Source organism: Hafnia sp. CBA7124 (assembly GCF_002355555.1).
GTDB classification, from domain to species: domain Bacteria; phylum Pseudomonadota; class Gammaproteobacteria; order Enterobacterales; family Enterobacteriaceae; genus Hafnia; species Hafnia alvei.
On record NZ_AP017469.1, the window covers coordinates 1611840 to 1669510 of the forward strand.

Below are 57671 nucleotides of genomic sequence, written 5' to 3' on the forward strand. Positions count from 1 at the left end.
GATGGTCAGAACAGACTGAGTAGGAACCGCGTTGCGGTAAGTAGTCAGTTTCTGAATTTTCTTCATGAAACGTTCTACCAGGTCACAAGCGATATCATCGACGCGTGGGTCGTTGTTACCAAACTGCGGGTATTCACCTTCGATGTCGAAGTCAACAGCCAGGCCGTCTTCGTCACGAATAGTAGAAACTTTCGCATATTTGATTGCAGACAGGGAGTCAGCAGCAACAGACAGACCTGCGATACCACATGCCATAGTACGATATACGTCACGGTCATGCAGAGCCATCAGGGATGCTTCGTAGCTGTACTTGTCATGCATGTAATGGATGATGTTCAGCGCGGTGACATACTGTTTAGCCAACCAGTCCATGAAGTGGTCCATACGTTCCATGACTTTGTCATAGTCCAGTACGGTATCCATCATTGGCGCTTCTTTCGGGCCAACCTGCATTTTCAGTTTTTCATCAACGCCGCCGTTGATTGCGTACAGCATGGTTTTAGCCAAGTTTGCACGAGCACCGAAGAACTGCATTTGTTTACCAACAATCATTGGGCTTACGCAGCAAGCAATTGCGTAGTCATCATTGTTGAAGTCAGGGCGCATCAGGTCATCGTTCTCATACTGTACAGATGAGGTGTCGATGGAAACTTTAGCCGCAAATTTCTTGAACGCCAGAGGCAGTTTTTCAGACCACAGGATGGTCATGTTTGGCTCTGGAGATGGACCCATGGTGTACAGGGTGTTCAGGAAACGGAAGCTGTTTTTGGTAACCAGAGTACGACCGTCCAGACCCATACCAGCCAGGGATTCTGTTGCCCAGATTGGGTCACCAGAGAACAGTTCATCATATTCTGGAGTACGCAGGAAGCGAACCATACGCAGTTTCATAACCAGATGGTCAATCAGTTCCTGAGCTTCTTCTTCAGTCAGTTTGCCTTCTTTCAGGTCACGTTCGATGTAGATATCCAGGAAGCTGGATACACGACCGAAGGACATTGCAGCACCGTTCTGAGATTTAACCGCAGCCAGGTAGCCGAAGTAAGTCCACTGTACAGCTTCTTTTGCGTTTTTAGCTGGAGCAGAGATATCGCAGCCATATTTGGCAGCCATTTCTTTGATCTGGCCCAGAGCGCGATGCTGGTCAGCAATTTCTTCACGCAGACGAATAGTCGCTTCCAGATCTTCACCGTTTTCCAGTTTGGTCTGCAGTGATTGGAACTGAGCGTATTTGTCTTTCATCAGGAAGTCGATACCGTAAACGGCGATACGACGATAGTCACCGATGATACGGCCACGGCCATACGCATCTGGCAGACCAGTCAGAACACCAGATTTACGGCAGTTCAGGATGTCTTTGGTGTAAACGTCAAACACGCCCTGGTTGTGAGTTTTACGGTATTCGGTGAAGATTTTCTTGATCATTGGATCAAGTTCACGACCGTAAACTTTACATGAACCTTCAACCATCTTGATGCCGCCGAACGGAATCAGAGCACGTTTCAGAGGCGCATCAGTTTGCAGACCAACGATTTGTTCCAGGTCTTTGCTGATGTAGCCAGCATCATGAGAGGTGATGGTTGCAGCTACGTTGGTATCGAAATCAACCGGCGCATGGGTACGGTTTTCAATTTTGATACCGTCCATGACTTTATCCCACAGGTTGGTCGTCGCTTGAGTAGCGCCAGCCAGGAAGGATTCGTCACCTTCGTACGGGGTGTAGTTTTTCTGGATGAAATCACGAACGTTGACTTCATTCTGCCAGTCGCCTTTAGTGAAACCTTCCCATGCGGCTGCTTGTTTTTCATTAAGCTCGGACATTTAACACCTACCTTCTAGTGTGGATTTCTTTGTAAACCCGGCGCTGTGGTAAAGCACGTAATTAGTGCTTATCGCCACCGCGCAGATAAATAACCCAGTATGTCAGACCAACCAGTAAGCCACCGCCGATGATGTTCCCAATCGTGACAGGGATCAGGTTATCGGTAATGAAGTGGCTAACGGTCAAGTTTGAGAACTGTTCTGGTGCAGCACCAATGGCTTGCCAAAACTCCGGCGCTGCGAAATTCTTAATCACAATCCCTAATGGGATCATGAACATATTTGCAATGCTATGTTCAAAACCGCTCGCCACAAACATGGCCACCGGTAAAACCATTGCAAACATTTTGTCCATCAGGCTACGGCCGGAATAGCTCATCCAAACGGCGAGACAAACCATCAAGTTGGCCAAGATCCCCAGGCAAACGGCTTCAACAAACGTATGATGCAATTTGTGATCGGCTGTTTGCAGCACATTGAGACCCCATGCGCCATTCGCTGTCATATGTTCTCCGGCAAACCACATCAGTGCTACAAAGAAAAGTGCACCAATCAGGTTGCCTACATAAACATTTAACCAGTTGAGCCCTAACTGTCTCCAGGTAATACGCCCACTGGCCTTGGCAACGACAATTAATACGGTTGAAGTAAACAGGTCAGCCCCGCAAACCACAACAAGCATCAGGCCAAGAGAGAAACAGATACCACCAACCAGCTTGGCAAAGCCAAAAGGTACACCAGCAGTGCCGGTTGTCGCGGTAATGTAGAAAACGAAAGCAATAGAAATGAAGACACCAGCCGTGATCGCTAAATAAAAAGTCTTCAGCGGGTGCTTAGTGGCTTTATAAACGCCAGCATCTTCGGCCACTTTGGCCATTGCTGCTGGTAGTAGTAGATCAAAGGGGTTGTCAGCTTTCACACTAACTCTCTCTTAATATTAATCAGCGTTGAGATACTAACAAAGCAGTATACGGCAAAAATTGATCTGGATCATGATGCGCAGAACTAGCCTACCCAAAATACCCCTAAAAACAGTAAGTTAAATAATAAACTCGTTGAATTCAAAAGGAAAAATATTTTTTAAATTTTACACACTAAGTTGAATGAGCACGCTAACAGATAGTGTAAAAGGTAAATAAATAACTTAATAATTCGATCAAATTGAAGATATTATTTTTCAATGCCAGCAATAAGACTACTTATATACAACAATTAAATTACATATGAATGACGGTTGTAGATATTCATACATAGAGTAGAAAAGCCCACCTTCCAAACTTACTGCAAAAGGGCATACGACTATCATAGTCGTTGTGCCATTTTTACTGTGATGATAAATGCGTTTAGAAGAGGGATTTACCAGATTCGCGCGTTTATTGATCGAAAACGTCTGCACCGGTGTACGCGTGCAGACGTTCGCTTAGCTCAACAAGCCTATTATTTAGACCAATAACGGCGCTTTGCTGCCTGAAGTTTTTGATACGCTTGTAGCAGCGCTTGATGCGCAGGGAGGGCTTTCAAGTCGTCGTCAATCGCAGGAAGGCCATAGAAACGTTCTTCTCCGGCGATAATCGCCGAAGCGGCTTCGAGCGTTTCGGCGCCATACATGCGGCTGAATGCTTGATAGTACTGTGCGGGATCGCGTTCTTCTTCCATGCTTAGCAACAGCAAGGTTTGCAGGCAACGATAGAAATTGGCGCGTTCTGGGCTGAATACGGAGGCATTGAAGTCCTGAGTCCATTCGGTCCATGTCAGCGCTTGCTCCAAATCGCCGCCCGCTAATGCCAACATCGCCTTCAATTCACCCACACGCAGGGTATACCAGCCGTTGTCTTTGCCGGTTGCGATACCAAGCAGTTCACGTACACGGGTGAAATCGTCGAGGCCTTCGTCATCGAGTTGTTCGATGATCTGTAAATACTCTTCCTTAGTCAGATTGGAAGCCGGTAACTGAAGCAACTGAGTGCGCAAGTGCGCACCCATGCTGTTATTGGCTAACAGCAAATCTTCGGCAGGATAGATATCGGACATGCCTGGAACGATGATACGGCAGGCATAAACATCAAGATGTTCATAATCTGCAATGTAAACTTCTTTATCTTCTTGTTCGAAGATACTCATTAAAGTGCTGAACTCTTCCTCGGTGGTACCTTTAAACGACCAATCGGCAAAGGCATAATCGGCGTCTTGCTTAAACATATCCCAAGAAATCAGACCGCTTGAATCGATGAAGTGAGTTTCAAGGTTGGCATGCTCGCCGACTTCTTCATCATCGAAGGTTGGCGCGGTGAAGACGTCGAGATCTTTCAGGCTGCGGCCTTGCAGCAGTTCAGTCACCGTACGCTCTAGGGCTACGCCAAAGTCAGGATGGGCGCCGAACGAGGCAAAACAGGTGCCGTTGGCTGGGTTAAACAGCACAACGCAGATAACCGGATACTGACCACCGAGCGAAGCATCGTAGGACAGAATAGGGAAGCCTTCCTGCTCTAATTTTGCAATAGCTTCAACCACTTCAGGATAGCGGTTTAAAACCTCGGCAGGAATTTCTGGCAGGCTGATAGATTCTGCGATGATACGGTTTTTTACGTAACGCTCGAAAACTTCAGACAGGCCTTGTACGCGCGCTTCGTTGCGCGTGTTGCCCGCAGACATGCCGTTTGAAACGTATAAGTTGCCAATGATGTTCATTGGAATATAAACAGTTTGCTGATCGGACTGGCGGGTAAACGGCAGCGCGCAGATGCCGCGATCGACGTTACCGGATTGCAGATCGATAAGATCCTGAGCGCCTACATCACCTTCTGGGTTGTAAAACGCATGCAAACGCTCATCTAAGATGCCTTCTGGCAGGCTGTCGTCGGCAGGAACAGGGAACCACTTCTCATTTGGATAGTGAACGAAGTCTCCTTGCGCAATTTCACGGCCAAGGTAGAAATCAGCAAAGAAATAGTTGGTCGACAAGCGCTCAAAATATTCACCTAACGCCGATGCCAGCGCGGCTTTTTTGCTAGCGCCTTTGCCGTTGGTAAAACAAAGTGGGCAATCACGGTCGCGGATGTGTACAGACCAAACATGCGGAACAGGGTTTAGCCAAGAGGCTTCTTCAATATTGAACCCAAGATCGGTCAATTGCTGTTGGAAGCGTGCAATAGAGTCTTCCAGCGCGGCATCTTTGCCGGGAATATAGGTCTGCGTCATTTGAGTCACTTGTTAGCTGCAAAAAACGGCATGATACGTTTTTTTAGCCTATTCCTCCATGAATTCCATATCCATAGGGAATGTCACATTTTTTTTATGGATATAAAAGATAATTCATGCAGTTATCTAATAGGAGAAATCGAATGAAGTTGGTTAAAGTAAGTTTGCTAGCGCTGTTGGTTTCAGGGTTTAGTGGCGCGGCTTTTGCGTTGCCTAATGTCACCATTTTGGCAACGGGCGGGACTATCGCCGGGGGCGGTGACTCAGCAACAAAATCAAATTATACCGCTGGGAAAGTGGGCGTAGAATCGTTGGTTGATGCGGTGCCTCAACTGAAAGATATCGCTAACATCAAAGGTGAGCAGGTAGTCAGCATCGGTTCGCAGGATATGAATGACGATGTGTGGCTAAAACTTGCCAAAAAAATCAACGCTGATTGCAATAAAACCGATGGGTTCGTGATCACTCACGGCACGGATACCATGGAAGAAACGGCTTATTTCCTCGATTTAACCGTAAAATGTGACAAGCCTGTGGTGATGGTTGGTGCGATGCGTCCATCAACTGCCATGAGCGCGGATGGCCCATTCAACCTGTATAACGCCGTTGTGACTGCCGCCGATCCGGCTTCAGCCAAACGTGGTGTGCTGGTGGCGATGAATGATACCGTGCTGGATGGTCGTGACGTGACCAAAACGAACACCACCGGCGTGCAAACATTCCAAGCGGTTAACTACGGCCCATTGGGATACATTCACAATGGCAAAGTGGACTACCAGCGCTCGCCTGAGCGTAAACACACCACACAAACCCCATTTGACGTAAGCAAGTTAACCTCATTGCCAAAAGTTGGCATTGTATACAACTACGCCAACGCGTCGGATCTGCCTGCAAAAGCGCTGCTTGAGGCGGGCTATCAAGGGATTGTGAGTGCGGGGGTTGGTAACGGCAATCTGTACAAATCTATTTTTGATACTTTAGCCACTGCGGCACATAACGGCGTAGCCGTCGTGCGCTCATCACGTGTTCCTTCTGGGTCAACCACGGAAGATGCAGAAATTGATGACGTGAAATATGGCTTTGTCGCATCAGGCACGCTTAATCCGCAAAAAGCACGTGTCTTGCTTCAATTGGCTCTGACACAAACTAAAGATCCAAAACAGATCCAGCAGATGTTTAATCAGTACTAAGTTCTCTCTAAAAGGGGGAGTGTTCCCGCTCCCCTTTGTCTTTTGCCGTCTAAGCTATATTCACCACTTATGGCAAATGGACATCCATCCCGATGCAATCCTTTGATTTAAAACGTATGGCCTTTGATAAGGTGCCGCCAGATTTTCTTGCGGAAGTTGCGGTGCGCTGCCTATTCACATTCTTTCTGGTCTTTATTTTTCTCAAAATGACGGGGCGTCGCGGCGTACGGCAAATGTCGCTGTTTGAAGTGGTTGTCATCCTCACGTTAGGTTCTGCGGCGGGCGACGTGGCGTTTTATGATGATGTTCCTATGCTGCCGGTATTTACCGTCTTTATTTGCATCATGCTGCTTTATCGTTTTTCAACGTTCTTGATGTCTAAAAGTGAAAGAATTCAGACTTGGATGGAAGGTAAACCACTGGTCATTATCCGTGACGGTACGTTTATCTGGGAAACCCTAAACCGTGAAAATATTACTCACGATGAGTTCTTTATGGAGTTGAGGCAAGAGGGCGTTGAACACTTGGGCCAAGTGCGACTGGCCATTCTTGAAGTTAATGGGTCTATCAGCGTCTATTTTTTTGATGACGATAATGTGCGTTATGGACTGCCTGTTTTGCCCAACTGCTGCATTAAAAAAGTAGATAAAATTGTAGATAGAGGTACCTACGCGTGCAGCGAATGTAGCTTGGTTGAGCATCAAACAGCGGGGAGCTCACCGGTTTGTTCGCGATGTGGAAATCAATGCTGGATAGAGGCTAAAAATAACAGTCGGGTAAACTAAAAATAAACACAAAAAAGAATGAAAGTTTTTTGGTCTTACGCCGACGCAGAACTTTATTTTTAAAACGCCTATAGTGGCTTGGTGGCACATAGTTTAGCTCGTTGGGGACAGTGACCAATAACCGTTGCAGCCTGAGCGCGCGAATGATAAAACCAAATGATAAAGTAAATTAGATGTGAATAAATTCGATATCAATGTGGGCTGATCATCCTTATAGATGGGTTTGCCAGCATGTAGACAATTGACTAAATATAGCGAAGAGCGGTGAGGCAAAATGACACAGGTGTACAATTTTAGTGCTGGCCCAGCAATGATGCCGGTTGAGGTATTGCGTCGTGCTGAACAAGAACTGTGTAACTGGAATGGCCTAGGCACTTCGGTCATGGAAATCAGCCACCGCGGAAAAGAGTTTATGCAGGTCGCGGCACAGGCTGAACAAGATTTACGCTCTCTGCTGAAGGTTCCTGAGAACTATAAAATTCTATTCTGTCATGGCGGTGCGCGTGCGCAATTTGCCGCTGTTCCGTTAAATCTGCTGGGCGATAACAACACAGCCGACTACATGGATGGTGGCTACTGGGCGCATAGCGCTATCAATGAAGCGCAGAAATACTGCACGCCGAACGTTGTTGATATAAAAACAACCGACGACAACGGCCTTCAAGCGATCAAGCCAATGCGTGAGTGGACGTTGAGTGACAATGCTGCCTATGTGCATTACTGCCCAAATGAAACCATTGATGGTATCGCCATCGATGAAGAGCCTGATTTTGGCGATAAAATCGTGGTTGCCGATCTCTCTTCCACCATTCTTTCTCGCCCAATTGATGTTAGCCGCTATGGCGTGATTTATGCTGGGGCGCAAAAAAATATCGGCCCAGCAGGGATCACCGTAGTGATTGTGCGTGAGGACTTGCTGGGCAAAGCGCGCCAAGAATTGCCATCGATTCTCGACTACACCGTTTTGGCTGAAAACGATTCTATGTTCAATACACCACCGACCTTTGCATGGTATCTCTCAGGCATGGTATTTAAATGGCTGAAAGAGCAGGGTGGCTTGGTTGAGATGGAAAAACGCAATAAAGCCAAAGCCGACTTGCTCTATAGCGCGATTGATAGCAGTGATTTTTATCGTAACGGCGTTGCACTACAAAATCGCTCACGTATGAACGTACCGTTCCAGATGGCAAATCCTGCATTAGATCCGTTGTTCTTGCAGGAAGCGAAAGCAATTGGCTTAGTTGCTTTGAAAGGCCACCGCGTGGCGGGGGGGATGAGAGCGTCTATTTATAATGCGATGTCGATTGAAGGTGTTAAAGCACTGACCGACTTTATGGCGGATTTTGAACGTCGCCATGGCTAATGAGGCTGCATCGGTTTTAAACCCCGGCATGCCGGGGTTTTTTGTTTGTGTATAAGAAAGATGACAGCCGTCACGAAAAACGGTACAACAATGTAATGATTTATTTGCAGTGATGGGATTCGCTGCATTAACTGAAAATTTGGAGTGAGTTTGATGCTGGATTCCCTGACTTTACAACCTATTGCACATTTTTCCGGTGAGATAAATTTACCTGGTTCTAAGAGCGTGTCTAACCGAGCGTTGCTGCTATCGGCTCTGGCGAGTGGAACGACATGTTTACATAATTTGCTTGATAGCGATGATGTTCGCCATATGCTAACTGCGTTAAAGCAACTGGGTATTCATTTCCAATTATCCGATGGGCATACCCGCTGCGAAATTATTGGCAACGCGGGTGCTCTAAAAGCACATAGCGCGCTTGAACTCTTTTTAGGTAACGCAGGAACGGCCATGCGCCCACTTGCTGCTGCGTTATGTTTGGGTGATGGGGATGTGATCCTCACCGGCGAACCGCGTATGAAAGAGCGCCCAATTGGGCATCTGGTTGATGCGTTACGTCAAGGTGGAGCCCAGATCGATTATCTGGAGCAAGAAAACTATCCGCCTCTGCGCCTACGCGGTGGGTATATCGGTGGTGATATTGAGGTTGATGGTTCGGTTTCCAGCCAGTTTTTGACTGCGTTATTGATGATGGCGCCGTTGGCTACGCAGAACACCGTTATCTCCATTAAGGGTGATTTGGTTTCGAAACCTTATATTGATATTACCTTGGCGCTGATGCGCAGTTTTGGCGTCAGCGTTGAGAACGATAATTATCAGGTCTTCCGTATCGCGGGTGGACAACACTATGTTTCCCCTGGCGATTATCTCGTCGAAGGAGATGCGTCGTCAGCATCCTATTTCCTCGCCGCGGCTGCAATTAAAGGTGGCACGGTACGTGTAACCGGAATTGGTAAAAACAGCGTACAAGGGGATATTCGTTTCGCAGATGTGCTGGAAAAGATGGGTGCAAAAATCACCTGGGGCGATGATTTTATCGAATGCTCACGCGGCGAACTGCATGGCATTGATATGGATATGAACCATATTCCTGACGCGGCAATGACTATTGCCACCACCGCGTTGTTTGCCGATGCGCCAACCACTATCCGCAACATCTATAACTGGCGTGTAAAAGAGACCGATCGCTTATCCGCGATGGCCACTGAGTTGCGCAAGGTGGGCGCTGAAGTTGAAGAGGGCGATGATTTTATCCGCGTAGTACCTCCCGCACATCTGAAAGCCGCTGAGATTGGCACCTATAACGATCATCGTATGGCGATGTGCTTCTCGCTGGTTGCGCTGTCGGATACGCCAGTAACGATTCTCGATCCTAAATGTACGGCGAAAACTTTCCCAGACTATTTCCAGCAGTTTGCTCGGCTAAGCCAGTAGTCCAAATCCTAAAAAGGGTCTGTTCATTCAGACCCTTCCTTTTTTGTACTTTGTCACATAACCCCCTCGCAACCGATTAACTAGGATTTTTCGCGTCTCATTGCATCGCTTTCGCCTAAACTATGGAACACATGTGTGTCTGTAGGTGCGAGTTTTTCCAGCAACCAGCATCGTTGAGGGTAACAGTGAGGCGTTGATCGGCGTATAATGCGCGCCGTTCGATGTGTGTGTCCTGCTATGGTAAATCTGCCTAGATGCAAATATATCGTCGCGCCATAGCAGAGCACACCCAAGCCTTCGTAGGCAAAGTCTATGCAGGCAGTTGTTTCCCCCAGAAAGGAGAGAAAAATGACGGCAATAGCTCCGGTAATTACCGTTGACGGGCCGAGTGGTGCGGGTAAAGGGACTTTGTGTAAAGCGTTGGCTGAATCTTTGGGTTGGTGTCTTTTAGACTCCGGCGCGATCTATCGCGTTCTTGCCCTGGCTGCGTTGCATCATCAAGTCGATATCACGTCAGAAGAGGCTCTGGTGCCATTGGCTGCACATCTTGACGTACGTTTCGTGGCACAGGATGGACAGTTACAGGTCATTCTTGAAGGCGAAGATGTGAGTAATGAAATTCGCACCGAATCCGTGGGCAGTACGGCATCTCAGGCTGCTGCATTTCCGCGTGTAAGAGAAGCGTTGCTACGTCGTCAGCGTGCGTTCCGGGAGTTCCCCGGTCTTATCGCCGATGGTCGTGATATGGGCACCGTGGTTTTCCCTGATGCGCCGGTTAAGATTTTTCTTGATGCGAGCTCTGAAGAGCGTGCTCGTCGACGCATGCTTCAGTTGCAGGAGAAGGGCTTTAGTGTTAACTTTGAACGCCTTTTGGACGAAATAAAAGAACGCGACTACCGCGATCGTAATCGTTCAGTGGCACCGCTTGTTCCTGCGCAGGACGCGCTGATGCTGGATTCAACCCAGATGTCTATCGAACAAGTGATTGAAAAAGCACTGGCTTATGCCAAGCAGACATTACAACTTTCTGCCGAGTAGGGCGGGAAGCAAAGCTTACCGATAAGGATAAGCCGATAGCCATAATGTTAAACTACATTATGGCTATTGTTGTTATTGATAAATTTGTTCAGCTAATATTGCTGAACGATGTATAATATTACCCTCCCTGCCGCTATGGATTGTCGCGGGGCATGTTAAACAACCCCATCTAGCAGGATGCCTGATGGACGTTAAAATAAAGAACCCTGAAGATTATCAATATGACTGAATCTTTTGCTCAACTCTTTGAAGAATCCTTAAAAACAATCGAAACCCGCCCGGGTTCCATCGTTCGTGGCGTTGTTGTTGCTATCGACAAAGATATCGTACTGGTTGACGCTGGTCTGAAATCTGAGTCTGCAATCCCAGCAGAACAGTTCAAAAACGCACAGGGCGAACTGGAAATTCAGGTAGGCGACGAAGTTGATGTTGCTCTGGATGCAGTTGAAGACGGCTTCGGTGAAACTCAGCTGTCCCGTGAGAAAGCTAAGCGTCATGAAGCTTGGATCACGTTGGAAAAAGCTTACGAAGAAGCTGCAACTGTTACCGGCGTTATCAACGGTAAAGTTAAGGGTGGCTTCACTGTCGAGCTGAACGGTATCCGTGCATTCCTGCCAGGTTCTCTGGTAGACGTTCGTCCGGTACGTGACACTCTGCACCTCGAAGGCAAAGAGCTTGAGTTTAAAGTCATTAAGCTGGACCAGAAACGCAACAACGTTGTTGTTTCTCGTCGTGCCGTTATCGAATCTGAGAACAGTGCAGAACGTGATCAGCTGCTGGAAAACCTGCAAGAAGGTATGGAAGTTAAGGGTATCGTTAAGAACCTGACTGACTACGGCGCATTCGTTGATCTGGGCGGTGTTGACGGCCTGCTGCACATCACTGATATGGCTTGGAAACGCGTTAAGCACCCAAGCGAAATCGTGAATGTGGGCGACGAAATCACTGTTAAAGTGCTGAAGTTCGACCGCGAACGTACTCGTGTATCTCTGGGCCTGAAACAGCTGGGCGAAGATCCATGGGTAGCTATTGCTAAGCGTTATCCAGAAGGTACCAAACTGACTGGTCGCGTGACTAACCTGACTGATTACGGCTGCTTCGTAGAAATCGAAGAAGGCGTTGAAGGTCTGGTTCACGTTTCCGAAATGGATTGGACCAACAAAAACATCCACCCATCCAAAGTTGTTAACGTTGGTGATGTTGTGGAAGTTATGGTTCTGGATATCGACGAAGAACGTCGTCGTATCTCCCTGGGTCTGAAGCAGTGTAAATCTAACCCATGGCAGCTGTTCGCAGAAACCCACAATAAGGGCGACCGCGTTGAAGGTAAAATCAAGTCTATCACTGACTTCGGTATCTTCATCGGCCTGGACGGTGGCATCGATGGCCTGGTTCACCTGTCTGACATCTCCTGGAACGTTGCAGGCGAAGAAGCAGTACGTGAATACAAGAAAGGCGACGAAATCGCAGCAGTTGTTCTGCAGGTTGATGCAGAGCGCGAGCGTATCTCCCTTGGCGTTAAACAACTGGCAGAAGATCCATTCAACAACTACATCTCTATGAATAAGAAAGGTGTAATTGTTACTGGTAAAGTAACTGCAGTTGACGCTAAAGGTGCTACAGTTGAATTAGCTGATGGCGTAGAAGGCTATCTGCGTGCTTCTGAAGCTTCCCGTGACCGCGTTGAAGATGCCACTCTGGTTCTGAACGTAGGCGACGAAGTTGAAGCTAAATTCACTGGCGTAGACCGCAAGAATCGCGTTGTAAGCCTGTCTGTACGTGCTAAAGACGAAGCTGATGAGAAAGATGCAATCGCTGTTGTTAACAACAAGCAGGAAGATGCACCTAACTTCTCTAATGCAATGGCTGAAGCATTCAAGGCAGCTAAAGGCGAATAATGATGAGGGCGGTTTCGGCCGCCCTGTAACGGTAGTTAAGCTGCAAAGTGCGTTCCCCAATGAGGGGAAATAGCTTGGAGGAAATATGACCAAGTCCGAACTTATTGAAAGACTTGCTAGCCAGCAACCACATCTGCCTGCGAAGGCGGTTGAGGATGCAGTGAAAGAAATGCTTGAGCATATGGCAACAACGCTTGCTGACGGTGAACGCATTGAGATCCGTGGATTCGGCAGTTTTTCACTTCACTACCGTGCGCCTCGCGTCGGTCGTAATCCTAAAACTGGTGATAAAGTGGAACTGGAAGGTAAATACGTTCCCCATTTTAAACCTGGTAAAGAACTACGTGACCGGGCGAACATCTACGCTTAAGCAACCTGCTTAGAGTCTAAAACGGCACCTTCGGGTGCCGTTTTCATATCTAAAATTCATTCGTAAACCTCTGCACAATTAACGTTTTCTGACGAAACTTGCGATGCTATTCGCAATAAAAAGTTCAGCCAAACTCTGTTACTACGATTCCTTTCAATCTCTTATGCATTACTCAATGCAGGCCATTTTTACTTTCACTCACTTCAGCCAACATGCCGTATCTGCTTAATAAGAGGCATTACCGGTGAGAATGACATGGGATGAGAGTATTCATTGTGCTGCGCTAGGCTGCCTGCCGTTAATATTTTTTCCTAGCTTGCCCGCAAAATATTATGCCTATGGGGCCTTGCCGGTTGCGTTGCTGTTTTTTTGTATTTGTTCTGGACGCTTTCGAAAAATTGCATTTGTAATACTGGGGCTAGCATGGGGGATCGCTTGCGCGGAGAACGTACTAGCACCTTTGGACTATGATATTTCTCGGCCTGTCAATTTGACGGGAAACGTTATAAGCGTAGCGCTTGGCGTTTTATCGCCACAGGACAAGGTAACGTTTCGCGTTTCTACGGTTAATGGCCAAGATGTGAAAGAGAGATTCGATATCACCTTATATTGGAACTCAGAACGCTACTCATTTTGCGCTGCGCAGCGTTGGGCAATAACCGCGCGCTTGCGCCCCGTTTATGGACGTCTCAACCAAGGCGGGTACGACGCACAACGAACATCAGTCGGGCATCATATTGTTTTGCAAGGCATGCCGACGGCTTACCAACGGCTATCTATTGGGTGTGGTTGGCGACAACAAATTATAAGCAGATCGGTAAAAGCAATACCGGATACATCTTCTAAGGCCATTATCGTTGCATTGGCTTTTGGTGAAAGAGCGCTACTTACACGCGAGCAGAATTCACTTTTTCGCATAAATGGCTTGTCTCATTTGCTCGCTATTTCTGGATTACACATTGCTTTAGCGGCGATGCTGGGATGGTGTGTAGCTAGGGTGATACAGCTGTGTTTTCCTCTTCGCTGGATTAATCCTTATTTTCCAATGGCAATGATGATGGGCGTTGGCTGGGTTTATGTGTGGCTTGCAGGAGCTAATCCTCCGGCCATTCGCGTTGGTGTTGCAATGCTGCTTATCTCTGGCTATGGCGTTTGGGGAAAGTTTATCCCGCCCAAGAAATATCTGCTAAATGTGGTCTGTCTTATGGTTGTTTGGGATCCGCTTGTATTGCTGTCTGACAGTTTTTGGCTATCTGTGATGGCAGTTTCCAGCCTTTTGTTTTGGTATTGGCTGGCGCCATTGCCCTCATCGTTACAAATGCAGAAACGATTCTTTTGGTTGAGGCTATTACATCTGCAGTTTGGCATCGCTTTGTGCTTGATGCCCGTACAAATTTATTTGTTTCATGGCATCAGCGGGAGTGCGCTGTGGGCCAATTTTTTTGCCGTGCCCTTGGTCACTTATCTTGTTGTGCCGTTGATTTTAGTGGGTATAGGCTCCTGTTGGTGGAACGACCCGTTGGCACGCGGCAGGATATCTGCTAGATGTGATGCAATGGGGATTAACAAGTGTGCCTACGCTCTGGACAGATAGTAGCACCGGCGGGCTCTGGATAAGCCTGAGCTTCCTAACCCTGTTTGTTATGAATTTTTCTTTTTCTAAAGCAGGCTTGCCGCTTTGGTGTGTAGTTCAGGCCGTATCTTATCTTTGGATATTTGGTGCTAAAAAGAGTGATGATATTGAGCTGCGTGTTCATATGCTGGATGTGGGGCACGGACTGGCGGTGCTTATCGAACGCCGCGGTAATGCAATTTTGTATGATACAGGTAATAAATGGGACGGCGGAGATATTGCTACCAGTGAAATTATTCCTTACTTAAATTGGCATGGGCTGAATCTGGATGGCATGGTTATTAGCCATAGCGACTCAGACCATAGTGGGGGGCGATATTCTCTTAGTCATGCGTTTCCATTAGCTTGGGTTAGAAGCCCCGATCCTCGCGATTTCTCCTGCCACATTGGTAGTGATTGGGTCTGGCAAGGTGTGCGTTTTACGGTGCTTTGGCCACCACATCAGATTGCTGTCCCGAAAAATAATGATTCTTGTGTCGTCATGGTTGCAGTGGGAGAGCGTAAAATGCTGCTTACTGGAGATATAGAAACGGAAGCTGAAACTCAGTTGGTACAGCGCTGGAGAAAGCAGCTTAAGGCCGGTATCTTGCAGGTTCCACATCATGGCAGCAATACCTCGTCGAGTAGCCTACTTCTGCGCACGGTTGAACCAAACGAGGCGATAAGTTCCTCGGCTCGATTTTCTCAGTGGCATTTTCCTTCACCAAAAGTGACCGCGCGTTATCGCGCACAAAATATTCATTGGCATGATACTGCACATGCTGGAGAGGTCATAATGACGGCAAAAACAGATATCTGGCGAATAAATGAACTAAAAACGCAATTAAATCCACGTTGGTATCACGGTTGGTTTGGCGTAAGGAGCCATAATGAGTAAAATGATCCGCTATTTCATCCTAAGCTGGTTAACTAAATGCTGAATGACAAAGATCTTTCGACCTGGCAAACATTTCGTCGCTTATGGCCATCGATCTCTCCTTTCAAGGCAGGCCTGATTGTTGCGTCAGTTGCCCTCGTAATTAACGCGGGTAGTGATGCCTACATGCTCTCCTTGTTAAAGCCATTATTGGATGATGGTTTTGGCAAGACAGGGTCCGATATTCTGAAATGGATGCCATTCGTCGTTATTGGATTGATGATCGTACGAGGGATTTCTGGTTTCATCTCCAGCTACTGCGTCTCTTGGGTGGCCGGCAAGGTGGTGATGAATATGCGTCGTCGCTTGTTCAGCCATATGATGGGTATGCCGGTTTCCTTCTTTGACCAGCAGTCGACGGGTACGCTCCTATCGCGAATCACCTATGACTCTGAGCAGGTTGCCTCATCGTCATCCGATGCATTGATTACGGTTGTGCGTGAAGGCGCATCGATTATTGCATTGTTCTGTATGATGTTTTATTACAGCTGGCAGCTATCTCTGATTCTGATTGTTATTGCCCCTGTGGTTTCAATTGCGATTCGTATGGTGTCGAAGCGTTTTCGTAACATCAGCAAGAATATGCAAAACACGATGGGCACATTGACCACTAGCGCCGAACAGATGCTAAAAGGTCATAAAGAAGTACTGATCTTTGGTGGTCAAGAAGTAGAGAGCAAGCGTTTTGACAAAACCAGTAACTGGATGCGTCAGCAGAATATGAAGATGGTCGCTGCGTCTTCTGTTTCAGACCCGGTTATTCAGTTGATTGCCTCCTTTGCCCTTGCTTTCGTGCTGTATGCAGCCAGTATTCCGTCGGTCATGGATACGCTGTCGGCGGGTACTATTACCGTGGTGTTCTCTTCGATGATTGCATTAATGCGTCCACTGAAGTCCCTGACGAACGTCAACGCTAAATTCCAACGTGGTATGGCGGCATGTCAAACGCTGTTTGCGATTTTGGATCTCGAACAGGAAAAAGATACCGGTAAGCTGGAAGTTAAGCGTGCTAAAGGTGATGTTGAGTTTCGTGATGTGACCTTCAGCTATAACAATAAAGGCGCCCCTGCGCTGAAAAACGTGAGCTTTAAAATTCCTGCGAATAAAACCGTGGCCTTAGTGGGGCGCTCAGGTTCCGGCAAATCAACGATTGCGAATCTGTTGACGCGTTTTTACGACATCCAAGAGGGCGAGATCCTGCTGGATGGGCATGACCTACGTGAATATACGCTGAGTTCTCTACGTAATCAGGTAGGTTTGGTCTCGCAAAATGTTCATCTCTTCAACGATACTATTGCGAACAACATCGCCTATGCGCGTAATGAAGTTTATACCCGTGAACAAATTGAAGAAGCGGCTCGCATGGCCTATGCGATGGACTTCATTGAGAAAATGGACAACGGTTTAGACACTGTCATTGGCGAAAACGGCGTATTGCTGTCTGGTGGACAGCGTCAGCGTATCGCTATTGCTCGTGCGTTGCTGCGCGATAGTCCGGTTCTTATTTTGGATGAAGCGACATCAGCGCTAGATACCGAGTCTGAACGTGCGATTCAGTCCGCGCTAGATGAATTACAGAAAAACCGTACTTCGTTGGTTATTGCTCACCGTTTATCAACTATCGAAAAAGCCGATGAAATTATCGTGGTTGAAGATGGCTACATCGCTGAGCGTGGCGATCATGCAACGTTATTGGCGAAGAATGGGGCGTATGCTCAGCTGCATAGGTTGCAATTCGGGCAATGATTGAGCGCATCTGGTCTGGGCAATCGCCTTTATACCTGCTCCTGTTACCGCTCTCTTGGCTGTATGGCCTAGTGAGCGGTATCCGCCAATTTTTTTATCGTATGGGGTGGTTAAAAAGCTGGAAAGCACCTTGCCCCGTGATTGTGGTCGGTAACTTAACTGCGGGTGGCAATGGTAAAACACCCGTGGTTATTTGGCTGGTTGAACAATTACAGACTCGTGGTTTTCGCGTGGGAGTTGTGTCGCGTGGCTATGGTGGGCGCTCGGATCATTACCCTCTATTATTGAATAGTGAAACGTCAACGGCACAAGCGGGAGACGAGCCCGTTCTCATCTATCAACGAACGGGGGCTTCAGTTGCCGTTGCGCCTAAGCGTAGTGATGCCGTAAAAGCCTTGCTTCAGCATTCGGCAGCAGTAGATGTCATCATCACCGATGACGGCCTACAGCATTACGCGCTTGCGCGTGATGTTGAACTGGTTGTCGTGGATGGCATTCGTCGTTTTGGCAATGGCTGGTGGTTACCTGCTGGCCCTATGCGGGAGCGAGCAGGGCGTTTACGTCGTGTTGATGCCGTTATCACTAATGGTGGAAAGGCAGCAACGGGTGAAATACCCATGACGCTGGCTGGACGTATTTTAGTGAATATACATACTGGTGAACGCTGTGCTGCCGATAGTTTAGCTCCGGCTGTTGCTATGGCGGGAATAGGGCATCCTCCTCGTTTTTTTGCCACGCTGAGCCAATTGGGTACGCAAGTCGTCAACGCAGTCGCATTTGCCGATCACCAAGAATATGATCTGAAGACATTAAGTGCGTTGACACCGAAAGGGCAGCCGCTGTTAATGACTGAAAAAGACGCAGTAAAATGTCGTAAATTTGCTCAGCCTAATTGGTGGTATCTGCCCGTTAATGCAGAAATCCCAGCTGAACAAGGGAATGAATTGTTAGCAAAAATTACGAATTTGATTAAAACTAATCGTTATTTTTCAAATGCTAATAAATAAATCTGCTGCTTTTATCTTCGGATGCATATAGTTTTACGTTTAAATACTTCCGTAGCGTCATTTTTTTTAAAAGAAAGGCTTGCTCATCAATCACCTTTATGAGTAAATGACTGCGGCCTGTGATATAGACCTATTTATGCACGACATGAGATAAAGCAGTTCCTCCTTAAGACGTTATCTTCCGATTCCGCTTGTTAGACGAACCACCTTCTTAGTGCCATCCATAAGTAATCTTTCTGAGCTCGGCCCCTACGCCTTAGGGCAAATTTTTTAAGTGATATCAGTTATAAAGGTAATACAAATGACTAAGAAGACCGGTCAGGTAAAATGGTTTAACGAAAGCAAAGGCTTCGGTTTCATCGAACAGCACGACGGCGGTAAAGATGTATTCGTACATTTCTCTGCTATCGCTAGCGAAGGTTTCAAAACTCTGGCCGAAGGCCAGCGTGTAGAATACACCATTCAGGACAGCCCGCGCGGGCCGGCTGCTGCGAATGTTGTTGCTCTGTAAGATTACAGAGAACTTGTTTTGATACTGAACTGATCGTTATCGCAGTAAGCTAGCCCCAAGGGTGTTAGCACGCTCTGCGGAGTCAGTAACAAGACCAGAAAGCCCGCCACTGGCGGGCTTTTGTTTTTAATAATCCGCTCGAAGAGGTTCTTAACGATAACTTGAATATGAGCTACACATCCTAATCTGAACTAGAATTTAGAGGGATGTAAATATAAGGTAAAAAATATGACACTGAAAATGGGTCTCGTAAAATGGTACAGCCAGTCTGAAGGCTTCGGTATTATCTCTCCACTGGATGGTGGAAATGATATCTACGTTAATCGTTCAGGCATTGCTAATTCACGCAAAAAATTACTGACAGAAGGTCAGCGCGTTGAATTCTCAACTTACCTAGGTAGTCGCGGTCTCACCGCAGAAGACGTCATCGCCTACTGATGACATCGTATCAGCCAGCGTTATTCCCTACGCATCTTCACGCTGGCTGAACTGTTTTCCCTTCCTTGCTGCAACTCGATATGCTTTGCGTATAATCATCTTTCCGGCTTTCTCATCATGAGGTTCGTCTGGCTACGATGGCTGAAATATCCCTACCTTTAAGTGCGCTTAGAAACCTGCATCTTTATGCTCAAGGTTTAGATAAACCGCGCAGAAGAAAAGCAACGCCTCTTGATGCGATCGCGTGCATACGTCAAATGAGTTTGCTACAAATTGATACGATCAACGTTGTCGCTCGTAGTCCCTATCTGGTGTTGTTTTCGCGTCTGGGTTTGTATTCCGAGCAGTGGCTGAATGAGGCTTTACGCAACGGCGATATCTTTGAATATTGGGCGCATGAGGCATGCTTTATCCCAAAAGAGGATTATCAGCTAGTTCGCCCGCAGATGATGTCACCGGAAAATTTGGGATGGAAATATTCCCCAGAGTGGCATTTGAAGCATCAAGATGACATTAGCGAGCTTCTGGCACAGATCCGCCATAACGGACCTGTTAAAGCCACCGATTTTAGCGCGAAGAATAAAAAAACCAGTGGGTGGTGGGAGTGGAAACCCGAGAAACGGCATCTGGAAACGCTGTTTTCCTGTGGTCAACTGATGGTGAAAGAGCGAATTAATTTCCACCGCGTTTACGACTTGCCTGAACGCGTTATGCCAGAGTGGAATGATGATGTACACGGTATTAGCCCTGCGCTTGCTCAGCAACAAATGATAGCCAATAGCGCACGCAGCTTAGGTGCATTTAAAGCGCAATGGCTAGCCGATTATTATCGACTGAAGAAAATTGATATTAAAGAGACGATAAATAATCTGTTGGACAGCCAAGAGATAATCGCAGTGCGTGAACTGGAAACCCAAGAGCACTACTACATTCACCACAGCCTGGCGCATTTATTAGCAAAAGCACAAAACAACGAAATAAAGGCGACGCATACCACGTTGCTTTCTCCTTTTGATCCTGTTGTTTGGGATCGAAGGCGTGCATCTGAATTATTTGGTTTTGATTACCGCTTAGAATGTTATACCCCTGAAGCTAAAAGAACCTTTGGCTATTTTTCGCTACCGATACTTCAGCGTGGCGCTTTAGTTGGCCGGATCGATGCCAAAATGCATCGTAAAGAAAAGGTGCTGGAGCTTAAATCACTCCATCAAGAAAAAGGGGTACGGTTTACGGAGAAAAAGAGGGCGGAGCTGAAAGCTGCTATTACTCTTTTTGCGACTTGGCAGCAGGCGACCGAAGTTAAAATCCAGCATCAGCCAGATGATTGGCGCCATTATTGGGGGGATGGCTGGTTGTTGGATAGTGTATTAAGGCAGGCCTAAATACCAAAAAGGGCAATGGTTGTTTCCATTGCCCTTTAGCCAATCAGTTACTGTAATTGGCGAACATCGCGATGATTTTATGCAGCAGTTTCATATGTATCTTACTTTCTAGTTTTTGCAGGAAATTGTGATGTGTATCACGTTTGACAATTTACTCCTCTGCAAAACCAACTGCAACATGTTTTGTTTAAGTATGTTTGATGTTAATAAAAAGAAAAATCGGCACTAGGCCGATTTTTAATATGGCAAACCAAGACGATCTTTAGCTTTTCAGCGCGGCATGAATCGACTGAATGATTGGTTGATAACCCGTGCAGCGGCAAATGTTGCCTTCAAGCGCATCCATGAGTTGCTCATCGCTGGGACTGGGGTGCTTAGCCAGCAATGCCGATGTGCTAACAAGAACGCCTGGCGTACAGAAGCCACACTGCACGCCGCCATGCTCAATAAATGCATTTTGAAGCTTTTGAGTCATAGGATCGTCACGTAATCCTTCGAGCGTGGTAATGTCGGCACCGTCGCATTGTTCAGCTAAAACTAAACAGGAGCAAACGGCGTTTCCATCCATGATAACGGTACAAGCGCCGCACTCACCAACGGCACATCCTTCCTTTGTTGCCGTTAAACTCAGTTCATCTCGCACGAAATCGAGCAGGCGCATTTGCCCTGTTACCTGCGCATCAATCAGCTTGCCGTTTACCTTCACTTTGATATTGCTCATCATCAACTCCTTATGCCAGCTCTGATTGATAGAGAGAATCGGTGGCTTCCACCATCATGTCGCGGAACATATTAATAAACACAGGTTGTTTGTAGGCGGCTGACCAGCGCTTGCCGATAGCGGCATAAATCAGCTTTTCTAACAGCTGGCTGGCGAGATCGATTGTTTCCTGTGTGAGTCGGTGGCCTAGTAAACAGCGTTCGATATCGAGAAGCCGCTGAGGTTTGCTAAACAATGCTCCATCGACTAAACGGCAATAGTTCACTATGCCATCTGCGTCACAAGTAATTAAGCAGGTTAGGCTCTGACGAGTGATGTTCAGCGCATTTCTACGCCCCAACTGATGATAGAAAGCGTGTGGCCTTGGGTTTGGCGGTGGTGGCAATATGACCTTAGTCATCAGCTCATTAGGCTTACGCTGTGTTTTATATCCTGACTGTAGGAACTCGCACAGTGGCATGCGTCGTGCGCCATCAAGCGACTGCAGCTCAATTTGGGCATCATAGATAATTGAAGGAGGCAATGAATCACCACAGGGGGCGGCGTTAACCATATTGCCGCCGATAGTGGCGCGGTTACGAATTTGGTTTGAACCAACCGTTTTGCATGCTTGTGCGAGCAGGGGATAGCGTTCTCGAATCAATTCGTGCTCGACGATACGGTTAAATGTCACCGCCGCACCAATGACGACAGCGCCGTTATCTTCGGTAATCTGCGTCAATTCAGGTATGCGCGATATATCAATAAGGTTCATGGCCTTGGTCTGTAAACGTCCTTGAACGATAACATCGGTGCCGCCAGCAATAATGCTAACGTCATCTTGAACAAGCAACGCTAAGGCCTCCGGCAGCGTTTTGGCTCGTGTAACTGTGACATCAGTTAAACGCAAAACCTGTTTTTTGTTATCGGTTTCAACCATTAACTCACTTTGCCTGGCTGGTTTTTTGAGGTTATAACCTAAAATAACCTGCTCAAGGGTCAGCGGCAGTTTGTTGAAGCGAGCGTTCAAGGCAAAGCTAAGGGCGTTGTTAATGGCCGCTGCGGCTAATTCAGTGGCGGGTTCTCCGATGCCTTTAGCACCCAGAGGGCCTGCCTGATCGGGATTTTCTACGCCGATAATAGTAATTTCAGGGATATCTTTAATGGTTGGCAGTAGATAGGTATCAAAGTTTTCTGACTTAACCTGTCCGTTTTCAATGTTAAAGTCTTCAAGTAACGCATAACCAAACCCTTGCGCTATTCCGCCGCTGACCTGCCCATTGAAACCCACCGGATTAATAATATGACCCACATCGTGTGCAGCCGTGACGTGGAGAAGATCCGTTTTCCCTGTGCTGGTGTTGACGCGCACCTCGGCAATTTGGCAACCATAAACCCAAGTGAAATAAGGGCTGCCGGTTCCTTTTTCCTCATCCCAGTGAATCGGCGGTGGTACAAACCAACCATATTCGGTCAGACTCACGCTAGCCCATTTGGTTTTGTTCACGGCTGTTTTGAAATCTATCGTTTGTGATGGGTTATTTTTGTTGCTGATAAACCCGTTTGCCCATAGCGTATTATCTAATTCTTTCGTGCCTAGCGCGTCACCCACAACGCCTAAAATGCGTTGCTTAATTTTAACCGCAGCGTCAAGGATCGCGCCGCCGCCGACGAGCGTTCCACGTGTCGCGGCGGTAGAACCGCCGTCACCAATCACGGAGGTGGGTGGTTCGCTAAACATGATTTCAGACAATGGAATGCCAAAAGCCTCTGCGGCGATGAGCGACATGGTGGTCTGTAGCCCTTGGCCATTCTCAGATACGGAAGTCGCGATGTTTACGCTACCGTCTTCGTTCACCTGCACCAGCGCGGTTGAAGTATCGACACCTTCGGCACCAATAGAGCATCCGCGGTAGCTGAGGGCCAGTCCAATACCATAGCGATAAACGCCACCTTGTTGATTGAGTTGAGCATAATGCTGGCGCTTGCTATCAAACTCAGCTGAGGTAACCGCTTTACTTAAAACCTCAAGGGCGGATACGGTATGCTTGTCAAAAACTTGTCCAGTAATCGACGCATCACCTTGTTTTAACGCGTTAATTTGGCGGATATCGACGGGGGATATCTTTAAATACTCGGCGATCTCGTCCATTAATGATTCGTTGGCATATACCACCTGTGGTGAGCCAAAACCTCTCATGGCAGAGGTATAGCTGTTGTTGGTGTATACGCCGGTCACATCGATACGAATATTAGGGATGCGATAAGGCCCAGCAGCCTGAACCGAGCTTCTCCAGGTGACGAAAGGTGTTGAAGCTGCATACCCTCCGCTGTCGGCGAGGATATCGACCTTCATGGCTAAGATCTGGCCCGAATCATCCAGCCCGACCTTATATTTCATTTTATAGGGATGGCGCTTGCAGCTTTCTAAAATTGAGTGCTCGCGGGTATAACAAAATTTAACCGGTTTGCCCGTTAGCGTTGTTAGTAGCGCAGAGCGGCAGGCAAGATGATCGATAATATCGTCTTTACCACCAAACGAGCCGCCCATCACCGCGCGCTTAATATTGATATGTCCTTGTGGGCAACCCATAAATCTTGCGACAAAGCTGCGTACACGGTGTGGATTTTGGATTGAACCGGAGATAATCAAATGGGGTTCGGTGGGATCGAGCCAAGTGAGCACCACTTCAGGCTCAATGTAAGCATGTTCCTGAAAACCAACTTCATATTCGCGTTCAAGAATATGTGCGCTGGCGGAGAATCCTGCATCGATATCGCCTTTAATCGTGTGGTGATGCGCCGCTATGTTATTTCCTCTTTCCGGATGAATAAGCCGCGCATCGGGTTCTAGTGCATGCTCAACGTCGGTAATGGGCGCGTAAGGCGTATAAGAAATATGAATTTTGTCTGCTGCCAGACAGGCGGCTTCGTAGGTTTCTGCGGCGATAACCGCAATTACGTCACCGTGAAAAACGACTTCATCTTTAATAATAGGGAGGTAGTCTTTCACCATGATGCCAACGACGGGTTCGCCGGGGATATCTTGATATGTTGCGATCTTGACGACGCCTGGAATCGCTAATGCTTCACTAAGATCGAGTTTATCAATTTTGCCTGCGGCAATATCGGCATAGCGGCACACGCCATACAACATTCCGGGTAGGGTAATGTCATTGCCGTAGACGGCTGTTCCAGTGACTTTTGCCAGTCCATCAACGCGACGGATTGATGATGAGGTGCTTGGCGCACTCATGGGTATCTCCTTACGTATTACGTAACGCTATTACGAACCAGATTGTTATGGCTGGTCATCAGAGTTAGCAGTGATTAAAAGTAATGAAAAGTGGCGAGTTTGAGGGGGGATTACTCGACGCTATCCATGGCTGATTGAATTAGATTCAACACTTGTGCCACAACGGAAAAACGGACCATCGGTGCGCCTAATATGTGATTTGTCTCGCATAACAGCGGGATGGTTGCGGTGAGTTGGTATGGTTTTTGAACAGTTTAGATTTCTGTGTTTCTAGAGGGGAAACGGCCCAAACCCAAACAAACGTCATAATGAGATGTTGGGTTATCAATCTGATAGATAGAGCGGCTCATTAAACGGTTTTTGGCCGTATGGTCATACAAGCCGTGATAATTTTGCTGTTGCGGGTTATCCTTACATCATGCTTTTTCGCTGATACAAGAACTCGTTTAGGAACAATCATGGATCATCGTTTACTCGAAATTATTGCTTGCCCTGTCTGCAATGGAAAACTCTACTTCAATAAAGAAAATCAGGAATTAGTGTGCAAAGCGGACCGCCTAGGTTATCCGTTGCGTGACGGTATTCCAGTATTACTCGAGAATGAAGCCCGCCAACTTCCAGTGGATGAGAAATAATCTGATGAGTTTTATTGCTATTATTCCTGCTCGCTACTCTTCAACACGCCTACCGGGCAAGCCTTTAGCCGATATTGGCGGCAAGCCGATGGTTGTGCATGTTATGGAAAGAGCGCTGGAGTCTGGCGCTGCACGCGTCATTGTGGCTACCGATCATGAAGATGTTAAGCAAGCTGTAGAAGCGGCGGGTGGTGAAGTTTGCATGACGCGAGCCGATCATCATTCTGGCACCGAGCGTTTGGCTGAAGTGATTGAAAAATGTGGCTTTGCAGATGATGAGATTATCGTCAACATTCAAGGCGATGAGCCGTTGATCCCGCCAGCCATTATCCGTCAGGTGGCGCAGAATTTGGCCGGTAGCGAAGCGGGTATGGCCACGTTGGCGGTACCGATTACGACTAGCGAAGAGGCGTTTAATCCAAATGCGGTAAAAGTCGTTTGTGATAAAAATGGCTATGCGCTCTACTTCTCACGCGCCACAATTCCTTGGGATCGCGATCGCTTTGCGGTATCACGTGATGAAATTGGCAACGTTTTCCTGCGCCACATTGGTATTTACGCTTATCGTGCTGGTTTTATTCGCCGCTATGTTACTTGGGCACCTAGCGATCTTGAGCAGATTGAAATGCTCGAGCAGCTGCGAGTGCTTTGGTACGGTGAAAAAATTCATGTGGATGTTGCGCAAACCGCGCCAAGCCCTGGTGTTGACACCATTGAAGATTTGGAAACCGTTCGTGCTATTTTTGCGGCGGCTCAATAAGCTGATTTATCACCAATCGTTTATGTTTAAATTAAGAGCGTGCAAGTGCACGCTCTTTTGATCTAGTCGAATACAATACCTTGATAAATCCGCCATGATAACTTTCTATCTGGTGAAAAAAGGTACCGCGCAATGCAGCAAAACCTGTATCACAACATGGATCATTTAAAAGCCGAACTTAGCGTTGTTCTTGGTGAGTCAATTGGCCGCTTAGAACAGATCAGTGAACAGCCGTATGCCAGCCTTTTTGCCCTCTATAATCAGCAGGGCACGCCTTTACCTTTGGTGGCAAAAACTTTTTTATGCCAAGGAATTGCCCAACAGGAAGCTTACAAACTGTCGATGCTTGCACGGCAGGGCGATATCCGCTTACCGACGGTTTATGGCGTTCTCACAACCCATCAGTCCCCATTCAAAGAAGTATTATTAATTGAACGATTGCGCGGTGTTTCTGTTGAAGCGCCGACACGAACGCCGCAGCGCTGGTCGTGCTTAAAAGACCAAATTGCAGAAGGGATCCTCTCTTGGCATCGCATTGATAGCCACGGTTGTGTGGGTAACGTTGACAGCGTACAGGAAAATCGCTGGCCAGCTTGGTACGCACAGCGCTTGGAGGTCATCTGGGCCACGCTTGGCAATATGCCAACGTCTGATTTAAGCATTGAAGCTCGCCGTATTTTGTTTCGAAGTAAAGAACAATTGCCTGAGCTGTTTGCGGGCTTTGACGATAGCTGCGTGCTGGTTCATGGCAACTTAACGCTAAGAAGCATGTTAAAAGATCCCAAAAGCGATCAGCTACTTGCCATGCTGAATCCAGGAATGATGCTCTGGGCTCCGCGTGAGTATGATCTATTCCGTTTGAGCGAAGATGGTATGGCTACCGAATTGCTTCACTCCTATTTGCAGAAAGCCCCCGTGAGCGAGGATTTTATGGTACGCCGCTGGCTATATGTTCTGTGGGAGTCAATTGGGCGCTATTTACATACTGGCGTGGTAGATCGTCCGGTTGTTGAACGCGCAGCTCAGCAACTGCTCCCTTGGTTGGGTTAACTGTGAGCTGTATTTGAGCATGAAAACCAGCAAGCCATATTAGGTTGCTGGTTAATTATCAATCACTATGAGAGGTGATAATCTGATAATGATACAAACTGCTACCACTTTGATATTTTGGGGTTCCAATAAACGCCCTGTTTCATTCCTCGATGATGCTTTCGCCCGCTAATTTCGCTGAAATATAACGTCTTATTAAGTATCAAATGTGATACCGCCCGCAATTATTTCGTTTATCTCCCTATTTAGCCTCCAATAAATAAAAGTTCGCATGCTCTGTGCATAGTTGGCATGTGCGCAAATAACTGATGTGTTCTATCAACTCTAAAACTATTTGCGCTGACGAAAACGCTGTACATCCGTAAATAGGGGAGCAAGTGCTCTCGAATCGTAGCTGGTTAACCCACCATTTAGCCGAGCCGTAAGGAGTGATGTGTCCATGAGCGTCATAAATCCGCATCTAAAAATAGAACACAGTAAAAGTATACCGTTAGACGATGCCGTCGAGCGCAGGCTACCGATTGCACAGCTGTTCACGCTAGGTTTACAGCATGTTCTCGTGATGTACGCTGGTGCCGTTGCCGTGCCTTTGGTTATCGGCGGTAGCTTAGGTTTACCCAAAGACCAAATCGCTTTTTTAATTAGCTCAGATCTTTTCTGTTGTGGCGTAGTGACGCTGTTGCAGTGTTTGGGGATTGGTCGTTTCGCCGGTATCCGTCTTCCCGTTATTATGTCTGTCACATTTGCTGCGGTAACGCCAATGCTGGCGATTGGTGCTGATCCTAATATCGGGCTGACGGGGATATTCGGTGCCACAATAGCGTCTGGTATTATTGCAACATTACTCGTTCCCGTCATCGGGCGGCTTATGCCGCTGTTTCCTACGGTAGTCACCGGCGTGGTGATTACCTCTATCGGCATTAGCATTATGCAGGTGGGTATTGACTGGGCCGCGGGGGGAAAAGGGAATCCTGATTACGGTAGTCCAATATATATTGGGACCTCGCTCTTAGTGTTGGTTTTTATTCTGCTAGTGACTCGTTTTGCCAAAGGTTTCCTATGTAATATTTCCGTACTGCTCGGCATTCTTTTTGGTTTTGCCATTGCTTTCTCTATGGGGAAAGTGAATTTTTCTGGATTAGATAACGCCGCTTGGTTTGCTCCTATAAAGCCGTTTGCATTTGGCATGCCTACGTTTGAACCCGTCAGTATTCTTACGCTCACTATTATCATGCTGATCACCTTTATTGAGTCGATGGGGATGTTTCTCGCCCTTGGCGATATTGTAGGAAGGCCAACTAAGCAAGCGGATATTATTCGTGGTTTACGGGTTGATGGAATTGGTACCGTTATTGGTGGGTTGTTTAATAGTTTTCCACATACTTCTTTTTCACAAAACGTGGGTTTGGTCAGCGTAACCGGTATTTCCAGCCGTTGGGTTTGTGTTATGTCGGGCGGGATTTTAATTCTGTTTGGTTTGATCCCTAAAATGGCGCTTATCGTTGCTTCTATTCCACAGTTTGTGTTGGGCGGTGCCGGTATTGTGATGTTTGGAATGGTTCTAGCAACGGGGATTCGTATCCTTTCACGCGCTAACTACAGCACTAATCGCTACAACCTTTACATCGTCGCCATCAGTATTGGTATTGGCATGATACCCACGGTGTCACATGATTTTTTTAGCCAGTTGCCAGCAGCAATTCAGCCGTTGCTTCATAGCGGTATTTTATTAGCTACCGTGTGTGCGGTAAGTCTTAATCTCTATTTCAATGGTTATCATCCCGATAAAGAGTTAGAAAACGATAACGGTGAAAATGAAATTGTAGAGGAAGTCGCCAAATAAACAGCTGAATCAATAAATTTAACGGGGATGTAGATCGTGGAGAGGGGCCATTTTCTACATGCCATCAAATGAAATATCTAAATAATACTCGCAGATAGAGGGAGTTATTGTGAAAGCGATTAATCACATAGAAAATTATTTACAGGAGAGTCAAACCTCCCCTCAAAAAAAAATAGATGTCGATCCTGTCGATGAAATATTGCCGCTTGGACAAATGTTAGTTTACGGTTTTCAGCACGTATTGGTGATGTATGCCGGTGCCATTGCCGTTCCTTTAATTATTGGTAAAGCCGTTGGGTTTACGCCTGAGCAAATTATATTTTTAATCAGTACCGATCTCTTTATCTGTGGCTGCGGTACGATCCTACAGTCAATCGGCTTATTTAATATTATTGGCAGCAAACTCCCGATTGTTCAGGGATGCACCTTTGCTGCACTTATTCCGATGACGCTTATCGGCCAGCAGTATGGTATTGGGGGGATCTCGGGCGCTGTTATTGTCGCTGGGATGTTTACGCTACTGTGTGCTCCCTTCGTGTGTAAGCTTGTCCGCTTTTTCCCTAAAGCCGTTATGGGCACGATAGTGACGCTTATTGGCTTGTCGATTCTACCAGTGGCAGGAGGATGGATCGGTGGTGGAGATCTGGACGCCGTGAGTTTTGGTAGCTACGGTTCGCTGTTGATGGCCTTATTCACGCTGGGCGTCGTGATGCTAATTTACACCTTCGGTAAGGGGATGCTGAAGAATGTGGCCGTATTGGTGGGAATCATCATTGGCACGTTGGGATATTACTTCATGGGGAAACTCGATCTTTCCCAAGTGGCATCGACCAGTTGGATGACCTTCCCTTATCCGATGCGTTTTGCAGTTCCTGAGTTTCATCTTTTCCCTGCGGTGTTGATGTGTATGGTGATGGTGGTTGTGATGGTAGAAACCATGTCATCGATGATGGCGATGGGGGAAATCGTTGACCGTCCCGCCGACCAAAAAACATTGAAGCGCGGTCTTTATGCCTGCGGTTCAGCAACCCTGTTTGGCGGTTTTTTTAATATGTTCCCCTATGCGGCCTTTGCCCAAAACGTAGGACTCGTCAGCATGACCGGTGTCCGTAGCCGTTTCATTGTTGGTGTGGCTGGCTGCATTCTTATCACCCTTGGTCTGTTCCCTAAACTCGCGGCTTTTGTTGTCGCTGTGCCGAAACCCGTGCTTGGCGGTGCGGGGATCGTCATGTTTGGTATGGTTGCTGTTTCAGGGATTCGAACGCTAGGACAGGTTGATTATCGCAATAACAATAATGGGATGGTTGTCGCGTTAACGCTTGGTCTTGGCATGTTACCGGTGATGGTGCCGCAGTTATTTCAACAAATGCCACAGGCCGCAGAGATGTTCTTACACAGCGGGATTACCATTGGTACCGTTGTGGCAATAGGCGCTAATTTGATCCTGAATGGCCGCGATAGACAAGCAAAAATCCCTGGTTGCAAAGAGTGCGAGCTGCAAGAGGTCAATGAAAACAGTACGGCGGCTCGAGAGGTCTTTAGCACGACGCGCGAATATATCGCTATGCGGAGGAAGAGACAAAATGCACAAAAGAACGCTGCTCTTTAAGAACGCGGAATTACTCGTCACGATGGATGACGAACGACGAGAAATTAGAGGTGGCTGCCTGCTGGTGGAGGGAAATCGTATCGTTGCCGTTGGTGGTGACGAGCTTTGTGCTGCACCAGCAGATGAAGAAATAGACCTGCGTGGGCATATCGTTATTCCAGGACTGATCAACACACATCATCATATGTTTCAGTCTTTAACGCGCGTGATACCCGATGCGCAGGACGGTGAGCTTTTTGATTGGCTCAATAATCTCTATCCCATTTGGGCTGGACTTACCCCAGAGATGATCCGAGTTTCGACTCAAACTGCGATGGCAGAACTGATGCTTTCGGGATGTACCACTTCCAGTGATCATCTCTACGTTTATCCAAACGGTTGTCGTTTAGACGACAGTATTGATGGCGCTCGCGAAATAGGTATGCGTTTCCATGCTTGCCGAGGAAGTATGAGCGTAGGGCGCAGCAAGGGGGGGTTACCCCCCGATGAGTTGGTCGAAAATGAGCAGGCTATTTTAGAAGATTCATTGCGCTTAATTCATAGCTATCACGATGCTCAGCGCTATAGCATGCTGCGTATTGCGTTGGCGCCTTGCTCGCCTTTTTCCGTTAGCCGCGAATTGATGGTGAAAACCGCGCAGATGGCGCGTGAATATGGTGTGTCACTTCATACCCATCTAGCAGAAAATGACAGCGATGTGAGTTACAGCCAGACGCATTTTGGCATGACGCCAGCGCAGTACGCCGAAGATTTAGGATGGGTCGGAACCGATGTTTGGCATGCACACTGCGTCAAACTGGATCGCTCAGGAATTTCGTTGTTTGCTAGAACCGGCACCGGTGTGGCGCATTGCCCATGTTCAAATATGAGGTTGGCGTCAGGTATAGCGCCGATCCGCACAATGCTTAATGAAGGTGTCTCTGTTGGCCTTGGCGTAGATGGTTCAGCATCTAACGATGCAGGAAACATGATTGCAGAAACGCGGCAGGCGCTGCTATTGCAGCGGGTTGGCTTCGGCCCTGATGCGATGACTGCAAGACAGGCTTTAGAGATGGCGACGCGCGGTGGAGCGAAAGTACTCAACCGCGACGATATTGGCTATTTAGCCACGGGTATGGCGGCCGATTTTGTTGCGTTTGATCTCAATACTTTGAATCTTGCGGGAGCTAAACACGATCCGCTGGCGGCGTTAGTTTTCTGTACACCAGGGAACGTGGCTTTCAGCGTGATTAATGGGCAAGTTGTCATCCGTGAAGGGGCATTGCAGACCATTGACCTACCTTCGGTCGTGCAACATCACAATCGTTTAGCATGCTTATTAGTGAATAGGCATCGGCTGTAATTGATATCACCTTCAGCGGCGTCTTTGTCTAAGCCAAGCATGGCAAAGACAATAGACGCCAACGGGGATAAGTAAAAGAGCAACTGCCGCTGTGTCCAGCGCCATCACGGTGTTTAGCCCTGTCGTCCATCCGAGGACAAATCCCACCGCGCTGATAGCATTAAGCGGATTGAAGCTGACCGGCATATTTTCAGCTTTAGAAAGCAAGTCGAGTAAAACCACCTGCATTTCAAATACGATAATCGCCGTAAAAAGGCTGATCAGTCGGAGTCTCATTTTTCACCTTTTGTCGTGATGATTGCCTGCCACCAACTCCCCAACGTCTCATACCAGGCCCGTTCGCTATGGCCAAGATAAAGCGATGAAGGTAACCAGCGTTCCCAAGGATTTAACGGTGACGAAATAGCTAATTGATTGGCTGGAACCGGGATCGGATTAAGCCCCTCGGCCTTAAAGAAGCGTAGTGCACGAGCCAAATGGTTTGCCGATGTGACCAGCAATATTTTCTGCTTGTCGGTAATCTTTGCCACCTCTTTAGCCTCTTGCTGCGTATCGCGCGGTTTATCAAGCACAATAATTTTATCAGCAGGAACGCCTAAACTTTCGGCTACGTTGGCGGCAACGCGCGCGCTGCTCACCGGATTGCCAATGGCCGCAGCACCGGTGAAAATAATTTTGGCATTGGGATTCATTTCAAGCTGGCGGATCCCTTCGGTGACGCGCGGCAAACTGTTGCTGATCAGGTTCGAACTGGGTGCCCAATCAGAGTTAAAAGTATAACCCCCGCCGAGTACCACGATGTAATCTGCGTTGCTAGTTTGGTTTAATGTAGGATAACCGTTTTCAAGCGGAGCCAATAATCTATCGGCGACGGGTTGCAGACTTAGCAGCAAGATCCCAAGCCAACCGAGTGAAATACAGATTTTTCCTAGTCGAGACCAGCGCGTCCAGCAGATAAAAATCAGGCCTACCGCGACGATCAGCAGCAACAGTGGCAGGGGCAAAAGTAGCCCGCCGATAAACTTTTTTAGCGTAAACAGCATGAATCAGGTGCCTTTCTGAATGAAAAAACGACATCTAGATAGAATATGTGGCCGATAAGATTCATTCTAAGCCAGCCTGTGTCAAAATAGCAGGTTTAAAGCGTCCCTCACGGGGAGATTTTTCTGGTGGTGCGCTGTGCAAATATTCAGGAGCCGACATATTCATGAGTCGAGGTACGCAAGATCGTAATTTTGACAATATCGCTGAAAAATTTGCGCGCAACATTTACGGTACGACCAAAGGAAAAATCCGTCAGGCAGTGTTATGGCAGGATCTGGAACAGTTGCTCAAGCAGCTCCCGCAAAGATCCTTACACATTCTTGATGCAGGTGGTGGGCTTGGGCAGGTATCCTGTGAGCTTGCCGCACGCGGTCATCAGATCACGCTGTGTGACATCTCGGGTGAGATGCTAAAGCGGGCGCAGGCCTATGCTGAAGAAAAAGGTGTGATCCAACACATGCGTTTTGTGCAAAGTCCTGCGCAAGAGATGCATCAGCATTTAGAACAGCCGGTTGATCTGATATTGTTCCATGCGGTTTTGGAATGGGTCGCTGAACCTCAAGAAACGCTAGCATCTCTGATGAAGTGTTTAACGCCAGGCGGCGCTTTGTCGTTAATGTTCTATAACTACAATGGTCTATTAATGCGAAACGTGATCATTGGCAATACGGCATACGTCAATCAAGGGATGCAAAAACGCAAGACACGTACGTTGTCACCCGACCACCCGTTGGATCCACAAAAGGTGTACGGCTGGCTTGAAGACATTGGGCTGACAATTTCCGGTAAAACGGGCGTGCGGGTATTCCATGATTACCTACGAGACAAGACGCAACAAATTGAGGCTTTTGATGATCTATTAGCGCTGGAGCAGCGTTATTGTCGTCAGGAGCCTTTTGTGAGTTTGGGGCGCTACATCCATGTGATGGCGCACAAACCCGACACGAAGGACCAACTATGAGTGATTTCTCCCAGACTGTACCGGAGCTGGTTGCCTGGGCGCGGAAAAATGACTTTTCAATTTCACTTCCAACCGAACGTTTGGCGTTCATTTTGGCTATTGCCACTTTGAACAGCGAACGATTAGACGGTGAGATGAGTGAAGGTGAACTGATCGATGCATTCCGACACGTCAGCAAAGCTTTTGAACAAACACATGAAACGGTAGCCATCCGTGCCAACAATGCGATTAACGATCTCGTTAAGCAGCGCCTGCTCAACCGCTTTACCAGCGAGTTAGCCGACGGAAACGCGATCTATCGTTTAACGCCGTTAGGCATTGGTATTACGGATTACTATATTCGTCAGCGGGAGTTCTCAACGCTGCGCCTGTCTATGCAGCTGTCAATCGTGGCGCAAGAGTTACGCAGTGCAGCCGAAGCGGCAGAAGAGGGCGGTGATGAGTATCATTGGCATCGTAATGTGTTTGCCCCGCTGAAATACTCTGTTGCTGAGATCTTCGACAGTATTGACTTAACCCAGCGCATTATGGATGAGCAGCAGCAGGGCGTTAAAGCAGATATCGCGGCGCTGCTGAATAAAGATTGGCGTGCTGCCATCTCAAGCTGTGAAGTCTTGCTCTCGGAAACCTCGGGCACCTTGCGTGAATTGCAAGATACGCTGGAAGCGGCGGGTGATAAGCTGCAGGCAAACCTGCTGCGTATCCAAGATGCCAACCTGAATAATCCTGATTTGGCGTTTGTTGATAAACTGGTGTTTGATCTGCAAAACAAGCTAGACCGCATTATCAGTTGGGGCCAGTTGACTATCGATCTGTGGATTGGGTACGACAGACACGTGCATAAATTTATCCGTACCGCGATTGATATGGATAAAAACCGTGTCTTTGCCCAGCGCTTACGCCAGTCAGTTCAGAACTACTTTGATAACCCGTGGGCTCTGACTATCGCCAATGCCGATCGTCTGTTCGACATGCGTGATGAAGAGCTGGCCTTGCTGAACGAAGAGGTCACCGGCGAACTACCTCCGGATATGGAGTACGAAGAGTTCTCTGAGATCCGTGAGCAGCTGGCCGCTATGATTGAACAAGAGCTGAAGATTTATCAAAAAGAACAGCGTCCATTGGATTTAGGCGCGGTTTTGCGCGAATACCTAACCCAGTATCCGCGCCAACGTCATTTCGATTTGGCAAGAATTTTGGTCGACCAAGCGGTTCGCTTAGGTGTGGCTGAAGCTGATTTCACCGGATTACCTGCTCAATGGCAGGCAATCAATGATTACGGAGCCAAGGTACAGGCCCATGTCATCGACAAATACTGAAAATATGATGCCAGCTAAACTGGCGCTAGCGGTGTTTAACCCGCTATTCCCTGCACTGGATAGCCAACTGCGATCCGGCCGTCACATCGGCATTGATGAGCTAGATAACCATGCTTTCCTGATGGATTTTCAGGACGAGCTTGAATTATTTTATAGCCGTTACAACGTTGAGCTCATCCGCGCCCCTGAAGGTTTCTTCTACCTCAGGCCGCGTTCGACCACGTTGATCCCGCGTTCGGTGCTGTCTGAACTGGATATGATGGTCGGAAAAATCCTGTGTTATCTCTACCTTAGCCCTGAGCGTTTGGCGCATGAAGGCATTTTCAGCCAGCAGGAACTCTATGACGAGTTACTGTCTTTGGCCGATGAAAACAAGCTGCTGAAATACGTTAACCAGCGTTCAACGGGCTCGGATCTCGACCGCCAGAAACTGCAAGAGAAAGTGCGTACCTCATTAAATCGTCTACGCCGTTTAGGCATGGTCTATTTCATGGGGAATGACAGCACGAAATTCCGCATCACCGAAGCAGTGTTCCGCTTTGGTGCAGATGTGCGTAGCGGTGATGATCCACGTGAATCCCAGTTGAGAATGATCCGTGACGGTGAAGCCATGCCGTTAGAAAACACGTTATCACTGAATGATGAAAACGAAGAAAACGAATCCAGTGCAGACGGTAGCGCGGACAACGCGGAGGATGAACAGGAATGATTGAACGCGGAAAGTTTCGCTCGCTGACATTGGTTAACTGGAACGGTTTCTTTGCCCGAACTTTTGATCTGGATGAATTGGTGACAACGCTGTCCGGCGGTAACGGTGCAGGTAAATCCACCACCATGGCGGCGTTTGTCACGGCGCTGATCCCAGACTTAACGCTGCTGCATTTTCGTAATACCACGGAAGCCGGTGCGACTTCAGGGTCACGCGACAAAGGCTTGCACGGAAAGTTACGCGCTGGTGTCTGTTATGCCACCCTCGATGTGGTTAACTCACGCCATCAGCGTGTGTTAGTCGGTGTCCGCCTACAGCAGGTTGCTGGGCGCGATCGAAAAGTGGATATCAAGCCGTTCACCATTCAAGGCTTGCCAACCTCATTCCAGCCAACGGAAATCCTAACGCAAACCGTGGGTGAGCGTCAGGCTCGTGTGCTGCCGTTAAACGAACTGAAAGAGCGCGTAGAAGCTATTGAAGGCGTGCAGTTCAAACAGTTTAACTCGATTACCGACTATCACTCCTTGATGTTTGATTTAGGTGTGATCCCGCGCCGTTTACGCTCGGCATCAGATCGCAGCAAGTTTTATCGCCTGATTGAAGCGTCGCTTTACGGCGGTATTTCCAGCGCGATTACCCGCTCCCTGCGTGACTATTTGCTGCCAGAAAATAGCGGCGTACGTAAAGCTTTCCAAGATATGGAAGCGGCTTTACGTGAAAACCGCATGACGCTGGAAGCGATTCGCGTTACGCAGTCTGACCGTGATTTGTTCAAACATCTGATCACCGAAGCAACGTCTTATGTTTCTGCTGACTATATGCGCCATGCCAATGAACGACGCATACACCTCGATCAGGCACTGTTACTGCGCCGTGAATTGCTGGGTGGCCGTAAACAGCTGTTGGCGGAACAGTATCGTCATGTGGAAATGTCGCGTGAGTTAGCCGAGCAAAGCGGGTCTGAATCCGATCTCGAGACCGATTATCAGGCGGCAAGCGATCATTTAAATCTGGTGCAAACCGCAATGCGCCAGCAGGAAAAGATCGAGCGCTATCAGAGCGATCTGGAAGAGCTGACCTACCGCTTAGAAGAACAGAATGAAGTGGTGGCTGAGGCGAGCGATCTGCATGCAGATTATGAAGCCCGCTCAGAAGCCGCGGAAGCTGAAGTTGACGAACTAAAAAGTCAGTTGGCCGATTACCAGCAAGCCTTGGACGTTCAGCAAACCCGCGCAATTCAATACCAGCAGGCGCTACAGGCGCTAGAACGTGCGCGTCAAGTGTGTCAGTTGCCCGACCTCAATGCGGATAACAGCGAAGAGTGGCTAGAAACGTTCAGCGCGCGCGAGCAGGAAGCGACTGAAATCCTGATGCAGCTTGAGCAGAAAATGAATGTGGCCAGCGCCGCGCATTCACAGTTTGAAAATGCTTATCAGCTGGTGGTTAAGCTGGTGGGCGAAGTTAGCCGGAGTGAAGCATGGCAGGCGGGGCGTGATTTATTACGCGACTGGTCTTCACTTCAGCATCAGTCGGAGCGCGTGCAGCCGTTACGCATGCGTTTGGCCGAATTGGAGCAGCGTTTGCGTTCGCAACAAGATGCCGAGCGTCTGTTGCAAGACTTCTGCAAACGCACTGGCCAGCAGTATCAGCCAGAAGAACTGGATGATGCGCAGCGTGAGATGGAAGAGCGCATTGAAACGCTGACGATTGATGTGGCTGAAGCCAGCGAGCGCCGTATGGTGCTGCGTCAAGAGCTTGAGCAAATCACGGCGAAAGCGAAAGATTTGACGACGAAGGCCCCTGTGTGGCTTGCCGCGCAGGAAGCGCTGAGTCAACTGAGTGAACAATGCGGCGAAGAGCTGTCAGACAGTCGTCAAGTCACTGAGCAGATGCAGCAATTGCTGGAGCGTGAACGTGAATCGACCGTTGAACGCGACGAAGTTGCTCATCAAAAACGTGAAATCGAAAGCCAAATCGAGCGTTTAAGCCAGCCAAGCGGTGCCGAAGATGGGCGCCTAATCGCTTTGGCCGAACGTTTTGGCGGCGTGTTGCTGTCTGAAATCTACGATGACGTCACCATCGACGATGCGCCGTATTTCTCGGCGTTATATGGCCCTGCACGACACGCGATTGTTGTTCCCGATCTTTCCTTGGTGCGCGAGCATCTGGCGGGATTAGAAGACTGTCCAGAAGATCTCTATCTGATCGAAGGGGATCCGCAGTCGTTTGATGACAGCGTATTTGCCGCCGATGAACTGGAACGCGCCGTGGTGGTGAAAACTGCCGATCGTCAATGGCGCTACTCTCGTTTCCCTGAGGTGCCGCTGTTTGGTCGTGCCGCGCGTGAAAGCCGCTTAGAAACGCTGTATGCACAGCGCGATGAGCTGGCTGAGCGTTATGCGAACCTGTCATTTGATGTGCAGAAGACTCAGCGCTTACATCAAGCGTTCAGCCGCTTCATTGGCAATCACTTAGCGGTGGCGTTTGAGCAGGACCCAGAAGCTGAATTACGTCAAATCAACAGCCGTCGTACTGAGATTGAGCGTGAATTCAATAATCAGGATAACGTGACGCAACAGCAGCGCCAGCAGCTGTCGCAGGCCAAAGAGAGCGTCGCGCTGTTGCATAAGCTGACGCCGCATATCGGTTTGTTGGCTGATGAAACCCTGCAAGATCGTGTCGAAGAGATCCGTGAAGAGCTCGAAGAGGCGCAGGAAGCTGCGCGCTATCTGCAACAGCACGGCACCAATCTGGCTAAGCTAGAACCGATGCTTTCCGTATTGCAAAGCGATCCAGAACAGCATGAGCAGCTACGTCAGGATTATCAGCAGGCTCAGCAGAATCAGCGTACGGCCAAGCAACAGGCGTTCGCGCTAACGGAAGTGGTGCAGCGTCGTGCGCACTTCAGCTATAGCGATTCTGCCGGAATGCTAACTGAAAACTCTGACCTCAATGACAAACTGCGTCAGCGTTTGGAGCATGCTGAAGCCGATCGTAGCCGTACGCGTGAGCAGCTTCGTCAACAACAGTCACAGCTAGCCCAGTATCATCAAGTTTTAGCTTCGCTAAAAAGCTCGTTTGAAGCTAAACGTGACATGCTCAAAGAGCTGTCGCAAGAGCTGCAAGATATCGGTGTTCAGGCCGATCCTAATGCGGAAGAGCGTGCACGTATCCGTCGCGACGAGTTGCATACCGCACTGAGCAACAACCGTGCGCGTCGCAATCAGCTCGAAAAACAGATCATGTTCTGTGAATCTGAAATGGATAATCTGCAAAAACGCCTACGTAAGGTTGAGCGCGATTACCACCAGATTCGCGAACAAGTCACCACCGCGAAAGCGGGCTGGTGCGCGGTGATGCGTTTGGTGAAAGACAACGGCGTTGAACGTCGCCTGCATCGTCGTGAGCTTGCCTATATGGATGCGGACGAATTGCGCTCTATGTCGGATAAGGCATTAGGCGCGTTACGACTGGCCGTGGCGGACAACGAACATCTGCGCGATGTGCTGCGTTTGTCAGAAGATCCTAAACGCCCAGAACGTAAAATTCAGTTCTATATTGCCGTTTACCAGCATCTGCGTGAGCGTATTCGTCAGGATATTATCCGCAGCGACGATCCTGTCGATGCCATCGAACAGATGGAAATTGAGCTGGCGCGTTTGACCGAAGAACTGACGTCACGCGAACAAAAACTGGCAATCAGTTCGAAGAGCGTAGCGAACATTATTCGCAAAACCATTCAGCGTGAACAAAACCGTATTCGTATGCTCAACCAAGGCCTACAGACGGTGGCCTTCGGGCAAGTGAATAGCGTGCGTTTGAATGTTAACGTGCGTGAAGCGCATTCAACGCTGTTGACGGTATTGTCAGAGCAGCAAGAGCAGCATCAGGATCTGTTTAACAGCAATCGACTGACGTTCTCTGAAGCGTTAGCAAAACTGTATCAGCGTCTGAATCCACAGATCGATATGGGACAGCGTACGCCGCAAACCATCGGTGAAGAATTGCTGGATTATCGTAATTACCTTGAAATGGAAGTAGAGGTTAACCGTGGTTCAGATGGTTGGCTGCGTGCTGAAAGTGGGGCGCTGTCAACGGGCGAAGCTATCGGTACCGGTATGTCCATTCTGGTCATGGTGGTTCAGAGCTGGGAAGAAGAATCTCGCCGCCTGCGTGGTAAAGATATTTCGCCATGCCGACTGCTATTCCTTGATGAAGCAGCGCGTCTGGATGCGAAATCCATTGCGACGCTGTTTGAGCTGTGTGAACGTCTGGAAATGCAGCTAATTATTGCGGCACCAGAAAACATCAGCCCAGAAAAAGGCACTACCTATAAACTGGTGCGTAAAGTGTTCAATAACACTGAACATGTGCATGTTGTGGGGTTAAGGGGCTTTGCTCCTGAGAAAAGTCCTATAGAATCAGTGGCTCAAGAAGAATCTGAGACATAATTTCTTGTAAATTCCGCATACTGAAATCATTATTAACGCAAACGGCCTTCAAATAAGGCCGTTTTTTTTGGCAGAATATAGCCAGTGACGTATCATCATATAATTAACGTGCAATGTCTGGGTTGTTGACGCACCAACCGACAGTGAAACGGCAAAATGTCATTTCTATTTGTATAATTAAGCTAAGGCTCCGAAACTCGGTGTCTATGAGCTAACTAGGGAGCAAGGGATGGTGCTGAATAACAGATTCCGTCTAAGCCATATGGTTGTCGGTGGTTCAATAGCAATGAGTGCATTGGCGCTGAGCGTAATGCCAGCCTATGCAGACGTAGCTAAACAACCCGTGGTTTCAGTGGCGACCATGAGTGTACCTCAATCGCGTTCGGCGCTGTTGTCGCAGCTTCCACAGGGCGTTTCACTGCGTTATTTGAACCAACTTTCTTCGCTCTACGCTGCGAATCACATGCAGCCAATGTGGCAGGATCGTACGGCGGTTCAACAATTTCAACAGCAGCTGGCTGAAGTTGCACTCTCTGGCGTTCAGCCTCAGTTCACCCAATGGGTTCAGGCGCTAACTAATCCCGATGTCAGTGGCATGGCGCGTGATGCCGTCTTATCTGATGCGATGCTGGGCTACCTGCAATTTGTCTCCGGCGTGACCGCAACCAAAGGTAGTTGGCTATACAGCTCGGTGCCTTATGCAATGGCAGAGCCGCCGACAACGCTGGTAAACAACTGGCAGTTGTCGATCCGTGATGGTCGTTTGAATACCTTTGTTAAATCGTTAGAGCCTGCACATCCTCAGTACGCTGCGATGCATAAAGCGTTAAAAAATCTGTTAGCGGATGCGCGCCCTTGGCCTGTGGTGAGTGACGGGCCGAGTTTGAAACCGGGCGACCTGAGCGCGGATATGCCTGCGCTGCGTGAAGTGTTACAGCGTACTGGAATGTTGGAAGGCGATGCTATCGTGAAGCCAACGCCGGTGCCTGACGCACAGCCGCTGCAATCTCCTGCGAGTCAGGATCCTAATGCGGTGATCAGCCCATCAACCACCGCAGTGACTGATTTGACTAAGCAACAACCATCACCAGAGGCTGAGCCAGCCAAAGCAGCATCCGTTTCGGTGATCGATAACCGCTATACGCCTGAGCTCGTTGAAGCCGTGAAGCGCTTTCAGCAGTGGCAGGGGTTAGCCAGCGACGGGGTGATTGGCAAGCGTACGCGTGAGTGGCTGAACGTATCACCGCAAACGCGTGCTACTTTGCTGGCGTTGAATATACAACGTTTGCGTATTTTGCCGGGGGAAGTGAATACCGGCATCATGGTCAATATTCCTAACTACTCGTTGATTTATTACCAGAACGGCGCAGAAGTACTTTCATCGCGAGTCATTGTAGGGCGCCCAACGCGTAAAACGCCGCTGATGAATAGCGAACTGAATAACGTGGTGGTTAATCCACCGTGGAACGTGCCAACAACGCTCATTCGTGAAGATATCATTCCTAAAGCTATGCACGATCCTGGCTATTTCGATCGTCACGGTTATCGCCTTTTTTCTGGATGGAGTAGCGATGCAGAAGTGGTTAATCCTTATATGATTGACTGGGCGTCGGTGTCGCCGCGTAATTTCCCGTATCGAATTCAGCAAGCGCCAGGGGCGAATAATTCGCTAGGTCGCTATAAATTTAATATGCCAAGCCAAGATGCTATTTATCTGCATGACACGCCAAACCACGGATTATTTGAAAAAGATATTCGCGCGCTGAGTTCAGGTTGTGTCCGCGTTAATAAAGCTTCGACGCTGGCAAACATGCTTCTTCAAGATGCGGGTTGGAATGACGCGCGAGTTTCGTCTGCTCTGAAAGAGGGGAATACGAAATATGTGCCGATACGTCACCGTATTCCTGTTCGCCTCTATTATCTGACAGCATGGGTTTCGGAAGATGGTAAGCCGCAGTTCCGCACAGATATTTACAATTATGATGACACTGTACGTTCAGGGGCAAAAATCGCCGCACAAGCCGAGCGGCTTTTTCAACTCTAGCAAGCAGTTAGCAAAACCATAGTTTTTGTAATGTTGTAAATGATAGCCATAAAAATCTGTGATAACCCGCCAACCTTGGCGGGTAGCGGGTTGACTCGATCTTCCATGGCGGTTATGGTGCCTGACGGTGCGCTTTGGTGCGTGATTTTCAGACATTTTGCCGAGTACAACTTATCTCATGGATCCAATTAATATTCATCGTCGCAAGTGGTTGGCTTTAGGTGGCGCTGCTATGGGAATGGCAATGCTACCAGGGCAAGCGTTAGCAACGCTTTCTACACCACGTCCTCGTATTTTATTACTCAATAATTTAAATACCGGTGAACAACTTAAGGCTGAGTTCTTCGACGGTAAAAACTATATTCAGGAAGAATTAGTTCGCCTGAATCATTTGTTCCGCGACTATCGTGCGAATAAAGTAAAAAGTATTGACCCTCGCTTATTCGATCAAATTTTTCGTTTGCAGGCGATGATTGGCACGCGTAAACCGATTCAGCTTATTTCCGGCTATCGTTCTCCACGTACCAATAATGAATTACGCGAGCGTGGCAGCGGCGTGGCGAAACACAGTTACCATACGCTTGGTCAGGCGATGGATTTCCATATTGAAGGTGTTCAGCTAGCCAATATTCGTAAAGCCGCATTGAAAATGCGAGCGGGTGGCGTTGGATATTATCCGCGCAGTAATTTCGTACATATTGATACCGGCCCCGTTAGAAATTGGTAATGGCGCTTTAAGACGGTATTATTAGGTAGTCAAAGAGATCCTAAACGTCGGCCTTTGCCGGCGTTTTTTATATTGGGGCAAACATGAAATATAAAATCATTCCCGTTACTGCATTCCAGCAGAATTGCACTGTTTTATGGTGCGAGCAGACGCTTCAGGCCGCGATCGTCGATCCGGGCGGTGAGGCAGCAAAAATTCAGCGGGAAGTTGAAGCGCTGGGTTTAACGGTGACTCAAATTCTGCTGACCCACGGGCATTTAGACCACGTGGGAGCTGCTGGCAATTTGGCGAAAAGCCTAAATGTGCCAATCTATGGCCCGCAGGAAGAAGACCAGTTTTGGCTGGAGGGGCTGCCTGCTCAGAGCAAAATGTTTGGCCTCAGTGATTGTGAACCCTTGGTGCCTACCCGTTGGTTAAATGACGGTGATACCTTGCAGGTTGGTAATGAGATTTTGCAGGTTTTCCATTGCCCTGGTCATACGCCGGGTCATGTGATTTTCTTTAATGAGCAATCACGCTTGGCGCAGGTTGGCGATGTGTTATTCAGCGGCGGTGTCGGGCGTAGTGATTTTCCCCGTGGCGACCATCAGGCATTGATTAACTCAATTAAAACTAAACTGTGGCCACTGGGCAATGATGTTGCGTTTATTCCAGGTCACGGACCCATGTCGACTTTTGGCCAAGAGCGCCAGACTAATCCGTTTGTTCGCGATGAGCCTGCGGTTTGGTAGCGTCGTTGTAAATGTTATTTGCAGCATAAAAAAGGAGCCTTTCGGCTCCTTTTGTCGTTTCAATATGCGTGTTTATTTCAATACGGCGACAATGGCTTCACACAGCGGTGCCATATTGTCAGGCGTCATTCCTGCTACGTTGACGCGGCCAGAGTTTACGGCATAAACGCCAAATTCATCACGCAGGCGGATCACCTGATCTTTGGTGAGTCCACTGAATGAGAACATGCCGTTCTGCTTAATGATGAAGCTGAAGTCTTGCTCAGCGCCTTTTTCCTGCAGGGTGTTAACGAACAACTGACGCATACGTTGAATGCGTTGACGCATGTCAGTGAGTTCTTGTTCCCAAATAGTACGCAGGGCTTCATTACCCAGAATAGTGGCTACCACAGAACCACCGTGCGCTGGTGGGTTTGAGTAGTTAGCGCGGATGGTCGCTTTAATCTGGCTGAATGCTTTATCGGCGGTTTCACTGTCAGCGGCAACTAATGTGCAAGCACCAACACGCTCGTTGTAGAGGCCGAAGTTTTTAGAATATGAGCTCGCAACCAGCAATTCGTCATGCTTGGCTGCGAAAATGCGCAGACCCTGAGCATCTTCTTCTAAACCGTTGGCGAAGCCTTGGTAGGCGAAGTCAAACAGCGGTAACCAACCTTTGGCAACAGACATTTCTGCCAGCGCTTCCCATTGTTCTGGCGTTGGGTCAATACCGGTTGGGTTATGGCAGCAACCGTGGAATAGAACCACATCACCGGCTTCTGCTTGCTCTAAGCTGTTCTGGAGGGCTGCAAAGTCTAACTGATGATTTGCGGCATCGTAGTAATCATATTCGCGTACTTCAAGCCCTGCGGCGTTAAATACGCTTTTATGGTTAGGCCAGCTAGGATTGCTCACCCATACGCGCTTAGCTGAAGTTTTATTGGCAATAAAATCGGCTGCCACACGCAGAGCACCAGTCCCACCTGGGGTTTGAGCCGCATGAGCACGTTTGTCCTGAATGATTGGGCTTTCTTTACCAAACAGTAATTCCAGCGTGCAGGTAGCGAAAGCAGGAATACCATCGATGCTCAGATAGTTTTTCGTGGTTTCGTTTTCCAGCAGATACTGCTCAGCTTTTTTAACGCTGGTCAGAACCGGTGTTTTACCTGTTTCATCTTTATAGACGCCAATACCTAAATTGATTTTGTTAGTACGGGCATCGGCACGGAATAAATCGGCAAGACCTAAAATCGGATCCGCTGGTGCGGCTGGGATATTTTCAAACATGTAAGAGCTTCCATGTGTGGGATTGAGCCAGAGAACCCTCAGGTTACCGCTACGCCGCGAGCTTGCCAACCGTTTGCCACAAAAAGAATACAAAGTTGTTACCTGAATGCTTCAATGCCGATAAAAGCACCAAAAATAAGAAGAAAACCAGAAAATCAGGCAGAAAATAGGGGGGTAGAATACGGTCAAAAAACGGGGAAGGGTAAATTATCAGTGATGGATAGAGTCAAATCCTAGACAACAAAAAGCAGAGCCGAAGCTCTGCCTTTGATTCTCTTCTGCTACAACCGCGAGGTTGCCGTCAGATTAGAACTGGTATACCAGACCAACTGCTACGATATCGTCAGTTGCGATGGCGTTAGCTTTGGTGAATTCGTTGTCATCCAGCAGGTTGATTTTGTAATCAACGTAGGTAGACATGTTTTTGTTGAAGTAGTAAGTCGCGCCGACATCAACGTATTTAACCAGATCCTGGTCGCCACCGTTGAAGGTTGCGCCATTTGCAGCGTATTGACCCAGATCTTTACCTTTTGACTGCAGGTAAGCAACGGATGGACGCAGACCGAAGTCGAACTGGTACTGTGCAACAACTTCGAAGTTCTGAGTTTTGTTAGCAACACCGGTAGAACCGAATGGAGTCATGTTGCGAGTTTCTGCATACATAGCTGCCAGGTATACGTTGTTAGCGTCGTATTTCAGACCAGCGGTCCATGCATCAGCTTTGTCACCACCAGCGACGTTGCTGCCAGCCTGACGGCCCAGAGCGGTTTGCTGATTAGTACGGTCAGATGAAGAGTACGCTGCACCAGCGCTGATGCCCATACCGAAATCGTAAGAGGTAGACAGACCGTAGCCGTCACCGTTCTGCTGCTGGTAGCCACGGCCGTTGTTGCTTTCGGTCGCGCTGCCGTTTTTGCCCTGGTACTGAGCGGCGATGTTCAGGCCGTCAACCAGACCGAAGAAGTTGTTGTTACGATAAGTCGCAACGCCGTTGGTACGGCCAGTCATGAAGTTGTCGGTGTTGGTGTAAGAGTCACCACCGAATTCTGGCAGCATATCGGTCCATGCTTCAACGTCGTAGATTACGCCGTAGTTACGACCGTAGTCGATAGAACCTGCATCACCGAATTTCAGGCCCGCAAAGCCCAGACGGGTTGCGTTTTTAGAAGAGCCGTTGCTTTCGGTGTTGTTTACTTTGATGTTGTATTCCCACTGACCGTAACCAGCCAGTTGGTCAGAGATCTGAGTTTCGCCTTTGAAGCCGAAACGAGCGTAAGACTGGTCGCCGTCTGAACCTTTGTCGTCAGAGAAGTAGTGCAGACCGTCAACTTTACCGTACAGATCCAGCTTGTTACCGTCTTTGTTATAGACTTCAGCTGCGTTTGCTGCACCGGCTGCTAACAGCGCTGGGATCACTACTGCAAGAATATTGCGTTTCATCATTGTTACCCTCTAAAGGAGTTATTTTTTTTTTGACACCTGCCACTGCCTAATTTAATTCTGCGCGGAACTATTTCATCACTTACGGAACTAAAAGAGAAAGTATGGTGTCTTCCTGTGTCTGCATCGCAGTGTTCCATTCACTAGAGCGATAATCTACATCGAAAATGATACAAAACTATAATTCGAGTAACAGAACGCAAGAATGTGTTTCAGAATGTAAAAGTTTGGGAACTTTGTGACAGGGGTCTAAGTTTAAAAAAGAGAGGGGCCAGCATTGCTGGCCCCTTTTTTGTGATCAAAACGTTGAAATGTTGTTTTATTACTTAATTAGAAGGTTGCGTTTCTTGGGGTGCGTGGGAACGGGATCACGTCACGAACGTTTTGAACGCCGGTCACATAGGCGATTAAACGTTCAAATCCAAGGCCAAAACCAGAGTGAGGCACGGTGCCATAACGACGAAGATCGCGATACCACCAATAATCTTCTTTATTTAGGCCCATTTCTTCTAAACGTGCATCCAGAACGTCTAAACGCTCTTCACGCTGAGAACCACCGATGATCTCACCAATGCCTGGTGCCAACACATCCATTGCAGCAACGGTTTTGCCATCTTCGTTCATACGCATATAGAACGCTTTGATGTCTTTTGGATAGTTTTTCACCACCACCGGCGCTTTAAAGTGCTGTTCAGCCAAATAACGCTCATGCTCCGAAGACAGGTCAACACCCCAGTAGACTGGGTTTTCGAAGGTTTTGCCACATTTAAGCAGAATATCAACTGCGTCGGTGTAATCCACCTGAGCAAAGTCGGAGGTGACAAAACGCTTCAGGCGATCGATGGCGTCTTTGTCTACGCGCTGAGCGAAGAATTCCATGTCATCGGCACGCTCATCAAGTACGGCTTGGAAGACGTATTTCAACATTCCTTCGGCAACGCCTGCGATATCGTCGAGATCCGCAAAGGCAACTTCAGGCTCAACCATCCAGAATTCAGCCAAATGGCGGCTGGTGTTGGAGTTTTCTGCACGGAACGTTGGACCAAAGGTATACACCTTAGACAGCGCACAGGCGTAGGTCTCGCCGTTTAGCTGGCCGGATACGGTCAGAAACGCTTCACGACCAAAGAAGTCTTCACCGAAATCGACTTTGCCTTCGTCAGTACGCGGCAGGTTTTCCATATCCAACGTGGAAACGCGGAACATTTCGCCAGCGCCTTCGGTATCAGACGCGGTAATCAGTGGGGTAGAAACCCAGAAATAACCGTTTTCGTGGAAGTAACGGTGAATAGCCTGCGCCAGCGTATGACGAACGCGAGCAACCGCACCAATAAGGTTGGTGCGTGGGCGTAAGTGAGCAACTTCGCGCAGATATTCGATGCTGTGGCGCTTTGCCGCCATTGGATATGTGTCTGGATCTTCAACCCAACCCACCACTTTCACTTCCGTGGCTTGAATCTCGAAACTCTGGCCTTCACCCGGTGATGCAACCACTTTACCGGTGACTTCCAGTGAACAACCCGTTGTCAGGCGTAAAACATCACTTTCATAATTCGGCAGAGAATTATTAACGACGGCCTGTAACGGATTAAAGCAGGAGCCGTCATAAACGGCGAGGAAGGAGATACCAGCTTTAGAATCTCTCCGGGTACGTACCCAACCGCGCACGGTGACTTCAGTGTCTACCGCGGCACGACCTTGCAGTACGTCGACTACAGGCACTACGCTCATAGATTTCTCTCTTTTATTGATCTTGGATGATAAATAACCTACAGCCCAGATAATACGGGCATGTTGCTATGTTACTTGTCATGCAAACAGACACAAGAAGAAATCGCAGCCAAATCGCAAGAACTTGATGAGATATTGGGGGATTGAATGAAAAAAAGAAGAATAATCGATTTTATCAGTCAAAATTGGCGTTTTTTAGGCAAAAAAAAGAGGGCGTTGCATACGCCCTCATAATATTGATTACGTTAACGAGTAAGCTAAGTAATTAACTGGCTTTTTTTACCAGCGGTAAATCAAAGGCTTTGCGCAACGCTTTAACGAAAGCTTTGTCGTGGCAAATAGTTTTGCCTGGACTATCAGACAGCTTGGCGACGGGCTTGCCGTTGCACTCTACTAACTTAATCACAATATTTAGCGGTTTAACCTCGGGAATATCACAGGTTAAACGTGTGCCGATACCGAAACCAAGATTGATGCGGTTATGAAAATGACGATAGAGCTCCAAGGCTTTTTCAAGATCGAGATTATCGGAGAACACCAACGTTTTTGTCATCGGATCAATACCCAGCTTCTGGTAATGCGCGATGGCTTTCTCGCCCCATTCAACCGGTTCACCGGAGTCATGACGCAACCCTTGGTAGCGATTCGCAAACTGTGGGCCAAAATCGCGTAGGAAAGCATCCATCGTGATGCAGTCGGTGAGAGCAATACCAAGCTGTTCGGGATATTCATCTAACCACGCTTGCAGGGCTGCTCGCTGGCTGTTCGCTAATACCGGGCAAATCTGCTGGTGGGCTTGGAACCATTCATGAGCCTGAGTTCCCATCGGTGCAAGATTCAGCAACTGGGCAAACTTATAGTTGCTGGTTCCAACTAAATGTGGGAAATCCGTTTTCAACGTTTCAATAATGGCTCGTTGGACGTCGTGTGAGAAACGGCGGCGTGTGCCGAAATCCATCAGCTTAAAGCCAGAAAGATCGATATCCGCGCTCAGCTGTTTAAAGGAATCGAGTTTTTTACGCAGCTGTGCCACGGCCATTTCTGCCGTTGCCAGAGGTGAGCGATCGCGATGTACCACTTCACTGATAACAGCGAGCAGCGGCACTTCCCACATGATCACTTCACGCCAAGGGCCAGTGATGCGGATATTGAGATGGCCGCCTTCGTCACGGATATCGACCTGTTGCGGGTTAAAGCGAAAATCGCGCAACCAGTCCAGATAATCTTTTTTGAAGAAAGGTAAGGTGCTGAGATAGTTATATTCTTCATCTGTCAGCGCAAGATTGCCCATTAGAGCAACCTGCTGAATAATTTCGTTGGCATAACTGCCCAGTAACTCGTCGCCACGGCAACGGAATTCAGCCGCTACGGAGAGATTGCGGTAACGATGATACACGGCCTGCTGCATATGCAACTTATAGGCGTCAGTATCCAATAATGAAGTTAATATCGGGGAAGCATGTTGAGTCATGGCGCGTTACTGCATCCTCGTCAGGGATATTCCACGTTCGGGATAGTCGGCAAAGTCGGAGGAGTATACCTAGTTTATCCCGAGATTGAAGCCTCATAACACCATATGGCATGTGATAGGTCGAGGATTAAACGTGCCATTTGCAGTAGCACCGATTAAGTTGCTGTGCAATTGTACAATATTCATACCTTGATCTTAGTCGCGTTTCCTGAACAAATATCACCCATTTTTATCGTTAGCATCAAAGCTAATGAATCCATTTGGTGAATAAAAACTCACTTGGTTTTTTCCACGTTTCTTAGAGTAATAGAGTGCTTCATCGGCTTGCTTTATAGAGTGGTTAATATTTTGATAGTCATCAAGACGGGCTAATCCACAGCTAATAGTAAAGCCAACGCTAGGCTTATTTGGGATGGCAATACTCAGCATTTCGGTACGATGACGCACGACATCAATAATTCTCATCGATTGCTGCATATTTTGATATTTAATTAAGATAGCGAATTCTTCTCCGCCGTAGCGGCAATAAACCGTACTTTTTGGCAGCGATTGTTCCAGCATTTGGCTAAAGGCGATAAGTGCCAAATCGCCAACGTCATGACCATAACGATCATTCAATCTTTTAAAATTATCGATATCAATAAGACAGAACGCGAGAGGATAGTCATCTTCGGTGATCTGACTGCACTGATTGAAGAATTTGCGGCGATTATAAATATTGGTCAACGGATCGGTTGAAGAGGCTTCGAGTAGCTCATTGATAAGTTCCTGCTTTTCAGTTTCTAGCAGGCGCTTTTCTATTTGATTCTGACGTAGCTGATTGATCGCGTCGGATATTGCCGATAGCTCTCCAGTCATGATCGAATTATCTGGAGATATGTCGAGATCGCCCTGAGATAACTTCATGATATTTTTATTGGTGAGCGTCAGCCACAGGCTTATTTTGGATGAAAAAACCAAAATCGGCATAACGATGAATAGAGCAAGTAGCCAGCATAATGAAATCATGCCGTAAAGTTGTACTCGGCTAACGCTTATTTTCTTTTCTAATTCATGTAACTCAAGGTCATAGCTGTTATTCACAAAGATAGCAGAGGCTTTATCAATACCGATGATATAGCGATAGAAACCATCGAACGCATTAGATGAACGGCTTTGCATTACGCTAGTGAGATCTGCGGTGAGATGCTGCATGCTCTCTTTGCTGAGTTTGCTTAATAACTCATCAATATTTGCTGAGGGCTGCGCTTCATCCGGCGCCGTAGCAATAATAAAATCGACCCGCGAGCGCAGTGAGTCCAGTACACCAATCAATTCTATCGAGCGTAGATAAGACTGATTACGTTTCACTTCATCCGTTTTGATATCGACTAACTGGTCGATAAGCTCGGTTGCGGTGAGTGTTAATCGATTATTCAAGCGAACGCTTTCAATAAATTTATACGAATGCGTATCAGATAGAGTGGTGTTATAGACGTACAAAAAATAAAGCTTATTGAGCTCGGTTATATAATAGGAGCTCTTTAAATCAAGCTGTGCCTGCATCAAATGACCGGCAGCGGATAATTCCTGATTATCATTGGCGGTCAGCCGATAGACGAAGAATTTTGCTCGATTAAACATCTCATGGGTTTGTTTTTCTAATTCTGTTGCGGATTTGTCTGAAGGAGGTAAAACCAGCGCATCGGCATGCAATCTGACCTGTTTTTCTGCATCAAGGATTTCACTTTGTGTAATTGCATCGCTCATGAAGCTGATGCGCTTTAATCGATGAACTAAAAGTGCAGATTGAAAAACTTCAGTTAGGTCGCGTAGCCGTTTAACTTTATAGAGGTTTTGCTGGTTTTGTGCGAAATCGACATGTGCTTTATGCAATGAGCTATAGATAAAAATACCAAAAAAGAACACCAACGCCGTGGTGAAAATGTAGATAAGGTTTTTTAGCTTCATGCACGCTGTTTTCTGTTTTAGAACTTCGAGGAGCTCATTGAATGTCTCACTGGCCGCTAAGGCGGGCGTAATGAACAAGAAACTTTAAACGGTAACTCTGATCATTATGTCAGAATATCGCTACTCAGAGTAAGTATTTAGGACTGAGAATAATCTTGCTCCATTATACCCAATGTTTAGCTAGCCTTTATTGCTTACGGTCTAAAAGTGGCACGACGCTTGGTTTCTCATGGGGCGCTTTTGATAACACTTGCGTGAATAACAGGCAAACGCACCGGAGTTTCTAGGCAGAGCTTCGATTTTTTGATCGGTGTGATACAGTTTAGTTAATGGTTGGTTAGGGTGCTGATTTTTAGTCAGTGGCTACCCAGCAATGACGCGGTCTACCGCGATACCGTCATCTGAAATTATTTGGGTATATCATCGGCGAAGCCTACAAGGGTATTTATGACACAACAACCACAAGCCAAGTATCGTCACGACTATCAAGCGCCAGATTATACGATCACCGATCTGGCTCTGGATTTTGATTTGGACGCAGAGGTAACCACGGTTACCGCAGTCAGCCAAGTTAAACGTCAGGGTGCCGCCCAGGCGCCTCTTATTCTCAACGGTGAAGATCTCACCCTAAAAAGTGTCAGCGTGAATGATGCTCCTTGGGAGCATTACCGCGAATCAGAGAATCAGCTCATTCTTGAAAATCTGCCAGAAACATTCACGTTGACGATTGTGAATGAAATTCATCCGGCCAAAAACAGCGCATTGGAAGGTCTTTATCTTTCTGGCGATGCGCTGTGTACCCAGTGCGAAGCCGAAGGTTTCCGCCATATTACCTATTATCTGGATCGCCCAGATGTTCTGGCTCGCTTCCGCACGCGTATCGTGGCGGATAAAGCACGCTATCCGTTCCTGCTGTCTAACGGTAATCGCATTGCGCAAGGTGAGTTGCAGGATGGGCGTCACTGGGTGCAATGGGAAGACCCATTCCCAAAACCAAGCTACTTGTTTGCTCTGGTTGCCGGTGATTTTGACGTTCTGCGCGACAGCTTTACCACACAAAGCGGCCGTGACGTTGCATTAGAGCTCTACGTTGACCGCGGTAATTTAGATCGTGCTGGCTGGGCGATGACATCGCTAAAAAATGCAATGAAGTGGGACGAAACCCGCTTTGGCCTTGAGTACGATCTCGACATCTATATGGTTGTTGCCGTCGACTTCTTTAATATGGGCGCGATGGAAAACAAAGGCCTGAACATTTTCAACTCCAAGTATGTTCTGGCTAAAGCGGAAACCGCGACTGACAAAGATTATCTGGGCATTGAAGCGGTTATTGGACATGAATATTTCCATAACTGGACCGGTAACCGCGTCACCTGTCGTGATTGGTTCCAACTAAGTTTGAAAGAAGGTTTAACCGTTTTCCGCGATCAAGAATTCAGCTCGGATTTAGGTTCACGTGCGGTAAACCGCATTGATAACGTTCGCGTAATGCGCGGTGCGCAGTTTGCAGAAGATGCCAGCCCAATGGCGCATCCGATTCGTCCTGATAAAGTCATCGAGATGAATAACTTCTATACGTTAACCGTATATGAAAAAGGCTCTGAAGTTATTCGTATGATGCATACGCTGTTAGGTGAAGAAAACTTCCAGAAAGGCATGAAGCTCTATTTTGAACGTCATGATGGAAGTGCGGCGACCTGTGATGATTTTGTGCAGGCGATGGAAGATGCTTCCGGCGTTGATCTGACATTGTTCCGCCGTTGGTACAGCCAAGCGGGCACACCAGAGCTTAGCGTGCGCGATGAGTATGATGCCGAGCATCAACAATATCGTCTCTACGTCACGCAGCAAACCCCACCGACTTCCGAACAAGCCGATAAGCTACCGTTGCATATTCCGCTGGATATCGAGCTTTACGATCCGCAGGGTAATGTGATCCCGTTGATGATTGACGGTGAGTCGGTGAGTAACGTGCTTAATGTGACGGAGTCAGAGCAAAGCTTTGCCTTTGATAACGTTCCGCATAAGCCCATTCCTTCTTTATTACGTGAGTTCTCGGCGCCGGTAAAATTAGAGTATCCGTATAGCGATCAGCAGCTAAGTTTCTTGATGCAGCATGCGCGCAATGACTTCTCGCGTTGGGATGCGGCTCAAATGCTGTTGGCAAAATATGTGCGCCTCAACGTTGCGAAATTCCAGCAGAATCAGCCTTTGTCGCTGCCAATGCATGTTGTTGATGCGTTCCGCGCGGTGCTATTGGATGAAACTTTGGATCCTGCACTGGCGGCACAAATTCTGACGCTACCATCTGAAAATGAAATGGCCGAGCTGTTTAGCATTATCGATCCTGAAGCGATCGGAGCGGTGCATGCGGCAATCACACGTCTACTGGCTAAAGAAATGGCGGATGAATGGCTGGCGGTTTACAACAATAACCGCACGCCTGAATATCGCATTGACCATGCTGATATTGCCAAACGTTCGCTGCGTAACGTCTGCCTGCGCTATTTAGCCTTTGGCGAAGATGTGGTGTTGGCCGACGAATTAGTGGTACGTCAGTATGAAAATGCGAACAACATGACCGATTCGTTAGCCGCACTGTCGGCTGCCGTTGGCGCAGAGCTGCCGTGCCGCGACCGCCTGATGGCTGAATTTGACGAACGCTGGCATCAAGATGGTTTGGTGATGGACAAGTGGTTTATGCTGCAAGCGACCAGTCCGTCAGCGTTAGTTTTGGACAATGTGAAAGCGCTGCTTAAACACCGTTCATTTACGCTGAGCAACCCAAACCGCATTCGCTCGCTGGTGGGAGCATTTGCACAGGCTAATCCGTCAGCCTTCCACGCGGCAGACGGTTCGGGCTATGCGTTCTTAACCGAGATCTTAAAAGATCTGAATACCCGCAACCCACAGGTTGCGGCACGCATGATCGAACCACTGATCCGTTTGAAACGCTATGACGAAGGCCGTCAGGCTCTGATGCGTAAATCGTTGGAAGAGCTGAAAGGATTGGAAAATCTGTCTGGCGATTTATTTGAGAAAATCACCAAAGCGCTCAATGCATAACGATTGATTTAAAGCACTAAACTGGAGCCCCGCAGCATGTATCGCGGGGCTTTTTTTATTCATGGCTGGTCACGTGTTCTTTTGCCGTTAGAGATAGTCCTCTACGCTGAATGGCGGCATAAAATGTGGTCAGTGACTCTTCTAGGCGTTCTGTCAGACCCGCATCGAGCGTAGCTTCCCGCGAGGCGTAATCAATTTGTATGTCGGTTGCAAAAACACCGTGTAGTACTTCTTGAGCTTTTAACGCGCTCAGTACGGGCTTGAGTGCATAGTCCAAGGCTAAAAAGTGATTGGACGATCCTGCGGTCGCAAGCGGAAGCACCACTTTGTGCTCAAGCGCACGTTCGGGAAGCAGATCTAGAATACTTTTCAATGCGCCAGAATAAGCCGCCTTATAAACCGGCGTGGCGACCAGCAGGCCGTCTGCTCGGCTCAACGCATGGTTCAACGCCAGTATTTGTGGGCTATTAAAATTGGCAAATAAGAGATCTTCGGCCACGAAATCTTGCAGGCTAAAATGTACGATTTCTACGTTATAACGAGCAAGCCAGCGGTGAGCAACTGCGAGTAGGGCGGAAGAACGTGATGGCTGTTTTGGGCTACCAGCCAGAGAAACAATAACCATAGAAGGCTCCAGATAAGCGTAAATGGAATGTTAAATTTAAATTCCATTTCACCCTAGCAGGCAAAATAAGTTATTAAAAATTTCTTTTTATTCTTTTAAGTTCAAAAATTTTATATAGGAAATCGGATATCTTGCCGCTATCACAAAACGTAAACGTCACTAAATGCCTATAAATGAGTGGGTAAGGGTAATCGTTTGCGCTGAATGCGTTCTTTTTGTCTTTAATCAATTCCAATCTGTTGAAAGATACCGGATAATACCGCCCCGACTTGCCACCGGGACTCAGGAGATACCATGCTTTACCCCTTCGTTAGAAAGGCACTTTTCCAGCTCGATCCAGAGCGCGCGCACGAATTCACATTTAAGCAGCTTCGCCGTATTACGGGCACTCCGCTGGAGTTTCTGGTTCGTCAGTCAGTGGCTTCTAAGCCGGTAACATGCATGGGATTATCTTTCAAAAATCCGCTTGGCCTTGCCGCGGGTTTAGACAAAGATGGCGAATGTATTGATGCGCTAGGCGCAATGGGATTTGGTTTCATCGAAGTTGGCACCGTAACGCCTCGCGCTCAATCGGGTAATGACAAGCCTCGTTTATTCCGTCTTGTTGAAGCTGAAGGCCTAATTAACCGCATGGGATTTAATAACCATGGGGTCGATAATCTGGTCGAGAACGTCAAAAAATCTCATTTTGGCGGCGTGTTAGGGATCAATATTGGCAAGAATAAAGATACGCCGGTTGAGCAGGGTAAAGACGATTATTTAATCTGCATGGAAAAGGTTTACTCCTATGCGGGTTACATTGCGATAAATATCTCCTCACCAAATACGCCGGGTTTAAGAACCTTGCAATATGGTGAAGCATTAGACGATCTATTAACCGCGATAAAAGCAAAACAGATCGAGCTACAACAAAAACACCATAAATATGTTCCTATTGCGGTGAAGATCGCGCCGGATCTTTCTCATGAGGAATTGATTCAGGTCGCCGATAGTTTAGTTCGCCATAATATAGATGGGGTTATTGCAACGAATACCACATTAGATCGCAAATTAGTTAACGGATTTAATTACTGCGATCAGATGGGCGGGCTTAGCGGGCGTCCTTTACAGCTGCACAGCACAGAGATTGTTCGTCAGCTCTCTAAAGAGTTGCAGGGGCGCTTACCGATTATTGGTGTTGGCGGGATCGACTCTGTTATTGCAGCCAGAGAAAAAATAGATGCCGGTGCTTCATTGGTTCAAATCTATTCAGGTTTTATCTTTAAAGGACCTGGTCTGATTAAAGATATCGTTAACTACATCTAATTATTTACCTGCCTATTTGCCCCGGGGGTTTATTTCTTCTTCGGGGTAGTCTATATTTCAACCGTTCTGCCAATTAATTGTCCAAATGAATCACGCTAATTTAATCAACGCATGATTTGGTCGTATTAATGACACGGGCAACAGTCGAATCACGATCCTGATGGTCGATGCAGAAGAGGGATGTTATGAATATAAAACCGGGCGATAACTGGCGCTGGTATTTTGATGAGGAACACGATCGTTTGATGTTGGATTTAGCCAACGGAATGATTTTTCGATCCCGCTTTGCGGCTAAAATGCTAACGCCAGATGCTTTCGAAGACTGCTCATTTTGCGTTGATGATGCAGCGCTCTATTACCAGTTTGAAGAACGAAGCCGTCAGACGGGATTAAAAAAAGAACAACGTGCAGAATTAATACTAAATGCACTAGTTGCGCAGCGTTTTTTGAAACCGCTGATGCCAAAAAGTTGGCATTTTGCCCCACAGTCTTGTTCAGTAAGCCCGGCAATAGGCGAAGTGGTTGCCGTGCAGGTTTCCAATACTGCTGAGCAGGCGCGTTTGCTGGTGGTTGAGTCTGGAGATAGTGCCAGTTTATGTCTTTTAGCCCAGCCTTATTTGCAACTGGCGGGTAAAGCGATGCAGCTTGGCGACGCGATTAAGGTTATGCACGACAGATTAATTGCCGTACAGCCATCCGCTGATGCTGAAGATATTTTAGCCTACGCTGTTTAATATATGCGGGCAGTAAATATCCCGCATATTTCTACTACTAGAACGATAGCTATTATAGCGTGATGACGACTAGGCTAATTTGATATCGCTTTTGGGAATGCAGCTACAGCTAAGAATGAGATCATTCTCGCCTACGGCGCTTTTCTTCAACGGCGTAACTTCCCCTTCGTTT

The 57671-nt window shown here is 47.8% G+C and carries 44 protein-coding genes (2 of these 44 cut by a window edge); 30 read left to right on the forward strand and 14 right to left on the reverse strand.

Annotated features, from left to right (window positions below; all coding sequences use genetic code 11):
- From pflB to ycaO, 3 genes are all read right to left on the reverse strand, one after another.
- On the reverse strand, positions 1-1821 hold the 5' portion of the coding sequence (gene pflB, locus CPY98_RS07460; protein ID WP_025800960.1) for a formate C-acetyltransferase. 462 nt of this gene lie to the left of the window's left edge; the window shows 1821 of its 2283 coding nt (coding positions 1-1821); it begins with the start codon at positions 1819-1821; the stop codon falls past the left edge of the window.
- 61 nt (positions 1822-1882) lie between these two features.
- Positions 1883-2740: a formate transporter FocA gene (focA, locus tag CPY98_RS07465; protein WP_025800961.1), complete on the reverse strand. Its 858-nt coding sequence runs from the start codon at positions 2738-2740 to the stop codon at positions 1883-1885.
- A gap of 518 nt (positions 2741-3258) precedes the next feature.
- Positions 3259-5019: a 30S ribosomal protein S12 methylthiotransferase accessory factor YcaO gene (gene ycaO, locus CPY98_RS07470; protein ID WP_025800962.1), complete on the reverse strand. Its 1761-nt coding sequence runs from the start codon at positions 5017-5019 to the stop codon at positions 3259-3261.
- Positions 5020-5162: 143 nt separating this feature from the next.
- Here ycaO and ansB point away from each other — a divergent pair, with 143 nt between their 5' ends.
- The 14 genes from ansB (at position 5163) to CPY98_RS07535 (ending at position 20730) form a co-directional block, all read left to right on the forward strand.
- Positions 5163-6209: an L-asparaginase 2 gene (gene ansB / locus CPY98_RS07475; protein ID WP_025800963.1), complete on the forward strand. Its 1047-nt coding sequence runs from the start codon at positions 5163-5165 to the stop codon at positions 6207-6209.
- A gap of 92 nt (positions 6210-6301) precedes the next feature.
- Complete coding sequence (locus tag CPY98_RS07480) at positions 6302-6994, forward strand: DUF421 domain-containing protein (RefSeq protein ID WP_096387070.1); 693 nt, start codon at positions 6302-6304, stop codon at positions 6992-6994.
- A 274-nt stretch (positions 6995-7268) separates the two neighbouring features.
- Entirely contained in the window at positions 7269-8357 is a 1089-nt protein-coding gene (gene serC / locus CPY98_RS07485) for a 3-phosphoserine/phosphohydroxythreonine transaminase (protein WP_043492336.1), read from the forward strand.
- A 153-nt stretch (positions 8358-8510) separates the two neighbouring features.
- Positions 8511-9791 (forward strand): 3-phosphoshikimate 1-carboxyvinyltransferase, encoded by a 1281-nt coding sequence (gene aroA / locus CPY98_RS07490; protein WP_096387073.1) that lies wholly within the window; start codon positions 8511-8513, stop codon positions 9789-9791.
- Positions 9792-10139: 348 nt separating this feature from the next.
- A complete protein-coding gene (gene cmk, locus CPY98_RS07495; RefSeq protein ID WP_025800967.1) occupies positions 10140-10829 on the forward strand; it encodes a (d)CMP kinase in 690 nt (229 codons plus the stop codon).
- A 221-nt stretch (positions 10830-11050) separates the two neighbouring features.
- On the forward strand, positions 11051-12727 hold the full coding sequence (gene rpsA / locus CPY98_RS07500) for a 30S ribosomal protein S1 (protein ID WP_025800968.1): 1677 nt from the start codon (positions 11051-11053) through the stop codon (positions 12725-12727).
- Positions 12728-12812: 85 nt separating this feature from the next.
- On the forward strand, positions 12813-13097 hold the full coding sequence (ihfB, locus tag CPY98_RS07505; RefSeq protein WP_004095742.1) for an integration host factor subunit beta: 285 nt from the start codon (positions 12813-12815) through the stop codon (positions 13095-13097).
- A gap of 250 nt (positions 13098-13347) precedes the next feature.
- Positions 13348-14691: a DNA internalization-related competence protein ComEC/Rec2 gene (locus tag CPY98_RS21055; RefSeq protein ID WP_255407732.1), complete on the forward strand. Its 1344-nt coding sequence runs from the start codon at positions 13348-13350 to the stop codon at positions 14689-14691.
- Positions 14669-15607, forward strand: coding sequence for a DNA internalization-related competence protein ComEC/Rec2 (locus CPY98_RS21060; protein WP_255407733.1), 939 nt, complete (start codon positions 14669-14671; stop codon positions 15605-15607). The genes CPY98_RS21055 and CPY98_RS21060 overlap by 23 nt, the downstream gene beginning before the upstream one ends.
- 36 nt (positions 15608-15643) lie before the next feature.
- Complete coding sequence (gene msbA, locus CPY98_RS07515) at positions 15644-17392, forward strand: lipid A ABC transporter ATP-binding protein/permease MsbA (protein ID WP_043492344.1); 1749 nt, start codon at positions 15644-15646, stop codon at positions 17390-17392.
- Positions 17389-18399, forward strand: a complete 1011-nt coding sequence (gene lpxK / locus CPY98_RS07520; protein ID WP_096387076.1) for a tetraacyldisaccharide 4'-kinase — start codon at positions 17389-17391, stop codon at positions 18397-18399. The genes msbA and lpxK overlap by 4 nt, the downstream gene beginning before the upstream one ends.
- Positions 18400-18700: 301 nt before the next feature.
- Positions 18701-18910 carry a cold shock domain-containing protein gene (locus tag CPY98_RS07525; RefSeq protein ID WP_004095733.1) on the forward strand — a complete coding sequence of 70 codons (210 nt, stop codon included), beginning with the start codon at positions 18701-18703 and terminating at the stop codon, positions 18908-18910.
- A 228-nt stretch (positions 18911-19138) separates the two neighbouring features.
- On the forward strand, positions 19139-19348 hold the full coding sequence (locus tag CPY98_RS07530; RefSeq protein ID WP_004095731.1) for a cold-shock protein: 210 nt from the start codon (positions 19139-19141) through the stop codon (positions 19346-19348).
- Between the two features lie 137 nt (positions 19349-19485).
- The gene (locus CPY98_RS07535) at positions 19486-20730 is read left to right on the forward strand and encodes a DNA glycosylase AlkZ-like family protein (protein ID WP_096387079.1); all 1245 of its coding nucleotides are present in this window, start codon (positions 19486-19488) and stop codon (positions 20728-20730) included.
- 262 nt (positions 20731-20992) lie between these two features.
- Here CPY98_RS07535 and CPY98_RS07540 read toward each other — a convergent pair whose 3' ends face one another.
- A complete protein-coding gene (locus CPY98_RS07540) occupies positions 20993-21451 on the reverse strand; it encodes a (2Fe-2S)-binding protein (protein WP_096387082.1) in 459 nt (152 codons plus the stop codon).
- Between the two features lie 10 nt (positions 21452-21461).
- Positions 21462-24686: a molybdopterin cofactor-binding domain-containing protein gene (locus CPY98_RS07545; RefSeq protein ID WP_096387085.1), complete on the reverse strand. Its 3225-nt coding sequence runs from the start codon at positions 24684-24686 to the stop codon at positions 21462-21464.
- A 458-nt stretch (positions 24687-25144) separates the two neighbouring features.
- Here CPY98_RS07545 and CPY98_RS07550 point away from each other — a divergent pair, with 458 nt between their 5' ends.
- The 6 genes from CPY98_RS07550 to CPY98_RS07575 all read left to right on the forward strand — a co-directional run bounded on the left by CPY98_RS07550 (position 25145) and on the right by CPY98_RS07575 (position 31925).
- Positions 25145-25321, forward strand: coding sequence for a Trm112 family protein (locus CPY98_RS07550; RefSeq protein ID WP_071842620.1), 177 nt, complete (start codon positions 25145-25147; stop codon positions 25319-25321).
- Positions 25322-25325: 4 nt separating this feature from the next.
- Positions 25326-26081, forward strand: a complete 756-nt coding sequence (kdsB, locus tag CPY98_RS07555; RefSeq protein WP_046450279.1) for a 3-deoxy-manno-octulosonate cytidylyltransferase — start codon at positions 25326-25328, stop codon at positions 26079-26081.
- A 156-nt stretch (positions 26082-26237) separates the two neighbouring features.
- Positions 26238-27131, forward strand: coding sequence for a YcbJ family phosphotransferase (locus CPY98_RS07560; RefSeq protein WP_025800976.1), 894 nt, complete (start codon positions 26238-26240; stop codon positions 27129-27131).
- A 439-nt stretch (positions 27132-27570) separates the two neighbouring features.
- On the forward strand, positions 27571-28974 hold the full coding sequence (locus CPY98_RS07565; RefSeq protein ID WP_046450278.1) for a nucleobase:cation symporter-2 family protein: 1404 nt from the start codon (positions 27571-27573) through the stop codon (positions 28972-28974).
- 127 nt (positions 28975-29101) lie between these two features.
- Positions 29102-30583, forward strand: a complete 1482-nt coding sequence (locus tag CPY98_RS07570; protein WP_172863862.1) for a nucleobase:cation symporter-2 family protein — start codon at positions 29102-29104, stop codon at positions 30581-30583.
- Complete coding sequence (locus tag CPY98_RS07575) at positions 30558-31925, forward strand: 8-oxoguanine deaminase (protein WP_096387091.1); 1368 nt, start codon at positions 30558-30560, stop codon at positions 31923-31925. Before CPY98_RS07570 ends, CPY98_RS07575 begins: the two co-directional genes overlap by 26 nt.
- A 12-nt stretch (positions 31926-31937) precedes the next feature.
- Here the strand turns inward: CPY98_RS07575 and CPY98_RS07580 are convergent, their stop codons facing one another.
- Both CPY98_RS07580 and elyC read right to left on the reverse strand, forming a co-directional pair.
- The gene (locus CPY98_RS07580; protein WP_096387094.1) at positions 31938-32201 is read right to left on the reverse strand and encodes a hypothetical protein; all 264 of its coding nucleotides are present in this window, start codon (positions 32199-32201) and stop codon (positions 31938-31940) included.
- Complete coding sequence (gene elyC, locus CPY98_RS07585) at positions 32198-32968, reverse strand: envelope biogenesis factor ElyC (RefSeq protein ID WP_043492358.1); 771 nt, start codon at positions 32966-32968, stop codon at positions 32198-32200. Before elyC ends, CPY98_RS07580 begins: the two co-directional genes overlap by 4 nt.
- A gap of 164 nt (positions 32969-33132) precedes the next feature.
- On the opposite strand from elyC, the gene cmoM reads away from it, so the two are divergent.
- From cmoM to CPY98_RS07620, 7 genes are all read left to right on the forward strand, one after another.
- A complete protein-coding gene (gene cmoM / locus CPY98_RS07590; RefSeq protein WP_043492361.1) occupies positions 33133-33930 on the forward strand; it encodes a tRNA uridine 5-oxyacetic acid(34) methyltransferase CmoM in 798 nt (265 codons plus the stop codon).
- Positions 33927-35249 carry a chromosome partition protein MukF gene (gene mukF, locus CPY98_RS07595; protein WP_025800983.1) on the forward strand — a complete coding sequence of 441 codons (1323 nt, stop codon included), beginning with the start codon at positions 33927-33929 and terminating at the stop codon, positions 35247-35249. The genes cmoM and mukF overlap by 4 nt, the downstream gene beginning before the upstream one ends.
- On the forward strand, positions 35230-35958 hold the full coding sequence (gene mukE, locus CPY98_RS07600; RefSeq protein WP_025800984.1) for a chromosome partition protein MukE: 729 nt from the start codon (positions 35230-35232) through the stop codon (positions 35956-35958). Before mukF ends, mukE begins: the two co-directional genes overlap by 20 nt.
- Entirely contained in the window at positions 35955-40409 is a 4455-nt protein-coding gene (gene mukB, locus CPY98_RS07605) for a chromosome partition protein MukB (protein ID WP_096387098.1), read from the forward strand. Before mukE ends, mukB begins: the two co-directional genes overlap by 4 nt.
- A gap of 229 nt (positions 40410-40638) precedes the next feature.
- Positions 40639-42453 (forward strand): L,D-transpeptidase, encoded by a 1815-nt coding sequence (ldtD, locus tag CPY98_RS07610; RefSeq protein WP_096387101.1) that lies wholly within the window; start codon positions 40639-40641, stop codon positions 42451-42453.
- Between the two features lie 178 nt (positions 42454-42631).
- Positions 42632-43180 (forward strand): YcbK family protein, encoded by a 549-nt coding sequence (locus tag CPY98_RS07615; RefSeq protein ID WP_025800987.1) that lies wholly within the window; start codon positions 42632-42634, stop codon positions 43178-43180.
- An 83-nt stretch (positions 43181-43263) separates the two neighbouring features.
- Entirely contained in the window at positions 43264-43911 is a 648-nt protein-coding gene (locus CPY98_RS07620; RefSeq protein ID WP_096387104.1) for an MBL fold metallo-hydrolase, read from the forward strand.
- 72 nt (positions 43912-43983) lie between these two features.
- Here the strand turns inward: CPY98_RS07620 and CPY98_RS07625 are convergent, their stop codons facing one another.
- The 5 genes from CPY98_RS07625 to CPY98_RS07650 form a co-directional block, all read right to left on the reverse strand.
- The gene (locus CPY98_RS07625; RefSeq protein ID WP_025800989.1) at positions 43984-45177 is read right to left on the reverse strand and encodes an amino acid aminotransferase; all 1194 of its coding nucleotides are present in this window, start codon (positions 45175-45177) and stop codon (positions 43984-43986) included.
- A gap of 306 nt (positions 45178-45483) precedes the next feature.
- Positions 45484-46620, reverse strand: a complete 1137-nt coding sequence (gene ompC / locus CPY98_RS07635; RefSeq protein ID WP_043492375.1) for a porin OmpC — start codon at positions 46618-46620, stop codon at positions 45484-45486.
- Positions 46621-46947: 327 nt separating this feature from the next.
- On the reverse strand, positions 46948-48348 hold the full coding sequence (gene asnS / locus CPY98_RS07640; RefSeq protein WP_025800991.1) for an asparagine--tRNA ligase: 1401 nt from the start codon (positions 48346-48348) through the stop codon (positions 46948-46950).
- 265 nt (positions 48349-48613) lie between these two features.
- A complete protein-coding gene (pncB, locus tag CPY98_RS07645) occupies positions 48614-49819 on the reverse strand; it encodes a nicotinate phosphoribosyltransferase (protein WP_096387107.1) in 1206 nt (401 codons plus the stop codon).
- Between the two features lie 219 nt (positions 49820-50038).
- Positions 50039-51769 (reverse strand): GGDEF domain-containing protein, encoded by a 1731-nt coding sequence (locus CPY98_RS07650; RefSeq protein WP_096387110.1) that lies wholly within the window; start codon positions 51767-51769, stop codon positions 50039-50041.
- 447 nt (positions 51770-52216) lie between these two features.
- Between CPY98_RS07650 and pepN the strand changes: the two genes are divergently transcribed.
- Complete coding sequence (gene pepN / locus CPY98_RS07655) at positions 52217-54835, forward strand: aminopeptidase N (protein WP_046450270.1); 2619 nt, start codon at positions 52217-52219, stop codon at positions 54833-54835.
- A gap of 55 nt (positions 54836-54890) precedes the next feature.
- Here the strand turns inward: pepN and ssuE are convergent, their stop codons facing one another.
- Positions 54891-55460 carry an NADPH-dependent FMN reductase gene (gene ssuE, locus CPY98_RS07660; protein WP_096387113.1) on the reverse strand — a complete coding sequence of 190 codons (570 nt, stop codon included), beginning with the start codon at positions 55458-55460 and terminating at the stop codon, positions 54891-54893.
- A gap of 294 nt (positions 55461-55754) precedes the next feature.
- Between ssuE and pyrD the strand changes: the two genes are divergently transcribed.
- Entirely contained in the window at positions 55755-56765 is a 1011-nt protein-coding gene (gene pyrD / locus CPY98_RS07665; RefSeq protein WP_040045924.1) for a quinone-dependent dihydroorotate dehydrogenase, read from the forward strand.
- A 185-nt stretch (positions 56766-56950) separates the two neighbouring features.
- Positions 56951-57499, forward strand: coding sequence for a cell division protein ZapC (locus CPY98_RS07670; protein WP_025800997.1), 549 nt, complete (start codon positions 56951-56953; stop codon positions 57497-57499).
- 69 nt (positions 57500-57568) lie between these two features.
- On the opposite strand, the gene CPY98_RS07675 is transcribed toward CPY98_RS07670, so the two are convergent.
- Positions 57569-57671, reverse strand: partial view of a YcbX family protein gene (locus CPY98_RS07675; protein ID WP_096387116.1) — the end only. Its footprint extends 1001 nt past the window's final position; the window shows 103 of its 1104 coding nt (coding positions 1002-1104); its start codon lies beyond the right edge, outside the window — the gene reads right to left on this strand; the stop codon is at positions 57569-57571.

Excerpts from the sequence above, each read along its gene's own strand:
- aroA (WP_096387073.1), top strand. The coding sequence starts at position 8,511 with ATGCTGGATTCCCTGACTTTACAACCTATTGCACATTTTTCCGGTGAG.
- rpsA (WP_025800968.1), top strand. The coding sequence starts at position 11,051 with ATGACTGAATCTTTTGCTCAACTCTTTGAAGAATCCTTAAAAACAATC.
- serC (WP_043492336.1), top strand. The coding sequence starts at position 7,269 with ATGACACAGGTGTACAATTTTAGTGCTGGCCCAGCAATGATGCCGGTT.
- asnS (WP_025800991.1), bottom strand. The coding sequence starts at position 48,348 with ATGAGCGTAGTGCCTGTAGTCGACGTACTGCAAGGTCGTGCCGCGGTA.
- pncB (WP_096387107.1), bottom strand. The coding sequence starts at position 49,819 with ATGACTCAACATGCTTCCCCGATATTAACTTCATTATTGGATACTGAC.
- CPY98_RS07550 (WP_071842620.1), top strand. The coding sequence starts at position 25,145 with ATGGATCATCGTTTACTCGAAATTATTGCTTGCCCTGTCTGCAATGGA.
- CPY98_RS07650 (WP_096387110.1), bottom strand. The coding sequence starts at position 51,769 with ATGAAGCTAAAAAACCTTATCTACATTTTCACCACGGCGTTGGTGTTC.
- ansB (WP_025800963.1), top strand. The coding sequence starts at position 5,163 with ATGAAGTTGGTTAAAGTAAGTTTGCTAGCGCTGTTGGTTTCAGGGTTT.
- CPY98_RS07535 (WP_096387079.1), top strand. The coding sequence starts at position 19,486 with ATGGCTGAAATATCCCTACCTTTAAGTGCGCTTAGAAACCTGCATCTT.
- CPY98_RS07615 (WP_025800987.1), top strand. The coding sequence starts at position 42,632 with ATGGATCCAATTAATATTCATCGTCGCAAGTGGTTGGCTTTAGGTGGC.
- ihfB (WP_004095742.1), top strand. The coding sequence starts at position 12,813 with ATGACCAAGTCCGAACTTATTGAAAGACTTGCTAGCCAGCAACCACAT.
- lpxK (WP_096387076.1), top strand. The coding sequence starts at position 17,389 with ATGATTGAGCGCATCTGGTCTGGGCAATCGCCTTTATACCTGCTCCTG.
- mukE (WP_025800984.1), top strand. The coding sequence starts at position 35,230 with ATGTCATCGACAAATACTGAAAATATGATGCCAGCTAAACTGGCGCTA.
- msbA (WP_043492344.1), top strand. The coding sequence starts at position 15,644 with ATGCTGAATGACAAAGATCTTTCGACCTGGCAAACATTTCGTCGCTTA.
- CPY98_RS07625 (WP_025800989.1), bottom strand. The coding sequence starts at position 45,177 with ATGTTTGAAAATATCCCAGCCGCACCAGCGGATCCGATTTTAGGTCTT.
- CPY98_RS07670 (WP_025800997.1), top strand. The coding sequence starts at position 56,951 with ATGAATATAAAACCGGGCGATAACTGGCGCTGGTATTTTGATGAGGAA.
- kdsB (WP_046450279.1), top strand. The coding sequence starts at position 25,326 with ATGAGTTTTATTGCTATTATTCCTGCTCGCTACTCTTCAACACGCCTA.
- pepN (WP_046450270.1), top strand. The coding sequence starts at position 52,217 with ATGACACAACAACCACAAGCCAAGTATCGTCACGACTATCAAGCGCCA.
- CPY98_RS07575 (WP_096387091.1), top strand. The coding sequence starts at position 30,558 with ATGCACAAAAGAACGCTGCTCTTTAAGAACGCGGAATTACTCGTCACG.
- CPY98_RS07480 (WP_096387070.1), top strand. The coding sequence starts at position 6,302 with ATGCAATCCTTTGATTTAAAACGTATGGCCTTTGATAAGGTGCCGCCA.
- ldtD (WP_096387101.1), top strand. The coding sequence starts at position 40,639 with ATGGTGCTGAATAACAGATTCCGTCTAAGCCATATGGTTGTCGGTGGT.
- cmk (WP_025800967.1), top strand. The coding sequence starts at position 10,140 with ATGACGGCAATAGCTCCGGTAATTACCGTTGACGGGCCGAGTGGTGCG.
- CPY98_RS07530 (WP_004095731.1), top strand. The coding sequence starts at position 19,139 with ATGACACTGAAAATGGGTCTCGTAAAATGGTACAGCCAGTCTGAAGGC.
- ssuE (WP_096387113.1), bottom strand. The coding sequence starts at position 55,460 with ATGGTTATTGTTTCTCTGGCTGGTAGCCCAAAACAGCCATCACGTTCT.
- elyC (WP_043492358.1), bottom strand. The coding sequence starts at position 32,968 with ATGCTGTTTACGCTAAAAAAGTTTATCGGCGGGCTACTTTTGCCCCTG.
- pyrD (WP_040045924.1), top strand. The coding sequence starts at position 55,755 with ATGCTTTACCCCTTCGTTAGAAAGGCACTTTTCCAGCTCGATCCAGAG.
- CPY98_RS07540 (WP_096387082.1), bottom strand. The coding sequence starts at position 21,451 with ATGAGCAATATCAAAGTGAAGGTAAACGGCAAGCTGATTGATGCGCAG.
- CPY98_RS07545 (WP_096387085.1), bottom strand. The coding sequence starts at position 24,686 with ATGAGTGCGCCAAGCACCTCATCATCAATCCGTCGCGTTGATGGACTG.
- CPY98_RS07565 (WP_046450278.1), top strand. The coding sequence starts at position 27,571 with ATGAGCGTCATAAATCCGCATCTAAAAATAGAACACAGTAAAAGTATA.
- CPY98_RS07580 (WP_096387094.1), bottom strand. The coding sequence starts at position 32,201 with ATGAGACTCCGACTGATCAGCCTTTTTACGGCGATTATCGTATTTGAA.
- ompC (WP_043492375.1), bottom strand. The coding sequence starts at position 46,620 with ATGATGAAACGCAATATTCTTGCAGTAGTGATCCCAGCGCTGTTAGCA.
- mukF (WP_025800983.1), top strand. The coding sequence starts at position 33,927 with ATGAGTGATTTCTCCCAGACTGTACCGGAGCTGGTTGCCTGGGCGCGG.
- ycaO (WP_025800962.1), bottom strand. The coding sequence starts at position 5,019 with ATGACGCAGACCTATATTCCCGGCAAAGATGCCGCGCTGGAAGACTCT.
- CPY98_RS07620 (WP_096387104.1), top strand. The coding sequence starts at position 43,264 with ATGAAATATAAAATCATTCCCGTTACTGCATTCCAGCAGAATTGCACT.
- CPY98_RS07560 (WP_025800976.1), top strand. The coding sequence starts at position 26,238 with ATGGATCATTTAAAAGCCGAACTTAGCGTTGTTCTTGGTGAGTCAATT.
- cmoM (WP_043492361.1), top strand. The coding sequence starts at position 33,133 with ATGAGTCGAGGTACGCAAGATCGTAATTTTGACAATATCGCTGAAAAA.
- CPY98_RS21055 (WP_255407732.1), top strand. The coding sequence starts at position 13,348 with ATGACATGGGATGAGAGTATTCATTGTGCTGCGCTAGGCTGCCTGCCG.
- mukB (WP_096387098.1), top strand. The coding sequence starts at position 35,955 with ATGATTGAACGCGGAAAGTTTCGCTCGCTGACATTGGTTAACTGGAAC.
- CPY98_RS07525 (WP_004095733.1), top strand. The coding sequence starts at position 18,701 with ATGACTAAGAAGACCGGTCAGGTAAAATGGTTTAACGAAAGCAAAGGC.